Annotated in this window: 61 protein-coding genes, 1 tRNA gene and 1 pseudogene (2 of these 63 only partly in view); 32 read left to right on the plus strand and 31 right to left on the minus strand. The window is 61.4% G+C overall.

Going from position 1 to position 55767, the window contains the following annotated elements:
• From JJT62_RS14250 to lipB, 4 genes are all read left to right on the plus strand, one after another.
• Positions 1–872: the 3' portion of a glutathionylspermidine synthase family protein gene (locus tag JJT62_RS14250; protein WP_202073438.1), read on the plus strand. Its footprint begins 286 nt before the window's first position; 872 of the gene's 1158 nt are visible here — the last part of the coding sequence; its start codon lies beyond the left edge, outside the window; the stop codon is at positions 870–872.
• A 65-nt stretch (positions 873–937) separates the two neighbouring features.
• A complete protein-coding gene (locus JJT62_RS14255; RefSeq protein ID WP_202073439.1) occupies positions 938–1396 on the plus strand; it encodes a YbhB/YbcL family Raf kinase inhibitor-like protein in 459 nt (152 codons plus the stop codon).
• Positions 1397–1667: 271 nt separating this feature from the next.
• A complete protein-coding gene (locus JJT62_RS14260; RefSeq protein WP_202073440.1) occupies positions 1668–2015 on the plus strand; it encodes a hypothetical protein in 348 nt (115 codons plus the stop codon).
• The gene (gene lipB / locus JJT62_RS14265) at positions 2012–2731 is read left to right on the plus strand and encodes a lipoyl(octanoyl) transferase LipB (protein WP_202073441.1); all 720 of its coding nucleotides are present in this window, start codon (positions 2012–2014) and stop codon (positions 2729–2731) included. Before JJT62_RS14260 ends, lipB begins: the two co-directional genes overlap by 4 nt.
• Positions 2732–2885: 154 nt before the next feature.
• On the opposite strand, the gene JJT62_RS14270 is transcribed toward lipB, so the two are convergent.
• Both JJT62_RS14270 and panC read right to left on the minus strand, forming a co-directional pair.
• On the minus strand, positions 2886–3176 hold the full coding sequence (locus tag JJT62_RS14270) for an acylphosphatase (RefSeq protein ID WP_202073442.1): 291 nt from the start codon (positions 3174–3176) through the stop codon (positions 2886–2888).
• The gene (panC, locus tag JJT62_RS14275) at positions 3173–4033 is read right to left on the minus strand and encodes a pantoate--beta-alanine ligase (protein WP_202073443.1); all 861 of its coding nucleotides are present in this window, start codon (positions 4031–4033) and stop codon (positions 3173–3175) included. Before panC ends, JJT62_RS14270 begins: the two co-directional genes overlap by 4 nt.
• Before the next feature lie 468 nt (positions 4034–4501).
• Here panC and JJT62_RS14280 point away from each other — a divergent pair, with 468 nt between their 5' ends.
• The 4 genes from JJT62_RS14280 (at position 4502) to JJT62_RS14295 (ending at position 6284) form a co-directional block, all read left to right on the plus strand.
• Positions 4502–4780: a hypothetical protein gene (locus JJT62_RS14280; protein ID WP_202073444.1), complete on the plus strand. Its 279-nt coding sequence runs from the start codon at positions 4502–4504 to the stop codon at positions 4778–4780.
• A gap of 227 nt (positions 4781–5007) precedes the next feature.
• Positions 5008–5217 (plus strand): cold-shock protein, encoded by a 210-nt coding sequence (locus JJT62_RS14285; RefSeq protein WP_202073445.1) that lies wholly within the window; start codon positions 5008–5010, stop codon positions 5215–5217.
• Between the two features lie 210 nt (positions 5218–5427).
• Complete coding sequence (locus JJT62_RS14290; protein WP_202073446.1) at positions 5428–5823, plus strand: hypothetical protein; 396 nt, start codon at positions 5428–5430, stop codon at positions 5821–5823.
• A 176-nt stretch (positions 5824–5999) separates the two neighbouring features.
• Positions 6000–6284 (plus strand): hypothetical protein, encoded by a 285-nt coding sequence (locus tag JJT62_RS14295; protein WP_202073447.1) that lies wholly within the window; start codon positions 6000–6002, stop codon positions 6282–6284.
• A gap of 15 nt (positions 6285–6299) precedes the next feature.
• Here the strand turns inward: JJT62_RS14295 and JJT62_RS14300 are convergent, their stop codons facing one another.
• The gene (locus tag JJT62_RS14300) at positions 6300–6752 is read right to left on the minus strand and encodes a gamma-glutamylcyclotransferase family protein (protein ID WP_202073448.1); all 453 of its coding nucleotides are present in this window, start codon (positions 6750–6752) and stop codon (positions 6300–6302) included.
• A gap of 60 nt (positions 6753–6812) precedes the next feature.
• Here JJT62_RS14300 and JJT62_RS14305 point away from each other — a divergent pair.
• The 13 genes and pseudogenes from JJT62_RS14305 (at position 6813) to JJT62_RS14360 (ending at position 18648) form a co-directional block, all read left to right on the plus strand.
• A tRNA-Ser gene (locus tag JJT62_RS14305) sits at positions 6813–6902 on the plus strand.
• 173 nt (positions 6903–7075) lie between these two features.
• Positions 7076–8332, plus strand: coding sequence for a site-specific integrase (locus JJT62_RS14310; protein ID WP_202073449.1), 1257 nt, complete (start codon positions 7076–7078; stop codon positions 8330–8332).
• Between the two features lie 66 nt (positions 8333–8398).
• Positions 8399–8923, plus strand: a complete 525-nt coding sequence (locus JJT62_RS14315; RefSeq protein WP_202073450.1) for a hypothetical protein — start codon at positions 8399–8401, stop codon at positions 8921–8923.
• 52 nt (positions 8924–8975) lie between these two features.
• The gene (locus JJT62_RS14320) at positions 8976–9245 is read left to right on the plus strand and encodes a helix-turn-helix domain-containing protein (RefSeq protein ID WP_202073451.1); all 270 of its coding nucleotides are present in this window, start codon (positions 8976–8978) and stop codon (positions 9243–9245) included.
• A 2-nt stretch (positions 9246–9247) separates the two neighbouring features.
• Positions 9248–9550, plus strand: a complete 303-nt coding sequence (locus JJT62_RS19615) for a hypothetical protein (RefSeq protein ID WP_202073452.1) — start codon at positions 9248–9250, stop codon at positions 9548–9550.
• A pseudogene (locus JJT62_RS19620) lies at positions 9543–10004 on the plus strand (DNA-primase RepB domain-containing protein); the annotation flags it as partial. The gene JJT62_RS19615 and the pseudogene JJT62_RS19620, both read left to right, overlap by 8 nt.
• Positions 10005–10100: 96 nt before the next feature.
• Positions 10101–10643, plus strand: coding sequence for a hypothetical protein (locus JJT62_RS19240; RefSeq protein ID WP_246744910.1), 543 nt, complete (start codon positions 10101–10103; stop codon positions 10641–10643).
• Entirely contained in the window at positions 10643–12583 is a 1941-nt protein-coding gene (locus tag JJT62_RS14335; RefSeq protein WP_202073454.1) for a DUF927 domain-containing protein, read from the plus strand. The genes JJT62_RS19240 and JJT62_RS14335 overlap by 1 nt, the downstream gene beginning before the upstream one ends.
• Positions 12584–12747: 164 nt before the next feature.
• Positions 12748–13449, plus strand: a complete 702-nt coding sequence (locus JJT62_RS14340; RefSeq protein WP_202073455.1) for a hypothetical protein — start codon at positions 12748–12750, stop codon at positions 13447–13449.
• Between the two features lie 274 nt (positions 13450–13723).
• Positions 13724–14761: a DNA cytosine methyltransferase gene (locus JJT62_RS14345; protein WP_202073456.1), complete on the plus strand. Its 1038-nt coding sequence runs from the start codon at positions 13724–13726 to the stop codon at positions 14759–14761.
• Between the two features lie 8 nt (positions 14762–14769).
• Positions 14770–15786, plus strand: a complete 1017-nt coding sequence (locus tag JJT62_RS14350; RefSeq protein WP_202073457.1) for a hypothetical protein — start codon at positions 14770–14772, stop codon at positions 15784–15786.
• Entirely contained in the window at positions 15783–17633 is a 1851-nt protein-coding gene (locus JJT62_RS14355) for a hypothetical protein (RefSeq protein ID WP_202073458.1), read from the plus strand. The genes JJT62_RS14350 and JJT62_RS14355 overlap by 4 nt, the downstream gene beginning before the upstream one ends.
• A complete protein-coding gene (locus JJT62_RS14360; RefSeq protein WP_202073459.1) occupies positions 17626–18648 on the plus strand; it encodes a hypothetical protein in 1023 nt (340 codons plus the stop codon). Before JJT62_RS14355 ends, JJT62_RS14360 begins: the two co-directional genes overlap by 8 nt.
• Before the next feature lie 205 nt (positions 18649–18853).
• Here JJT62_RS14360 and JJT62_RS19625 read toward each other — a convergent pair whose 3' ends face one another.
• The 3 genes from JJT62_RS19625 to JJT62_RS19630 form a co-directional block, all read right to left on the minus strand.
• Entirely contained in the window at positions 18854–19210 is a 357-nt protein-coding gene (locus tag JJT62_RS19625) for a DUF1643 domain-containing protein (protein ID WP_202073460.1), read from the minus strand.
• 654 nt (positions 19211–19864) lie between these two features.
• Positions 19865–21061, minus strand: a complete 1197-nt coding sequence (locus JJT62_RS14370; RefSeq protein WP_202073461.1) for a diguanylate cyclase — start codon at positions 21059–21061, stop codon at positions 19865–19867.
• A gap of 389 nt (positions 21062–21450) precedes the next feature.
• Entirely contained in the window at positions 21451–22146 is a 696-nt protein-coding gene (locus JJT62_RS19630) for a LysM peptidoglycan-binding domain-containing protein (protein WP_370568562.1), read from the minus strand.
• Between the two features lie 133 nt (positions 22147–22279).
• Here JJT62_RS19630 and JJT62_RS14380 point away from each other — a divergent pair, with 133 nt between their 5' ends.
• Complete coding sequence (locus tag JJT62_RS14380; RefSeq protein WP_202073463.1) at positions 22280–23491, plus strand: NADH-quinone oxidoreductase subunit D; 1212 nt, start codon at positions 22280–22282, stop codon at positions 23489–23491.
• A gap of 144 nt (positions 23492–23635) precedes the next feature.
• On the opposite strand, the gene JJT62_RS14385 is transcribed toward JJT62_RS14380, so the two are convergent.
• From JJT62_RS14385 to JJT62_RS14465, 17 genes are all read right to left on the minus strand, one after another.
• Positions 23636–24169, minus strand: coding sequence for a hypothetical protein (locus tag JJT62_RS14385; protein WP_202073464.1), 534 nt, complete (start codon positions 24167–24169; stop codon positions 23636–23638).
• Between the two features lie 544 nt (positions 24170–24713).
• Positions 24714–26909, minus strand: a complete 2196-nt coding sequence (locus tag JJT62_RS14390) for a CDC48 family AAA ATPase (RefSeq protein WP_202073465.1) — start codon at positions 26907–26909, stop codon at positions 24714–24716.
• A 12-nt stretch (positions 26910–26921) separates the two neighbouring features.
• The gene (locus tag JJT62_RS14395; protein ID WP_202073466.1) at positions 26922–27506 is read right to left on the minus strand and encodes a hypothetical protein; all 585 of its coding nucleotides are present in this window, start codon (positions 27504–27506) and stop codon (positions 26922–26924) included.
• A gap of 31 nt (positions 27507–27537) precedes the next feature.
• Positions 27538–28056, minus strand: coding sequence for an Hsp20/alpha crystallin family protein (locus JJT62_RS14400; RefSeq protein WP_202073467.1), 519 nt, complete (start codon positions 28054–28056; stop codon positions 27538–27540).
• Positions 28053–28391, minus strand: a complete 339-nt coding sequence (locus tag JJT62_RS14405) for a gas vesicle protein (RefSeq protein ID WP_202073468.1) — start codon at positions 28389–28391, stop codon at positions 28053–28055. Before JJT62_RS14405 ends, JJT62_RS14400 begins: the two co-directional genes overlap by 4 nt.
• 11 nt (positions 28392–28402) lie before the next feature.
• Complete coding sequence (gene gvpJ, locus JJT62_RS14410) at positions 28403–28990, minus strand: gas vesicle protein GvpJ (RefSeq protein ID WP_202073469.1); 588 nt, start codon at positions 28988–28990, stop codon at positions 28403–28405.
• Positions 28991–28997: 7 nt separating this feature from the next.
• Positions 28998–29246: a gas vesicle protein GvpG gene (locus JJT62_RS14415; RefSeq protein ID WP_202073470.1), complete on the minus strand. Its 249-nt coding sequence runs from the start codon at positions 29244–29246 to the stop codon at positions 28998–29000.
• A 152-nt stretch (positions 29247–29398) separates the two neighbouring features.
• Positions 29399–30133 (minus strand): GvpL/GvpF family gas vesicle protein, encoded by a 735-nt coding sequence (locus tag JJT62_RS14420; protein ID WP_202073471.1) that lies wholly within the window; start codon positions 30131–30133, stop codon positions 29399–29401.
• Between the two features lie 57 nt (positions 30134–30190).
• Positions 30191–30595, minus strand: coding sequence for a hypothetical protein (locus JJT62_RS14425; RefSeq protein WP_202073472.1), 405 nt, complete (start codon positions 30593–30595; stop codon positions 30191–30193).
• 39 nt (positions 30596–30634) lie between these two features.
• Complete coding sequence (locus tag JJT62_RS14430; RefSeq protein ID WP_202073473.1) at positions 30635–30958, minus strand: hypothetical protein; 324 nt, start codon at positions 30956–30958, stop codon at positions 30635–30637.
• A 16-nt stretch (positions 30959–30974) separates the two neighbouring features.
• Positions 30975–31991 carry a gas vesicle protein GvpN gene (gene gvpN / locus JJT62_RS14435; RefSeq protein ID WP_202073474.1) on the minus strand — a complete coding sequence of 339 codons (1017 nt, stop codon included), beginning with the start codon at positions 31989–31991 and terminating at the stop codon, positions 30975–30977.
• A 123-nt stretch (positions 31992–32114) separates the two neighbouring features.
• Positions 32115–32567, minus strand: a complete 453-nt coding sequence (locus tag JJT62_RS14440) for a hypothetical protein (protein ID WP_202073475.1) — start codon at positions 32565–32567, stop codon at positions 32115–32117.
• Positions 32568–32649: 82 nt separating this feature from the next.
• Positions 32650–32868: a gas vesicle structural protein GvpA gene (gene gvpA, locus JJT62_RS14445; RefSeq protein WP_165053833.1), complete on the minus strand. Its 219-nt coding sequence runs from the start codon at positions 32866–32868 to the stop codon at positions 32650–32652.
• Positions 32869–33095: 227 nt separating this feature from the next.
• The gene (locus tag JJT62_RS14450; protein WP_210340678.1) at positions 33096–33491 is read right to left on the minus strand and encodes a response regulator; all 396 of its coding nucleotides are present in this window, start codon (positions 33489–33491) and stop codon (positions 33096–33098) included.
• Positions 33492–33521: 30 nt separating this feature from the next.
• Positions 33522–34985 (minus strand): ATP-binding protein, encoded by a 1464-nt coding sequence (locus JJT62_RS14455; RefSeq protein ID WP_202073477.1) that lies wholly within the window; start codon positions 34983–34985, stop codon positions 33522–33524.
• A gap of 96 nt (positions 34986–35081) precedes the next feature.
• Positions 35082–35915 (minus strand): GvpL/GvpF family gas vesicle protein, encoded by an 834-nt coding sequence (locus JJT62_RS14460; RefSeq protein WP_202073478.1) that lies wholly within the window; start codon positions 35913–35915, stop codon positions 35082–35084.
• The gene (locus tag JJT62_RS14465; protein WP_202073479.1) at positions 35912–37303 is read right to left on the minus strand and encodes a sigma-54 dependent transcriptional regulator; all 1392 of its coding nucleotides are present in this window, start codon (positions 37301–37303) and stop codon (positions 35912–35914) included. The genes JJT62_RS14460 and JJT62_RS14465 overlap by 4 nt, the downstream gene beginning before the upstream one ends.
• 399 nt (positions 37304–37702) lie before the next feature.
• On the opposite strand from JJT62_RS14465, the gene JJT62_RS14470 reads away from it, so the two are divergent.
• The 5 genes from JJT62_RS14470 to JJT62_RS14490 all read left to right on the plus strand — a co-directional run bounded on the left by JJT62_RS14470 (position 37703) and on the right by JJT62_RS14490 (position 41019).
• The gene (locus tag JJT62_RS14470) at positions 37703–37894 is read left to right on the plus strand and encodes a hypothetical protein (protein ID WP_165053818.1); all 192 of its coding nucleotides are present in this window, start codon (positions 37703–37705) and stop codon (positions 37892–37894) included.
• A 223-nt stretch (positions 37895–38117) separates the two neighbouring features.
• The gene (locus tag JJT62_RS14475; RefSeq protein WP_202073480.1) at positions 38118–38843 is read left to right on the plus strand and encodes a DUF1614 domain-containing protein; all 726 of its coding nucleotides are present in this window, start codon (positions 38118–38120) and stop codon (positions 38841–38843) included.
• Positions 38844–38868: 25 nt separating this feature from the next.
• Entirely contained in the window at positions 38869–39660 is a 792-nt protein-coding gene (locus JJT62_RS14480) for a class III extradiol ring-cleavage dioxygenase (protein WP_202073481.1), read from the plus strand.
• A gap of 44 nt (positions 39661–39704) precedes the next feature.
• Entirely contained in the window at positions 39705–39947 is a 243-nt protein-coding gene (locus JJT62_RS14485) for a hypothetical protein (protein WP_202073482.1), read from the plus strand.
• Positions 39948–39969: 22 nt separating this feature from the next.
• Positions 39970–41019, plus strand: a complete 1050-nt coding sequence (locus JJT62_RS14490) for an SGNH/GDSL hydrolase family protein (protein WP_202073483.1) — start codon at positions 39970–39972, stop codon at positions 41017–41019.
• 281 nt (positions 41020–41300) lie between these two features.
• On the opposite strand, the gene JJT62_RS14495 is transcribed toward JJT62_RS14490, so the two are convergent.
• The gene (locus tag JJT62_RS14495) at positions 41301–42119 is read right to left on the minus strand and encodes a cell envelope integrity EipB family protein (RefSeq protein ID WP_202073484.1); all 819 of its coding nucleotides are present in this window, start codon (positions 42117–42119) and stop codon (positions 41301–41303) included.
• Positions 42120–42232: 113 nt separating this feature from the next.
• Between JJT62_RS14495 and JJT62_RS14500 the strand changes: the two genes are divergently transcribed.
• Positions 42233–42715, plus strand: coding sequence for a RidA family protein (locus tag JJT62_RS14500; protein WP_202073485.1), 483 nt, complete (start codon positions 42233–42235; stop codon positions 42713–42715).
• Complete coding sequence (locus JJT62_RS14505; protein WP_202073486.1) at positions 42712–43479, plus strand: glycerophosphodiester phosphodiesterase family protein; 768 nt, start codon at positions 42712–42714, stop codon at positions 43477–43479. The genes JJT62_RS14500 and JJT62_RS14505 overlap by 4 nt, the downstream gene beginning before the upstream one ends.
• A 395-nt stretch (positions 43480–43874) precedes the next feature.
• Here JJT62_RS14505 and JJT62_RS14510 read toward each other — a convergent pair whose 3' ends face one another.
• The 3 genes from JJT62_RS14510 to JJT62_RS14520 all read right to left on the minus strand — a co-directional run bounded on the left by JJT62_RS14510 (position 43875) and on the right by JJT62_RS14520 (position 47998).
• Positions 43875–45440 carry a SulP family inorganic anion transporter gene (locus JJT62_RS14510; RefSeq protein ID WP_202073487.1) on the minus strand — a complete coding sequence of 522 codons (1566 nt, stop codon included), beginning with the start codon at positions 45438–45440 and terminating at the stop codon, positions 43875–43877.
• Between the two features lie 208 nt (positions 45441–45648).
• Positions 45649–46296, minus strand: coding sequence for a carbonate dehydratase (can, locus tag JJT62_RS14515; protein WP_246744911.1), 648 nt, complete (start codon positions 46294–46296; stop codon positions 45649–45651).
• A gap of 163 nt (positions 46297–46459) precedes the next feature.
• Positions 46460–47998 (minus strand): NAD(P)H-hydrate dehydratase, encoded by a 1539-nt coding sequence (locus JJT62_RS14520; protein ID WP_202073488.1) that lies wholly within the window; start codon positions 47996–47998, stop codon positions 46460–46462.
• A 122-nt stretch (positions 47999–48120) separates the two neighbouring features.
• Between JJT62_RS14520 and JJT62_RS14525 the strand changes: the two genes are divergently transcribed.
• Entirely contained in the window at positions 48121–48636 is a 516-nt protein-coding gene (locus JJT62_RS14525) for a transposase (protein ID WP_202073489.1), read from the plus strand.
• On the opposite strand, the gene JJT62_RS14530 is transcribed toward JJT62_RS14525, so the two are convergent.
• From JJT62_RS14530 to JJT62_RS14540, 3 genes are all read right to left on the minus strand, one after another.
• The gene (locus JJT62_RS14530) at positions 48637–49533 is read right to left on the minus strand and encodes a neutral zinc metallopeptidase (protein ID WP_202073490.1); all 897 of its coding nucleotides are present in this window, start codon (positions 49531–49533) and stop codon (positions 48637–48639) included.
• Positions 49534–49680: 147 nt separating this feature from the next.
• Positions 49681–51885: a TonB-dependent receptor gene (locus tag JJT62_RS14535; protein ID WP_202073491.1), complete on the minus strand. Its 2205-nt coding sequence runs from the start codon at positions 51883–51885 to the stop codon at positions 49681–49683.
• A 321-nt stretch (positions 51886–52206) separates the two neighbouring features.
• Entirely contained in the window at positions 52207–53031 is an 825-nt protein-coding gene (locus tag JJT62_RS14540) for a TIGR00282 family metallophosphoesterase (protein ID WP_202073558.1), read from the minus strand.
• Between the two features lie 321 nt (positions 53032–53352).
• On the opposite strand from JJT62_RS14540, the gene JJT62_RS14545 reads away from it, so the two are divergent.
• Positions 53353–54540: an aminodeoxychorismate synthase component I gene (locus JJT62_RS14545; protein ID WP_202073492.1), complete on the plus strand. Its 1188-nt coding sequence runs from the start codon at positions 53353–53355 to the stop codon at positions 54538–54540.
• Between the two features lie 481 nt (positions 54541–55021).
• Positions 55022–55501 (plus strand): aminotransferase class IV, encoded by a 480-nt coding sequence (locus tag JJT62_RS19635; RefSeq protein ID WP_370568564.1) that lies wholly within the window; start codon positions 55022–55024, stop codon positions 55499–55501.
• A 244-nt stretch (positions 55502–55745) separates the two neighbouring features.
• Here the strand turns inward: JJT62_RS19635 and JJT62_RS14555 are convergent, their stop codons facing one another.
• A protein-coding gene (locus JJT62_RS14555; RefSeq protein WP_202073494.1) for a cell wall hydrolase crosses the window boundary here: on the minus strand, positions 55746–55767 show its end. The gene runs 1274 nt beyond the window's last position; only the last 22 of its 1296 coding nucleotides appear in the window; the start codon falls outside the window, past its right edge; it ends in the stop codon at positions 55746–55748.

Consider the following 55767-nt stretch of genomic DNA (forward strand, 5'->3'; position numbering starts at 1 on the left):
CTTCGCTTTATGGCCGCTTCGACCTTGCTTACGACAGCAAGGGCCCGGCAAAGCTCCTCGAATATAACGCCGACACCCCGACGAGCCTGTTCGAAACCGGCGTCGTGCAATGGCATTGGCTGGAGCAGCTCACAGCGAGCGGCGAGCTGCCGCAGCACGCCGATCAGTTCAACTCGCTGCACGACAGGCTGATCGCGCGCTGGGCAGAGATCGCGCCCGAGCGTCTCGTGCATTTCGGCGCGATGAGCGACAGCGTCGAGGATTTCGGCACCGCGGCCTATCTCGCAGATTGTGCGGTGCAAGCGGGATGCGGCGCCGCGCTGCTCGACATGCACGACGTCGGCCTCGACGGCGCGCATTTCTGCGACCGCGACGGGCGCAAGATCGAGACGCTGTTCAAGCTCTATCCTTGGGAGTGGATGTTCGCGGACACGTTTTCCCATGCGCCGGCCATGCGCGTCACGCGCTTCGTCGAGCCGCCATGGAAGGCGCTGCTCTCCAACAAGGGCATGTTGGCGCTGTTGTGGGAGATGGCGCCGGGGCATCCAAATTTGCTCGAATGCTATTTCGCCAGCAATCCCCGCGCGGCGGCGCTCGGCCAGAGCTACGCCAAAAAGCCGATCTACTCGCGCGAAGGCGCCAATGTGCTGCTCATGAAGGACGGCGCCGCCATCGCCAGCACGCCCGGCGACTACGGCGCCGAGGGCCATGTGCGGCAGGCGTTACATATGCTGCCCTGTTTCGATGGGCGCTATCCGGTTGTCGGCTCCTGGGTGGTGGGCGGCGAACCGGCGGGCATGGGGCTGCGCGAGGACGCGACGCCTCTTACATCGAACCACTCGCGCTTCGTCCCGCACGCGATCGTCGGTTAGGCGCGGGACCGCCGCCGCCCGGCCGCTAAATAAATCCCTAGCCGGACCAACAGACGGAGGCGATCATGCGGCTGACCTCGACGGCGTTACAGGACGGCGGCAATATTCCGCGCGCGTTCACCTGCGACGGGGACGATCGTTCGCCGTCGCTCGCTTGGGCGGAGGCCCCCGACGAGACGCAAAGCTTCGCTCTGATTGTCGACGATCTCGATGCGCCGAGCGGCGTGTTCGCGCATTGGGCCTGCTACGACATTCCCAAGGATTACACTGCTCTCGAGGAAGACTCCGGGCGGCCGGCGACCTCGGATATTCTTCGCCACGGCCAGAATGATTTTCGGGAACTCGGCTATAACGGCCCCTGCCCGCCGCATGGCCACGGGCTGCATCGCTACCGTTTCCGGCTGTTTGCGCTGGACTGCCCCGAGCTGCCGCTCGGCCCGCGCCCGAGCTGTAAGCAGGTCGAGGAGGCGACGCATGGGCGCGTTCTCGCGGAAGCGCGGCTGATGGGGCGTTACGGGCGCTGAGACGAGATTCAAGTTCGTTGTCATTCCCACGCTCGCGAGCGAGTGATCGGGAATCCAGAGCAAACCTGCGCCGTCATTGCGAGCGAAGCGAAGCAATCCAGAGCCCCGCCTCGGCCCTGGATTGCTTCGTCGCTTCGCTCCTCGCAATGACGGTGGGGGCCGGATTTCTGATCGGGCCTTCGGCCGGCCGGGAATCCCCGTGCTTGCGCGCATAATCCGGATTCAAAAATGCTGTAAAAGAGAGTCATTGCTTTTAGTATCGGAGGTTGTCATGGCGGTTTTCAAGCTTCCCCTCTCGGGCGACGTGCCTGTCAACGTCGCGCCCTTTTTGAATCCCTTCGGGATTGTCGGCAGCAATTTTTCCTTCATGAATATTGATCTTGGCCAATCCAGCGCGCCGCAGGTCGAGCAACAGGTGCTCAAAGACGTAGGCAGCTACGGCAAGCAACTCGGGCGCGTCGGCGACGCCCTGCGCGTGCTCGTCGAACAGCTCGACGAGAGGGAGTTGTCGAAGAAGGATAAGAAGGCCATCCGCGCCTTTCTCGCTATGCTCGATGAAATCGACGACATCAAGCGCGCGCAAGGCCGCGCGCCGGCGCCGAATGGCGAGGCGCCATGACCGCTCCCTCCTGCCCTCCTCGCGATATGATCACGCCCGCGCTCTCGCCCCGCGCCGGCGCGCCGCCGGTCGAGTGGCGCATAAGCGACGGCCTCGTCGGCTATGAAGAGGCCCTCGCCTTCATGGAGGACCGCGTAGCCGCGATCGCGCGCGGCGCGGCGCCCGAATGCGTCTGGCTGCTCGAGCATCCGCCGATCTACACGGCCGGAACCTCGGCCAAGGACAGCGACCTTCTCGACGCGCGCTTCCCCGTCCACCGCACGGGCCGCGGCGGGCAATTCACCTATCACGGCCCCGGTCAGCGGATCGCCTATGTGATGCTCGACCTCACGCAAAGGCGCCGTGACATCCGCGCCTTTGTCTGTGCGCTCGAATCCTGGCTCATCGCCACGCTCGCGGATTTCGGCGTCGCCGGCGAACGCCGCGAGGCGCGCGTCGGCGTCTGGGTGAAGCGGCCCGACAAAGCGCCCGGACCGAATGGCGAAATGGCCGAAGACAAAATCGCCGCCATCGGCGTGCGCCTGCGCCAATGGGTGAGCTTTCACGGCATTGCGCTCAATGTCGCGCCCGACCTCTCGCACTTCTCCGGCATTGCGCCTTGCGGGGTGCGGGAACGCCATCTGGCCGTCACGAGCCTGAAAGACTTGGGCGCGCCCGCCACTATCGCCGACGTCGACGCGGCGCTGCGGCGCCATTTCGAGGCGATCTTCGGCTGACCTGCTCTTATACGAAATCTGCTTGACTGGTTCGGTGTCATTCCCGACGCTCGCAAAGCGAGCGATCGGGAATCCAGAGCAAAACCGGCGCTTTTTGGCTCTGGATTCCCGGTCGGGCTTTCAGCCCGCCGGGAATGACACGTCCCCCAATTGTCTAAACGGTCTCGCCCACTGTGAAGCCCGTGCCGTCGCCAAGCTCTGCGAAGTCCGCCTCCGCCTCGCGCAAGCTCTCGACCCGCGCGAGAAGGGGTCCGCGCCGCGCCGCTGTGATCAAGGCCGCGACTTTCTCCTCCGGGCCGGCGGCGAGAGCCTCCACTGAACCATCCCGGCAATTGCGCGCCCAGCCAACCAGCCCAAGCGCATTGGCCTGCCGAATGAGAAAGGCGCGGAAGCCGACGCCCTGCACGCGGCCGGTCACGAAGAAACGGACGACGCGGCGGCTCATGTGTTCGGAACCGCGACATTGTCGATGAGCCGGGTGGCGCCGAGCCGCGCGGCGGCGAGGATGCGCATCGGCCCGTCGAGGCGGCGCGCAACGCGCGCAAGCGTATCGGCGTGGCGCGCCTCGACATAGTCGATATCGAAGCCCGCGCCCACGATCGCCTCGTGGGCCTCGCCCATCACATGCCCGACGACCTCGCCCTCTCCAATGCGGCGCGCCGCCTCGGAGAGGGCGCGATAGAGCCGCGGCGCGCGGGCGCGATCCTCCGCCGAGAGATAGATGTTGCGCGACGACATCGCGAGCCCGTCGGGATCGCGCAGCGTCGGCCCCGCCAGGATGCGGGTCGCAATGTCGAGATCGCGCGCCAAATGGCGAATGACGAGAAGCTGCTGATAATCCTTCTCGCCGAAAACCGCGACATCCGCCTGCGCCTGATTGAGCAGCTTGGCGACGACCGTGGCCACGCCCGCAAAATGGGTGGGGCGGAAGCGGTCCTCGAGGTCGGCCTTGGCCGGGCCTTCGAGCGTCACCGTCGTGCAAAAGCCTTCCGGATACATCTCCTCGACCGCCGGCGCGAAGACGAGATCGGCGGAGACGCTTGCGAGCTTCTCGCAATCGGCCGCCAGCGTGCGCGGGTAGCGCGAGAAATCCTCAGTGGGTCCGAACTGCGTGGGATTGACGAAGATTGTCGTGATGACGCGATCCGCGTGGCGGCGCGCCTCCTCGACGAGCGAGAGGTGACCGGCGTGCAGCGCGCCCATGGTCGGCACAAGGCCAATGCGCTCGCCCGCCGCACGGCGCGCGCGCACGAAGGCGCGCATGTCCTCGACAGTATGGACGACAGGAACCTCATAGCTCATCCGCGCAGGCCTTTCGTTTGTTCCGCCGGCATAAGATGGAGCTTGCCAGAGCATGTCAATACACGCCAAAGCGCGTGCGCACGCTCCTGTAATTCTTGGTTTTCAGACGACTTGACGCAAAATCGCGCGCCCCTTGGCGACACTTCCGGGCCGCCCCTTTTAGCGAGCGCTAAACAACTCGGGACAAAGAGAGCGCTGGAGGGTATTCGCAGGTGCACAGCGCCCTATATGGCGGGAATGCCCAAGCGACCATACGAAGATGAGGCCACGCGTCTTGCGAAAGCCAGACGCCAGTTGAGAGCCAAAATGGTTCAGTCTGGCATGCTGCCAGGCCTCTTCGTGAAAGGGACCAAGACGCTGCGTCCCGAGATCAAGGCGCTCATAGACAAGGCAGTCGCGGAAAAAGCCCGCGAAAAGTGAACGTGACCGCCAAAGACCGACCCGCTCTGCTCAGACTGGAGGGCCGAGATGTCCCTCGAACGGCTCGACACGGAAACCTTGCGCGAGGCGCAGGGGTTTTCGTTCTCCATGCGCATCACCGGAACACATGAGAATGTGCGGGTGTTCGTCGCCGACGACGCGCTCGATGACGGCATGGCGCGCGGCATTGCCGAGCTGCGCTCGCAGTTCGATAAAGACAAGCAAGGGTTCGAAGATATTGCCAGCGCCCGACATTCGCACGGGAGAGTGGCGGCGAATGGCACCGTCACGATTACGGCGGCCGACCTTTTCGGGATCATCGACTAGACTTTTAGGCCTCGCCCGAGGAGCGGGATCGAAAACCCATCTGTCCGCGCAGGCGGCGGATCGGCTACGATTGTTTATTCGTTCGCGAGACGTTATCATCCACCCATCGATAACGAACGGCCTGACGACTCGGCCCTGTTCCTCCGGGAACTGCTGATGATCACCCTCCAGACATCGATCGACCCGGCCCCGCGCATGCGGGCCTTTCTCCGTGCTTGGAGAGAAGAATGGCAACTGGAACCGTAAAGTGGTTTAACGCCCAAAAGGGCTTTGGCTTTATTCAGCCTGACGAGGGCGGGCCGGACGTTTTCGTCCACATCAGCGCCGTCGAACGCGCGGGCATGAACGACCTCCGCGAAGGCCAGAAGATCAGCTATGAGATCGTGGCGGACCGCCGCTCGGGCAAGTCGTCCGCCGATCAGCTCAAGCCGGCCTGACGGGCGCTGACCCCGAACAAGATCGAGGGCCGCCGTCGCAACGGCGGCTCTTTTTGTTTTTGCTGGACGCAAAAAAGCAGGGTGCGACTGGGCGTTCGAGCCGCCTGCAGCAAGCGCGGCGGGCGCGCGGGCGCTTTCTACGTAGTTTCCCTAATTGAGCGTCACCATGAGCGGCGCCAGCATCTGGCGGTAGCGGCGATAAGCCGCAATTTGACCCGCGTGACCGCGATGCGTCTTGTTCTCGTCGAGTGGGCCTCCGACAGAGTCCTTGGAGACACGGCGGATTTTGCCAAAGATTCGGCCGAATGGGCCGATTGCGCTTTTCGTGAAATTGCCCTCGAGCAACTCGCCGTCGTCGCCGCACGGCTCTTCGACGAGAGTCGGGGACGGCGAGGGTGGCGCTACCAGTTCGCCTGTTTCGGTCGGAAAGAAAACACGACATACGAGATTTTCACGGTGAACGAAGAAGAGGAGGAGGCGATCTTCCGTCCTGACGCCTCTTCGATCATGCAAGCCGTCATCACCCGCTGCGCCTATGCCGGCTTTGTCCGCCGAAAGCCGCCAGAGCCGCGAATAGCCACCTTGCCGAATACGAAAGCAGCATAGCGCGGGCCCCGCCCCCGATATAACGGTTTGACGCGCAGCGCGCTGCGAGATGATTTGCCCTCGCGGAGTCAACAGGCTCGGAGGAGTTATCCAAAGAATAAGTAAATTTACGCAATTGAAAGCCGGCGCCAAAGTGCGGCAATCTGCCGCAGAGCTGGTTGGGCAAGGATTGCAAGATGCTGAATGTTCAAAAGATTACGCTCGCGACACGCCCGCACGCCGGCGAGACGATCCTTGCGGCCGCGCCATCCGCCAGGAGCCGCGTGCTGCTCTCGTCTTATCTGCTCAACCTCTGGCGTGGGCCCGACGCCGTGCGCGACATGATCGTCGCCGATTTCTGCGCGGCGACCGATTTGGGGGCGTCGGCGCAGGCGGCCGACCTCTTGCTGGTTCTGCGCCAGTTTCTCGAAGACTGGCCCGAGGCCGGCCTTGTTCCATGCGCCTGCCTGCGCCAGTGGTGAAAGCGCGGCGGCGTTTCAGCGGCCTTTCTTCTGCTCCGCGGCGAGATAAGTCAGATAAGCGATATGCGCGGCGGGCAGCTCCAGCGCCTGCGCCGCCGCGATAATGTCGGCAAGATAGCCCGGCCAGGCCGACGCGCCGGCCGCGCCCGGCGGCGGGGCGGCGCCGATATAGACGAGCGCCGGGGACGCGCCGAAGGGCTCGCGCAGAACCGGGATGATTTTCTTGGCGTAGAGCCCCTGCCCCACCTGCTCGTAGCGGTCGAGCGCCGCGACGTCCGAGGGCGGTACGTCCCACAGCGCGCCATGGACGGCGGCGCGCGCATCGGGAACGACGCTGGCGAAGCCCGAGGGCAGAATCACGAAACGCCAGCGCGCGAGCCGCGCCCGCCCCAGAAGCCGCGAACGGGGGCAGCGCCGCGCCATAGCGGCGGCGTCCATATTGGAGCCATAGGCAAAATGCAGCGGCACAGTCGATCTCTTCCTTTGCCCTCTCGCGCAACGGCGCCGCCGTGCTATATCACGCGCCGGGGAAGGGTGGCCGAGTGGTTTAAGGCAGCGGTCTTGAAAACCGCCGTGGGGGCAACTCCACCGTGGGTTCGAATCCCACCTCTTCCGCCAAAAGCGCTTTCGCAGTCCTTCGCCATCCCCCGCCAACATGCTGCTAAACCAAGATTATAGTCGTTCCCCTTGATCGCCGCCATTCGCCTTCCTACGTCATAAACCGCGTCCCGAAACGTGGGTAGATGCGTGGGTAGCCCAAGGCCAAGCTCTCGGCTGTGAGGGTGGGGGATATGGCGAAGCGTGGAATAAACCGGCTGACGGCGCGCACCGTTGCGACGGCGGGCGTCGGCTATCACTGCGACGGCGACAGCCTCTACCTGCAGGTGACGCAAGGGGGCGACGGCAGCCTGAACCGCTCGTGGCTCGTCCGCTACGCCACGGGCGAGATTAAAATGAGCGCCTCCGGCAAGTCACGCCGGGCGGAGCGGCAAATGGGCCTCGGTCCCTACCCACGTGTCTCCCTAAAGGAAGCCCGAGAGAAGGCCCAGGAGGCGCTGAGGCTGACTGCTTCGGGGCAGGACCCAGTTGAGGCCAAGCGCGCGTCCAAGTCCTCTGCGGCCCTCGCTAACGCCAAGGCCATGTCCTTCGCAGAATGCGCCGAGGCCTACATCCGCTCGCACGAGCACGGCTGGCGCAATGATAAGCACAGGGCGCAGTCGCGCAACACGCTTGCAACCTACGCCCATCCTGCCATCGGTCCCCTGCCCGTCGCGGGCATAGATGTAGGGCTCGTCCTCAAAGTCCTGGAGCCAATTTGGGTGAGTAAGCCTGAGACGGCGAGCCGCCTGCGGGGGCGTATTGAGGCCATCCTCGACTGGGCGAGGGCGAGAGGTTTTCGAGAGGGCGAGAACCCCGCGCGATGGCGTGGCCACTTAGACAAGCTGCTGCCCGCTCGCTCGAAGATCAGACGCGTAGAGCACCATGCGGCGCTGCCCTACTCCGCAATTCCATCGTTCATGGGGGAGTTGCACGAGCGAGACGCAACGGCGGCTCGGGCCTTGGAGTTCACGATCCTAACGGCGGCGCGGACCGGAGAGGTCATCGGCGTGACTTGGGATGAAATCGACCTTCGGGAAAGGGTCTGGACTATACCCGCCTCGCGGATGAAGGGCGGGCGCCAGCATCGCGTCCCTTTATCGGACGCGGCAATCACCATTCTTGAGACGCAGGCGCAGCGGCGGGAGGGCAAGTTCGTATTCTCGGGCGGCAATGGGCGAGCGCTGAGCAATATGGCGCTCTTAATGTTGCTTCGGCGGATGGGCCTCGACGTTACTGCGCACGGCTTTAGGTCCAGCTTCCGAGACTGGGCGGGCGATTGCACGCATTTTCCACGGGAGGTCATAGAAGCGGCGCTGGCGCATGTGGTCGAGAGCAAGGTCGAGGCGGCCTACAGACGCAGCGACGCTATAGAGAAAAGGCGGAAATTGATGGACGCCTGGGCTCGTTTCTGTGTGGAGGAAACGCAGACCGGTGAGCAGTCTCTGTGAAAACGACGGACCCTCAGGCAAAGCAAACGGTGGGCGCATCATTCCACAAGGACGAGCGGTGACGGAATGGGTAAGTCGTTTAATCGCCCCCGGGCCAAGACGCCTGATAACACTCAACTTGCGAAAGCGCTTCGCTTACTGGAGTTGCCCACCCCAGTTGTGCCGCTCGATGCTGCTAGACCAAACGAACCACTGCCTCGGTTGGAAGATGACCCTTGCGCATATGCGAGGCTCTCCGCTGAGTACGACGAGCTAAAAGCGTTCGTTAAACGACGACTTGCCGCCATCGCCGACGGGAGGGCGCGGCTTCGCGCCAGACCGAGCGATTGCGGCTCGCTCTGCCTACCCTTTTTCGAGCCGTTCTTCAAAGCGCGCCAGAAGAAACAAAATTTTGTCGCAACCGGGCCCGCAAAGCGCAAACAAGCCGGCAACGTGACGCGCCGCCGCATCATCGAGGAGTGGGAAAAGGCTTCGGGCAGACCCTCGCGTGACCGCGCAAGCCTCGTCGCCAAAAGGCTCGAAGTATCGCCACGTCATGTCCGGCGCGTCATTCGCGAAGAAATAGAAAAACGGACCAACTCGCTCGAATAGGTCCCTTTCACCGCTGATCTCCCTGTCATCCACCAAACGAAGGACAGGGAGAATGAACAACCCGAAATTAAGAAACGCCTCCCCCCTTGTCGTTAGCCCGCGCGACGCATGCGTCATGCTCGACATCGGCCCCACCAAGCTGTGGGCGCTCATCAACTCGGGTGAGGTCGAGAGCTACCTGGACGGCTCGCGCCGCAAAATCATCGTCGCGTCGATCCAGCGTTACGTTGAGCGCCTTCGCGCTCAGGTGGCTGCTGTTGACGCTCTTCCCAAGAAGACGGTGGGGTCGCTTCGGTTCAACCGCAAACTTGGGGGCAATTAACTGTGAGCCTCCGAGTTTTGCCTGCTTTGGATTTGCAGGTCTCAAACTTCAAATGTCGCCCGAGAGGCACGGCGGTTTGCGATTTTGACCTGCACATCGGCGCTATCGGCCTGGTTACCCGTGGCTGCGTGTTGCATTTCCAGAGCCATTATTGGGTCCAGCTGCCCGCCGCGGAATACATCGACGGTGCGGGAAACCGGCAATTCCGCCACGTCCTCACCTTCGAAGACGAAAGCGCAAAACGCCGGTTTAAGGAGGAGGCGACAAGGGCGGCGCTTCGCGCGATGGAGGCTGCGCATGAATAGCGCCGCCCTTCGCTTCTTGTCTGAGCTGGACCCACCCGCCAGCGCTTTCACTTTCCAGACCTTCGATGACAAGAAGCGGAAGGTGGAGGTCGTTGACCGCGACGGAAAGAAACGGCAAATCAAACGTCTGGCGCGGGTCATCAGCGGCCCACTCACCGACGCGCTTTCCGACCTCGATGACCTCGCGCGAGAAGGTGCGGGCGTCTATGTCTGCGTTAATGAAACCGACCTGCAGGGTCGCAAAAACGAGAACATTCTCCGCGTCAGGGCGCTCTTCGTCGATCTTGACCACGCGCCCTTGGGGAATTTGGCGAGGCTGCCGCTGCAGCCCTCTTGCATCCTCAACTCGAGCCCTGGTCGCTGGCAGGCGTTCTGGTGGGTCGAGGGCGTGCCGCTCGACAAATTCACCAACTTGCAGCTTCGCCTCGCGCGGCTTTTTGACGGCGATAAGGCTGTCGCCGACCTGCCGCACGTCATGCGCGTGCCCGGCTTCGCGCATCAAAAGCGCGAGCCTTTCACGGTCACTGCGCGCTATCCGTCGCGGCGAGTAATGAGGAGCTGCGATGAGTTTGTTTCGGCGCTTGCGAGCGCCGAGCGGCGCATGAACCTGTCGCCTTTTCTCCACGGGCCGGGCGGCGGCAAGACGAAAAAGAACGGTTGCGGCATCTCGGCGCGCGCGTTGGCGAGCGCCTATGAGCCCACTTATGGCGCGCGCATCGCGGATCGCTGCCCCCAAGTGCGCGCTTTTCGTGAGAGCCGCGGCGATGTTGACGAGCCCATATGGAGCGCCTGCATCTGGCTACTGAAGCATTGCGAAGACGGGGAAAAACTCTCGCATGTGTGGAGCGCGGGCCACCGCTATGACGAGGCGGGGGTCGATGATCGTCTCGAACGCGCGGTAGGGCCGACAACGTGTGCGCATTTCGGGCGCGTCAACCCCAAGCTTTGCAGAGGGTGCTCCTATCAGGGGCAGATCAAAAGCCCGATCAGTCTCGGGCGTCTGTCGCGCGCGCCCAGGGGCGCTTACCCGCAGGCGATCGTGGCGCAACGGCTTTCCAAAATAGCTCGGCTTTCGGCGATTGTGAGGCGGTAATGCTGGATGAGAAGGGCTTTGCTGATCTTGCCGACGAGCGCCACGCTGACAATGATGGCGGCGCGCCCGAGGAAGAGCGCCGCTTCATCTCCCAATATCCGTACAGTATGGGCAGTGACGGGCTCTATGTCGAGGTGATTGCCGGCCCGGCGGGAAAAAAGCAACCGAAGGAGCTATTCGTCAGCGCGCCGTTCGAAATTCTCGGGCGTTGCCGTGATCCGCACGGCGACAACTGGGGCGCTCTCATCCGTTGGTATGACGACGACGGCAAAGCGCACACTCGCCATGTCGCCGACGAAGCAATCCATCGCGACAGAAACGCGCTCTGCGCTGAATTGGCCCGCGAAGGCTTGCGCATCCATATCGACCAGCACGCCGCCTTCGTCGGCTACCTGAACGCAATCCGCGTCAAGAAGCGGATTACCATCGTGCGCCGGACCGGCTGGCATGAGATTGCGGGGCGCCATGTCTTCGTCCTGCCCGACGAGACAATCGGGAACACCGACGAGGACCTGTTCCCCGGAACATGTGCGGGAACATCTCAAAGCCCCGGAGGAACAGCGGAACAGGTGGAACAGGTCGAAACTGCGGAGGTCGGCGACAAGAAGAGTTTCGAGCGCATCGTCCTCGACGGGCCGGCGATCGGCCCATACGAGGCGCGCGGCACGTTGGAGGAATGGAAGGCCGGCGTCGGCAAGTTGATGCAAGGACACGCGCTCGCGGTGTTCGCTACGAGCGCCGCATTCGCGGGTCCGCTGCTTCACCTGGTCGGTGAGGGGGACGGCGGCATCCATCTGCTTGGGCCTTCTTCCATCGGCAAAAGCGCGATCGAGAACGGCCTGGCCTCCGTGTGGGGCAAGGGGGATACGCGGGGCGGCTTTGTGCGGACATGGCGCGCAACCCCGAATGGCCTTGAGGGCGTCGCTGAGGCGGCGACAGACACTTGCCTTGTCCTTGACGAGCTTGGGGTCGGCGACCCGCGCGAGGTGGGGCAGATTGTCTACCAAATCTCGAATGGCCAGGGGAAAGCTCGGGCGTCCCGTGACGGCTCGGCCCGGAAGACGAAAGATTGGAGGGTTTTCGTCATCTCTTCCGGCGAAATTTCGATCGAAGAAAAAATCAAGGAAGACCGGACCCGTAAGCCGCGCGCTGGGCAACTGGTGCGTTTTCTGGATATTCCCGCGGATCAAGGAAAAGGCTTTGGCGTCTTCGACCATGGGGGCGCTGACGACAACGCCGCGCAGATCGCCGACGCGCTGAAGCGCGCCGCAGTGATGCATTACGGCACCGCCGGTCCAGAGTTCGTCCGGCAGATCATTCGCCGAGGGGTCGAGACCGTCGCAGCCACGGCGCGACGCTTTCTCGATGATTTCTGTCGTCGGCAGACCCCCAAGGGGGCGGATGGGCAGGTGGGGCGCGCCGTCAAAATCTTCGGACTGGCCGCCGCTGCGGGAGAGCTCGCCACTGACTTTCAGGTGACGCCCTGGAGGAGAGGCGAGGCCACGAAGGCCGCGGAGCGCGCGTTAGGAAAGTGGCTGGAGCGGCGGGGTGGATCCTCCTCCTATGAGGAGCGCCAATACATTGAGACGCTCCGACGCTTCTTGGAGGCTCATGGGGCGAGCAAATTCGAGCGGCACCCTAAGCAGGACCATTACACTGCTGTCGATTGCTTTGGGTGGGTGGAGAGCAAGGGGGAAGTGGACGACAAAGGCCAGTTTAGGAAGGATCAGGACGGGAACGAAATCAAGCAGACAACATGGTTCATTCCCTCCGAGAGCTGGAAGCGCATCTTCGAAGGCCTTGATACTTCCGAAGCGGCGAAGTCCCTGGCCAGGATGGGGGTTGTCAAGCGCGGCAGCGACGCCATCCAGGTGTCGAAGAGCTTGGGGGGCAAAAAGAGGCGGGTATACGAGGTGAGCGACAAGATCTTCGACGATTAGTCGGGAGCTAGAAAATATGGCCTGTTCCACCTGTTCCGTTGTTCTTCCGGGCGTTTCGCCTGTTCCGGACCCTGTTCCCAGAACAGGGGGCCTTGGCCCCGCGCGCGACTGTCCTGCGATTTTCCTGTGCGCCCCTCTCAGAGCCTGAAGTTGGATTGCGAGCGATGATCAAGTCTCACCGCGATGAGTTGATAGTCGCGCTGCTCCGCGCGGGCGTGCGCCTCAACGCGCGCTTCGGCGACCCACGGCGCTCCCCCAACGCCGAGCAGGACCTTCCCGGCTGGCGTCGGGACAAGGGCGACGGCGAGTTTGAATGGTGGATCTTGCCGTCGCACTGGCGCGTGATTTTTGAGCCCGACGTTGACGCGATCGACGCCGCCCAAACTATCGAGGCCCTTGGCCTCCTGCGGCGGCAGGACGACGGCAATCTCCAGGCCGTAGTCAAGGTCAACGGGAAAACAACGCGCGTTTACGCGATCAAGGGCAAGGCGTTGGCTGAATGGCGGCCTACCCCCCAGAGTTACGGCGGTTACGGCATAGCTGCAGCGCAACCATTGGGAGCACTAGTGGGAAGTTCCACTACGCCAGCTGATCCTGCCCACCCCGCAAACCTCTCCGCCCTGCTTGAGCACGGCGTCGCTCTCGCCCTTCAAAAAGGCATGGAGGTCTTGGGCATGTCGCTCGCCCCTGCCGACCGCCAGTTCGCCGCTTTGCTGCGCTCCCAAACGGCGTTCGCAGGCCATCTGATCAACGCCCAGGTTAGGGTAGACGAGACGCGGATGCGGCAGAAGAAAGCCGATAACATCGAGCGCCTGATCAGCCTGCTGGAGGAGGAGCGGCAGAGACAGCGGGAACTTGGCTATTAGCCCATCAGCTTCAGTGCTGGAGGAGCCCGCTTGGTGTCCGAAAATCAAAACCGGGGTGCACTCCATACGGGTTGCCCTTCCGTGCCTTGACAATGCAAACTTGCTGAATGCTCGTTCCTCTGGGCGCTCTAATAAGAGCCGGCGCCCTAGCTCGCGTTCCCCCTCCTTTTTTATAAGGGCTCTTTTCGCCGACCGCTAAGATTGGTAACTGCGGGAGCAAATGTCGGGAAACCGTCTCCAAAGTTGTAGGAATTCTACCGGTCTGGTTCGAAACATGAATGGCATTGACTTATTTGCGGGCGCTGGCGGGCTATCTGCCGGTGCCCGACTTGCAGGACTTGACGTCGTGCACGCTGTCGAAAAGGATCCCGACGCAGCTGCCGCGTACAAGTTAAATTTCCCCGAGGCAACAGTTCACAGAGTCGACATTCGTAGTCTTACGGACGAAGATATATCTAGCATGAAGTGCGATGTCATATTGGCTGGCCCACCCTGCCAATCATTTTCGACATCAAATCAGAGGACGAGGCATGATAGCAATCCTCTGAACGATTTTATTTTCGAACCCGTTAGGTTTGTTCAATTATTAAACCCGGAGTTCGTTGTCATTGAAAACGTGCATGGCTTATCCATAGGAACCAGAAGGCGCTACTTAAATTTATTGCTAGAAAAGTTAAAACAGTGCAGCTACAATACGCAGGTATGCATTATATCTGGCGCAGATGTTGGCCTGCCACAAAACAGAAATAGAGTATTTATTATTGGGTCAAAGAAATATCTGCCAAATATAAACATCGGCTTCCGCGATGGTCAGCCGACTGTTTATGATGCAATTCACGATCTGCCGATACTACATAATGGCGCATCCGTAGATGTACTTCCATACACGATGCCGCCGAAGACTAAGTATGCAGAAACACTTAGGGATAGACTCAGTTGTTGCACTGGTCATCTCGTATCTGCAAACGCAAGCCACATAATTGCGCGCTACGCCTATATCCCCCAAGGGGGGAACTGGAGAGACATCCCGGCGAGCATGATGGGGACCTACAAGGATAGGCAGCGATGCCATACCGGGATCTACCATCGCCTTCGCTTCGACGAGCCAGCCAAAGTTATAGGTAATTTCCGCAAAAACATGCTAGTCCATCCAACCCAATCACGGGGGCTTTCCATCAGAGAGGCCGCGAGGCTTCAGTCTTTCGATGACCGGCATCAATTTGCCGGGTCAATTGGAAAGCGACAGCAGCAGGTTGGAAACGCTGTGCCGCCGATAATGGCGGCCGCGCTCCTGAGTCAAATATTAGGTTGAGGCTAGAAATGACCGCCGGGAACAATTACCTTCTTACGTTAATAGAGGGCACGGAATACGAAGCTCCTTACAACGAGCTGAGTGCTAAGTTTTCTTCGAAGATACATCCGAACGTCGTCGAATTGGGGAATGGTTTAGATCGCATTTTTCTAACTGACCACGGTCCAGAGCACATAAAGTGGGTGATTAAGCAGGCCGCAGAGCTCTGTTCACAGGGAAAAATTACTATGTCGGCATACGAGGCCTACATAGTGCTGATCGCCGCCCATCTCCACGATGTAGGCAATGCCCTCGGACGTCGAGGGCACACCACGAGAATAGATGAGATTTTCCAGCTAATTTATGGGCCGCTAGGATTTAACAAGTTCGATGCAAACTTCGCTGAAGAAATAGCATCCACCCACGGCGGAAATATCAAAGGCTCAAAGGATACGCTATCAACATTAGATGCCGATAGTACGTTTTTTGGGAAACCAGTGAAACCGCAATTGTTAGCCGCAATAATCAGGCTTGGAGATGAGCTCTCCGAAGCGCCATATAGGGCAAACCACCTTGCCATAGAAGCAGGAAAGCTTCCGACGGGTTCTGAGGCTTACCACATTTACGCCTATGGGCTTCATACAACGCAAATAGAAGCAGAGACAAGATCTATAAGGTTAGCGTTTTGGCTTAATGAAAAGTACTTTATGGGACCGCTAGAAAAAGATGAAGGAAGTGTATATTTGCTGGATTATATCTTCGATAGAACCGTGAAGACCTTTGATGAAGCTGTGTATTGCACAAAATACATGAGAGGCGCACTTTTTTTCGATAAGGTGCATGTTGAGGTAGCGGCTTATGACGATCGCACAAAACGCCGCATCAAAAAGGTTGCCTATACGTTGCGGCAACACGGTTTCCCGTCGCGCTCGCAGGGGCACGCAGATATCTACGAACTGGCCCCAGAGCTGAAAAATTATGAGGGACATGGTAAGCTGACAGGAGAAACGCTTGCAAAGGGGCTGAGCGAAGAGGCGGCTCGATGATCCGAAAGAGCGAACTTGAGGCCGTCCGAGGCAATCCGTTTACGGTCCTTTCCCCCGAAGGTCTGGTGGCAGAAGACGTTATTGAATTGTTTGTAAAGGAAGTGCCCGGCGTCGATGCGATCCAAGGGCACGGCCATACAATCCTTGTGGGCTCCCGAGGATCGGGAAAGACAATGATCCTTCGATACCTTGAGCCTGATTGTCAACGGCTATGGAACACACAAGAAGGTAAGCCGCGTGGATTGTCGGAGATTCCATTCTATGCCGCTTATCTTACTATAAAGCACACAGATCTGAACTATCCCCAGCTTGAGGTTTCTGAAGGCTCCCACGAACATCTCGTAGTGAATGAACACTTTCTTGCTCTGTCCATAATACTAAAGGTTATTTCTAGAGCATTACGCAATAAGATTTTTGACGACATAGAGCTCGGCATAGGAGAAAGTAGAGCCGCGACACTGAGGCGAATTATTTCTCGAGTTTCAACATCAGAACCAGATTTTTCTAAGATTGAAAGCAGGATGACGCCGAAGGAAGCATTTAATGCTCTAAGCAACGTTTTTGAAGAGGTTTTTGATGCTTCTGCAGACTACCTTTTTTCCGTCGGTCAAAGCAAAGATCTCACGAGCTATAAGGGGGCTATCCTTCGTTTCTCAAATTCGCTGTATCCTTTGATTGAGTGGTGGAGGGATCTACCAGGGATGCCGTCGTCAGGTAAGTTTTTTTTGCTTGTTGACGATGCTGATCGGCTTACAAATGTTCAAACACAGATACTTAACTCCTGGATATCTCGGCGTGTCCCGGATGTCAGCTTAAAGGTCGCCTCTGAGATTTATGAGTACAAGACATTTTCCACAATTGGGAGCGGGCGCATCGAGTCTCCGCATGATTATTCGGAAATAAATCTAACAGATGTGTATGCCTTTAGTAGAACGGAATTTTATCGGAACAGGCTAAAAAATATGGTCGAGCGCAGGTTAAATTCCAAAGCAGACGGTAAAAAAAAGATAAGCGCCTTGGATTTTTTTCCTGAAGACCTCAAGCAGGAGGTGGAAATCAGGAAAATTGCTTCGCAATATAAGCAAAGGAGTAATGTGGGCGGTACTGCACGTCCTAGGGATGATGCCTATCGATATTCACGTCCGGACTACATGACGAGCCTCGGCGGAGCGCGAAAGCAGCGAAGCACCTATAGCTACAGTGGCTTTAATCAATTGGTAAATATCTCTTCCGGGGTACCAAGGCATTTTTTAGAGTGCGCGTATAAAATGTATGATCGGCAAAGCGGTAACAACGGCCTTGACAAGGCTGTTGAGAGCATATCCCCAACGGTTCAGGATGCGGTTGTTCGCGAGGCGGCTGAGTCGATTTTCCTTAAGGAAGTAGACTCTCTAAAATATGAGAAAATCTCACCAACGTCGAGTCCGCGCCACGCTCTCTATCTTCACAATTTGTTAAAATGCCTCGGGGCGTTATTCGAATCCATCCTGATGGATAAGCGGCTTAAAGAAAGGAGAGTTTTCTCGATTGCGCTTTCTGACGAGTTGGATAAGGACACGTCGGCCGTTTTTCGGATGGGCGTAAAAAGCGGTTATTTTATTAGGTCGACGATTGGGCGTAAGGAAGGAGTTGGCCGGACAGAGTTATACGTACTGACTCGACGGTTAGCGCCCTACTTTAATTTAGATCCGAATGGTTTTTCTGCTTACAAATTCATCCAGAACCAGCAGATAAGGTCTATGATGCTGCTGCCCGACGCGTATCTCAAAGATCTTCGGATCAAAGCCCGTATTGGGCAAACTCAGCAGGCAGATCTGTTTCTTTTCAAGGACGAAGACGATGAGTAAAGCGAGCGTCTTTAAAATTGGCAAGGAAGCGCTTATTGAACAGCTTGGCCACGATCCCGCTGTTTTTGTGGGTTGGTCGGGGTTTGAAGAGAGATCTGTAACTTCCTTGCGTGCACTGGCCTCTATGGAAACGATAGAGGTCATCCAATTGTATAGCGAGCCTTTCGATTACGAGGCCGTCGGCTTCCAAACGGAATATGAAAAGCTTGCGGGACACCGACTTAGCTCATCGATTGGAATCAGCCGTCAAGATCAATATCAGATCCAGTCGGCCTTTAGGGATGCCTACAGAATCGCTCTAAAGAATCAGAGGGGTTTAATTGTAGATATTAGTGCGATGCCTAGGGATGTAGTTATTATTGGTGTTGATACCATTATCGAAGAGTGGTTGTCTTGTAAAATAAAAGTGAAGATCGTGTATAATTTCGCAATTGACTACGACTGTAGGCAAAAAGACGTAAGCAAGAAATGGTTAAGTAAAGGAATAACTAGGATCGTGCCTGTCCTGGGATTTAGCGGAAAGTTGTATCCGGGCAGAGATACTACGCTGCTTGCTTTGATTGGCTTTGATCCAGATCGTTTAATGCGGATCGTGGAGAAAGCAGGGGTTCAAAGCATCGTCCTTGGGCTTGGCACCACATCTATGGCCGAACGGAAATGGCTCGAAAATGAAAGCAAGCGATTAGCCAGCGAGCTTTCGTCGAGCGTTATTGTTAACAACAGTTTCGAGTTTAACTGCGAGGACGCCGAAGGAACGGCCCGTATGATTGTTGGTGCAATCGACAACATGTCGGGGACAAACATTATTTTAGCGCCGCTAAATAATAAGATATCCACGATTGCTGCTGCGCTTGCCTGCAAGATCCGACCTGGTGTGCAAATTTGTTATGCTCCCGCGTTAATATACAATGTTGAAGGCCACTCAAAACCAAGTGATGAGTTCTGGATCGTAGATGATTTTGGAGATTTTTTTTCTAAGCTCATAAATAGTATCGATCAGGACGGCGGCAATTGATCTGTTATTTTTCAACGCTTGCACGAGACGGTCACGCGGAGCAGCTTCATTCGGCGGGTTTGTTACGACGTGTCGAAGCCCTACACATGCTCATCAATTCGAGCGGCGTCCGGTGAGACGGCTTCAAGAAACGCGTTGGTATGGACGCAAAGCCTCGCCGCTCCGAACATCAAGCGGGTGTCGAGGCTCACTGCGCCGCGTGGTGCTAGGGCAAACCATTGCGTAATTCTCGAACGGGCGACAGCCTCGTGATCGCCGCGTCGTTCTCTTTGCCCACAACATCTCGATACTCAGCGGCCGCAATTAGTTCACGTGGGTCGATCGAGCGGTAGGCGAACAGATTGACCACAATCAAACCGCCCATGCCTAAGCTCTCGGCTAGCTCCATTACCTGCTTAGGGTCGGCCAAGGCCGATGCGTCGTATCGCTCTTGCTTGGGTTTAGGTCGATCCAGCAAAGCAGCGGGCCCCTCCTCCCAGCGACGCTCGAAGCACCACCGATATTCGGGTTGCGAGTAGTGATAGGTTTCGGTCCCCCGCTCGCCCGCGACGATACACTTCACATGCGCTCCTATGTGCTCAAAAAGAGCGGCTAAAACGGAGGCTTGGGCAGGACTTAGAAAACTCTTCGGGCCGCGTGGGTGTTGGTTGCTGCTCGACGCGGCTCTCAAGAATTCGTGATGACGACCTCGGTTTACCAGAACGCTCATCGGTGCCGAATGCTGCCGCGGGGGTGTGTTTCATTACGGTTTTTAAAACCGCCGCAGTTTTCGCGTGGGCCGAGAAGATTTCCAGCAAAGTGCCCCGCGGCCCAATTATCCTGAGTTGCAGTCTGTGCGGCGCGGCCCCTCAGCGCCAGCCATGCCCATAGTAGTGATCATGCGAATATCGTTTCGCCGTTTGCTGGTTTTTATGCGCAAGATGACGACCATAGAGGCAGCCACCAATAGCGGAACGAGCCCCGCTTGCCACCCATGGCCCCCCGGCCGGGCCTACGCACCCCTCAACAGCGAGTTGTTAGACCCGTGGATGCACCGCAGGCCGACAAAAGCTAAGCCTGTCTGGCCATCCCAGCCCTCGTTCAGAACGTAGGTAGAGACGTGGGTAGACAGCAGGTATCGGGGGAAATTCCTGGTTTTATTGATGACAAGGAGGACACCTCTTCCGCCAACCTCCAATTCCGCCTTTCACAGGCGAGGCGCCGGGCGTCCGCCCGCTCAGGCCGCCGTCAACGGCGGTAAGAAGTCGTCGAACCGGTTTCTTGTCGCTCGCGACGCGACGCGGGCGGCGTCGGGAGACAGAAAAACCCGGTTCCTGCCTGCGGCCTTCGCCATGTAAAGCGCTTCATCCGCCGCGCGCATCAACGCCGCCAAACCGGCGGTCCGATCCTGCATCGCCGCAACTCCCGCGCTGACTGTCGCCAATCCATCCGCAAGGGTGGCCGCTTCCTCGGCGAAATCGCACCGAATCCGTTCTGCGGTCGATAAGCCTGTCGATGGTTCGCAGATCAGCAAGGCGGCGAATTCTTCTCCGCCGACCCGAGCCAGCACGCCGCCCGCCGCTTTTGTGTTACGCGCGGCAACATCGGCGAAGCGCCTCAGCACCCGATCGCCCTCGGCGTGTCCGAAACGGTCGTTGATCATCTTGAAGCGGTCGAGATCGAAGACGAGCAGAACCAGAGTCTCAGCTCCACGCGATTTCTCGATGGCGCGTTCCGCAGCAAGATCGAAGGCGCGCCGATTCCCCAAGCCCGTCAGCGGATCGGTCAGCGCCGCAATCTTCTGCCGCGCCGTGGCCCGCACCTTCGAAAGCGCGAGCAGCATGAAACCAAGCACGATCCCGTGGCTCATGCCTTCGGCGGCCATGAATTTCGCGATTGGCGAGTCGTAAACCGACTTCATTGGCGTATCGACGGTCACGAACTGGGCGTAGATCCCCATGAGCGCCATGAAGCAGCCATGGAACGTCGAAAGCGCCGCCGTCGCGCGCGCGATGGTCAGACGCTCCTTGTTGTAAGAGTAGAGCTCATAGGCGATCGAAAATGCATAGGCCGCGGCGATCGTCACGCGCCCATCGATGCGAATGAGAAGCGAGACGTCGGAAAAAGCCAGGATCCAGATGGCGCCGCCGGCTATCGCCGCGACTCTGCTGATCGGTTTTTCGACAAAAACCCGGATCCCCGCCCAAAGCGCGCCCACCCCCCAGAGATTGAGGGCGCCCGCGAGGACGGGAGGGATCGCGGCGAGATCGCTCGCCGCATACACCAGCAACGCGCCGCTGTTGAGGAAAAACGCCAGGGACCAGAAGCGGAACTCTCCCGCTCTGTCCTCGCGCCAGATGAAATACATGAACGCGCCCAGGAGCGCATAGATGAAGGTGTTGAAGGCAAAAAGCGTCGGTAGCAGAATGCTCATCAGACTCTCGCCAACCTTGCCGATGCACGCGCCTGCAGCCGCCGGCCACGCGAGCGCCTCCATCGCTGTTCTTCCTGGATTCGCGTTACATCACGCGACGTTTCCGCCTCGTCTGCATGACAAGGTTTGGCCGAACCTTAGCCCGCTCTCCGCTCGCAGGAATCGTGCCCGCGATGAGGAAAGCGCGCAGATTCAAAAAGCTGGAGCGCACTCATATCGCAAAAGTCCATCGACTTTTGCGCAATGCGTTCGAGCGGCCCGCGCCACTGCTCCAATTGAGAAGCTTTATACTGCAACATGTTAGCGCGCGCATATTTAATTGTTAATTTAAAGCGTCATTCGTGGTTAGTCGTTCGCAAACAAATCAGAATACGCCGGCCGCTCTCGGATTATTTGTGTCCCGCCAGCCTGGGCGCCTTTGGCAGCGCGATGACCTGCCCGGGGCGTAACCGATTGGGATCGATGTCTGGATTTGCCTGCGCAATGTCCCGCCAGCGCCCGGCGTCATGGAAGAGCTTCTTCGCGACCCCGCGCAAAGTGTCGTTGGCGACGACAGTATAGCTGCTCGGCGCGGCTTCGCCCGAGCCCATCGGCTCCCCGGCGTGGGAGCCAGCCGGTTGTTCCTTCGCGGCCTGTGCGGCCGAGGGCCCGCCGCCTGTTTCGGGCTCTGGCTTTGGGGCCTCCACGGGGCCCGTCACGGCGCCTTGCGACGCTTCCCCTCCCGCTGTTTCGATCCCGCTCTCGCCGGGCGCCCAATTATGGCTCGCTGTCACAGCGATGACAGCGACCATGGCGCTCGCCATCAGCAAGCCGGCCGCAAGCCGCCCCTTGTTCTCGCCCAGAGACTGTCTCGCTCCTTCGCGCGTCTCCGCGGCCGGCGCGCGGCGAATGAGAGGGCCGTTCTCCACTTCCGTTTTGTGAAGCGCTTCCAAATCGCGAAGCCCCAGCGGGGCGCCACGATCGTCCGTGATCTCGATCGGCGCTTCGGCGCGCGCCTGGAGGGTCTTGACCAGCTCGAGGCATTCGCTGGCGCTTGCGGGTAGATCGCGAGCTCGGTCGGCTCCATGGACAACGACATAGGCCACGACGACCCTCATGGATTTTGGCGGCAACAGTGACCTAGAAGACGGAAGCCAACGAACAAGCGCGATGAAGCCTATCAACTTTTGCGGAATGCGCGCTATCTCGCAGCCGAGCGAGTTCAATCCGGCGAGACCCATGCCGCTACAACCCTCTCCCGCAAACGCCGAGCCGCTGAGAAGCTTCATGCTCAACTTCGGGCCGGTGCATCCGGCCGCGCATGGCGTGCTTCGGCTGATCCTGGAGCTCGACGGGGAGGTCGTTCTACGGGCGGATCCCCATATCGGCTTTTTGCATCGCGGCACCGAAAAACTGATGGAGAGCCGGCCCTATTTGCAATCCATTCCCTATTTCGACCGATTGGATTACGTCGCGCCGATGAACCAGGAGCACGCATTTTGTTTGGCGGTCGAAAAGCTATTGGAGATAACGCCGCCCAAACGCGCGCAGCTCATTCGCGTTCTGTACTGCGAGATCGGCAGGCTGCTGTCGCATCTCCTGAACATCACCACGCAAGCCTCGGATGTCGGCGCACTGACGCCCAATCTCTGGGGCTTCGAGGAACGCGAGAAGCTCATGGTTTTCTATGAGCGGGCCTCCGGCGCGCGGATGCATGCGAATTATTTCCGCTTCGGCGGCGTTCACGAGGATTTGCCCGAAAAGCTTTTGGACGACATCTATGCTTTCTGCCCGCCGTTCCTGCAGGTTTGCGACGACCTCGATGAAATTCTGGGTGAGAACCGGGTTTTCAAAGAACGTAATGTCGGCATTGGCGCGATCACGCTCGACGAAGCCTGGGCGTGCGGCTTCTCCGGCGTGATGGTCCGCGCATGCGGCGCGCCCTGGGATCTTCGCAAGGCTCAGCCCTATGAATGCTACGAGGAGCTCGAATTCGACATCCCCGTCGGAGCTAACGGCGATTGCTATGATCGCTACGGCGTGCGGATGGAAGAGATGCGCCAGTCCGTGCGCATCATGACGCAATGTATCGAGAGATTGCAATCGCCGGAGGGCTATGGCCCCATCATCGTACAGGACGGCAAGATCGCGCCGCCCAGGCGCAACGCCATGAAACGATCCATGGAAGCGACGATCGAGCAATTCAAGCTCTATTCGGAAGGCGTCCACGTTCCAGCCGGCGAGGTTTACGCCGCCGTCGAAGCGCCCAAAGGCGAATTCGGCGTCTATCTTGTTTCGGAAGGCGGCAACCAGCCCTACAGATGTAAGATACGAGCCCCTTCTTTCGCCAACCTCGAAGCCATGGACCGCCTTGCCACCGGCCATATGCTGGCCGATGTCTCGGCTATCGTCGGTTCGCTCGATATCGTGTTCGGCGAGATCGATCGTTAGGCATTCTATAGACGAGGCTCTGCGACTGTGAAGCTGATATGCGAGCGCCGTCATTGCGAGGAGCGAAGCGACGAAGCAATCCAGGGCCGCAATGGCGCTCTGGTTTGCTTCGTTCCGCTCGCGATGACGGACGCCAACCGCAAGCTAACGCTTGCTCATTCGCCGCACAGCTTCCCTTTTTAGCCAATCCCATGAAGCGACGGCGTGGGGTTGCGCCCATCTTAAAAATGTAACAGCGCTTTTCAGCCCCAAGCGTCCAGCGGTTCTCGCCAGCGCGACCGCTTTGTCGAACCAGGGCAGAAGAGCGCTCTCCCGCGGAATTTTCGCTCTCATCCAGGCGATCGCATCTTCGATGATCTGCACTAGGGCAAGCGACGCCACGCGCCAGGGCCGCTCGTACGGCCCATGCTCGATCGTATGGCGCAGACGCGCGATTTCCTCGGCGCGCGCCGCGCTCTTGCGGCGCTCCTCGTCGAGTTCGCGCAAAAGTTCGTTGGCGCGCGCCGCTTCACACTCGGCGCGTTCGTCAGTCTCCTTCGCCATTTTGGCGTTGTGGTGGGATTCGACCAGCGCCTCGTCAACCTCCCGCACCGCTTCATCGACCTGCAGCGCCATGGCCTCATATTGCGAAAGCACCGTGTCGCGCTGCTCCATTACGTCGCGCAGAAGCGCTAGCAATTCCTCGCGCCCGAGCTTCTCATGTTCACGCTCGAAGCTACCTTTGGGAGTAGGCTGATCCGACAGCGTCGCCTCCGCGTGGTTTCCGCGGGCGTCGCGAGAGCGGCGCCGACCGAAGCAGTTCCTTATCTAATTCAGGCCAATTCGGCTTCCAGGCAGCCCGCGAAGAAGCGAAGCGACGCTTGGTTCTTTCCGGCCTCTCGAGCTTGAACTAGGATGGCGCAAAGTGTGATCCGACGAGCCGACAAAGGGAGCCGTGAGATGACAAGCTGGGCCAAGATCCTGATGGCAAGCACATGTGTGGGCCTCGCAACGCCATGCGTCGCTCAGGAATCGCCCAAGCAAGTCCTCGCGGCGCATTTGCGCACGCAGGGCTATAAATGCGATGCGCCCAAAAGCGCGACCCGCGACGCCGCCGCATCCCGGCCAGACGAGGCGGTGTGGATCATAAGGTGCGAAAACGCGCGTTACCGGGTTCGTCTGGTCCCGGATATGGCTGCGAGCGTCGAATCTTTTTAGGCGCGGCCGTGGGCTTTATTTCGTATCAGGAATAGGCGGCGCCGGACAGCGCCGCTTGTTTCGAGGCCGCGATTTGCGTCGTGAGCGCATCGTCGAAATCGCGCTGCTCGATACGCAGCGCGCCGACATCGACGGCTTGCGTTCCGCCGGTCGGGTAAATGCGACGGATGGCGCTCATTGCGGCGCGATCACATAAAAAGCGCACTTCGGCGGCCGACATGCCTTCGGCCGCTTGGGCGAGCGCGTCGAGATCGACGCGCGCGTCGACCGGCTTTTTGCGCAAATGCACAGCAAGGATGGCGGCGCGCGCCGAGAGATCGGGCCGCGTCACCTCCAAGTGGAAATCGAGCCTGCCCGGCCGGAGCAATGCGTCGTCGATAATATCTAGACGGTTCGTCGCGCCGATCACCCAAACCTGCTTCAACGTCTCGACACCATCGAGCTCGGTGAGCAACTGGCTCACGACGCGGTCCGTTACCGGCGACCGGCCGTCCAGGCCGCGTTTGGGCGCCAGGGAGTCGATTTCATCCAGAAACACCACGCAAGGCGCCGCATGACGCGCGCGCGCAAAAAGCTCGCGGACGGCCAATTCGGACTCGCCGATATATTTCGACAAGAGTTCGGGCCCCTTCACGGAAATGAAGTTCAAATTGCTCTGAGAGGCGAGCGCTTTCGCAATCAGCGTCTTTCCGTTTCCGGGCGGGCCATAGAGCAATATCCCGCGCGGCGGCTGCAAGCCGATCGCCTCGAAGAGCTGCGGCTGGCTCACCGGCCAGGCGATCGCCTCCTTCAACGCTTCCTTGATCGCATCGAGTCCGCCGACATCCTGCCATTCGACATTGGGCGTCTCCACCGCCACTTCGCGCAAGCCGGAGGGCGACACCTCGCTCATCGCTTCGGCGAAATCCGCCATAATGACCTCCAGCGTCATCAGCGCGTCATAGGCCATAGGGCTGTCCCCCAGCGTCAATGCGGGAAGCTGGCGACGCAGCGCCGCCATGGCCGCCTCCCGGCAAAGCGCATTCAAATCGGCGCCGGTGAATCCATGCGTCGTCGCTGCGAGATCGGCAAGATCGATGTCGATCCCAAGCGGCATGCCCCGCGCGTAAATCTCGAGGATTTCGCGCCGCGCCTGCTCATTGGGAATCCCGATGGCGATCTCCCTGTCGAATCTTCCGGGCCGCCGCAATGCGGGATCGAGGCTGTTGGGACGGTTCGTCGCCGCCATGACGATAACGTCGCCGCGGCTCTTCAACCCGTCCATGAGCGCGAGCAATTGGGCGACGACGCGCTTTTCCACTTCGCCTTCCACCCGCTCGCGCTTAGGAGCGAGGGAATCGATTTCATCGAAGAAAATGATGCAGGGCGCGCGCTTCTGCGCATCCTCGAAAATCTTGCGCAGTCGCGCCTCGCTCTCCCCGTAGAACTTTTGAATGATCTCGGGGCCGCTGACGTAAATGAAATCCGCATCCGACTCGTTTGCGACCGCGCGCCCCAGAAGCGTCTTGCCGCAACCGGGAAGGCCGTGCAGCAAAACGCCTTTCGGCGGCGTTATGCCGAGCCGTTCGAAGAGTTCTGGATGAAGCAGCGGCAGCTCCACCATCTCGCGGATCTTAGCGACCTCGCGCTCCATGCCGCCCAAATCGTCGTAAGTGATGATGTCATCGGACTCCGAGGGCGCGGCGGAAGAAGAGGACGTCGACCGCGGGCGCTCCAGCGACAGCAACGTATCCGGGTGAACGATGACGGGCCCATCCGGCTCCGTTCGGCCGACGAGGAAATCACGATGCGTTCCGCCGAAAAGCGCGATCCGCACACGGTCGCCGGTGCGGATGGCGAGACCATCCAGCCGGCGCGCGGTATGTTCGATTTCGTCTTCGTGCAAAGCCCCGGCGCCGAGCGGAGTCACCACGAGCTTTTGCGCGATCGCGTGAGCAACTTTCCGGATCGTGACCATTTGGCCCAGCGCCACGCCGGCGTTGGTGCGGCACACGCCGTCGAGCTGAATAAGATGCTGCCCTCTCTGTTCCTTGAAGGTCGGCATCGCCTTGGCGACGGTCTTCCCCCGGCCCGCAATTTCGAGAACTTCTCCGGGAGCGGCGCCAATCTGGCGCAATGTCTCCGGATCGAGCCGCGCCACGCCGCGTCCAACATCTTCACGCCGCGCCTCGACCACGGTGAGACGCAGGATTCCGTCGCCTTGCTTGGCTTTCTCGATCATGGGACGCTCGCCTCACATTCCGGGTTGTTCCTGGCCGTGCGGCAAATCGCTTCGGATCGCCACATAGTCGACTTTGATGCGCGCTGGCAGAAATCGGGCGACCCGATGCAGCGCGCCGATGAAAAGGACTCCGACCTCCGCCTCGCCGAGCGTCTGATCGATGCGTTCGGCGATAAAGCGGTCGCGGGCGTCGAGAAGCGCCGAAGCCTTTGCGTCCGTCCGATCCGGCGATTGCATCAGCTTATATTCATCGACCAGCAGCGCCGGCGATTCCGTGCCCATGAGAGTCGCGCCGCCCCGCATGAGGCTTTCGAGAAGTTGATGGTTGGGACTTCCCTGCGCCGCAAGGTCCGTCACCAATTCACGCTCTTTATCGCAGACCGGCAGGCTGTCCTGGTAGAGCTTGACGCGCGGGAGATCGAGGCGCAACGCCTTGATCGCCTCTGCGATGGAGCGCCAAATCGCATCGAAGGCCGCACAGCGCTCCGCCCATTTGGCGGCGCCATGGCGGGCGATGAATGCGGCCTTATATGCGGGCGCGGCGGCGCCCATCTCAGCCATGCTGTGAAGGACAGGCACGTAGATCAATCGCGCCATGACACAACGCGCTCCCCTGACGCACGCAACGCTAGGATTGCTTGGCGAGCCGCACTTCGAGAACGCCATTCCGCAGATTGAGTTGCGGAGCGTTCCCCGCAAGCTTTTCCTCGATGAAGGTTTCCTTGCGATAGAGCCGCACGCCCGATTTCGCTTCGAGAAGCAGAATGTCGCCGTCGAGAATGCAGCGAATATCCTTGCGCTCGACGCCGGGAAGCTCGAAAAGGAACACCAGCTCGTTTCCTTCGTCGAACATATCCGTCACCGGTTCGAGCATCTCGACAGTCGTTCGTTTCGCCGCGCGGCGCCGCGGTTGTTCCGGCGCCGGCGCCTCTTCCTCCGCCGCCACGCGCCCTTCGGCCGCCTCGCGAAGCGTGCGCGCGCCGAAGGAATATTCCATCACGCGGCCATCCTTTTCATGGCGTCCCCGTCGCGGAAGATTGTCGAAGTCAGCCAGCACATTGAACAGGTTCGACAGGCCCCGCGCGATCTTCTCGAGCCCGGCGACGCCAGTGACGTCCTCGTTGTCGTTTCGGTCTTTCCGCGTCATGGATGCGCCTCCCCTGCTTTGCTTGGCGCCGCGACAAGGGCGCACAGCGCCTCCTCCAGCCTTTCCATTCGCTGCTCGATCGCGCCGAGCTTGGCCTCGCCGTCCGACGCGCCGAGGCGGGCGCCATTGTGGTTCCACCAATCGAGCCCGAGTTCGCGCGCCTTGTCGACCGAGCAGACCACGAGCCTCAACTGAATAGTGAGGAGCTCGACCTCGACCAGCTTAATGGAAATATCGCCGGCGACCACGACGCCTTTGTCGAGAATGCGCTCCAACAAATCCGCGAGATTGGTGCTATCGACCGAATGCGTGATGGGTTGATGCATCGTTGACATGAACGGTCCTTTCACGGCGCGCTGTCGGAGACGCCAAACTGCAGCGAAAGCTCTCTCTCCGAGAAGCCGAATTGCCGTTGCAGACGCGTGATTTCCTGCGCCTGCGCGAAAAGCGCGGCGCCCAGTCGCTCGATCTGCGCATCCGACAGGCGTCCCCCTTCCATCCGCCGCACCGCCTGGCGCTCGAGGACATCATGAAGAACTCGCACGAGCGTGAGCACGAGCCGCAGAAGACCATCGGCGGTCGAGCGGCCTGAGCCCTCCGGCTTTCGCTCGATTGCGCTCGCGATGCGATCCTCTTGCGGCAACTGAATTGGATCGGCGGGAGATACGCTCCGCGGCGCGTGAGGTTCCGTGAGTGCGCCGGACGGCGTCACGGACCCGGGAGGCAATTTTGGTTCGATGATCGATTGCGCCGGAGCGCCGTCCGGCCAAATCGTGTCGACGGCCCCGAGCAAGAGTCTCACGTCGAGAAAGATGAGGTCCACATCGGCAAGACCAATGGTCAGATTGCCTTGCGCCGAGACGCCGCGATGCAGCAGGCGATCGAGCGCTTCCGAGAGCGAGAGATCGCGCTGCGGCGCACTCAAATTAGCCATGCCGCGATCAGGAATTGACATCGGCGGCGCCCTTCCCATGCAGGCTATCAAGGCGCGTCAGCAATTTTCCCTCGCGCGCGTCGAACTCCGCTTCGGTCAGCGCGCCAGTTTCGAGCGCACGGTAAAGTTCCGATAGCTCCGCCATGATGGCGCGCTCCTCCGCCTCCCGCTCCTGTCGAGCGGCTTCGTCGATCTTTTCCAAAACGAACAGCAGCCCACGCATCGGAGCGGCCAGCAAATCATCGATCAGCAGCATGGCGCCGCCCCTTTCGATCTGAATCCGGTGCGTTTGGCCCAAAGTTCGCCCTGCGCGTCGCGTTTCCGGATCTGACCTTGAAAATCTTGCTCAGAACGAAGCCGACGCTTTTCGTCACGATCTTCACGGCGTCATCGAGGATGAACATCGCCCTAACTCTCGCGCGGCGCGAATTGCACGAAATTATGCGGCGGCCATGGGCCGGCGATGTTGAACGCAATATCTTCCTCGATCTCCGCCGCCGAGGCCTGCACAGCCCGCTCGAAATCCTCTAACCCTGCCCTGGGAACGAGCGCGGCCAAATTCGCAATCTCTCTATCGTTGCGAACCGGCAAAGAGACGACTTCGAGGCATGCGTCGCCCAAGACCGAGATCACCTGAGCCGATTGTGCTTCCCGATAGCGCCGAAACGCCTCGTCCACCATTTGACCCAGACGCACTCTGGCCTCATGCGACGGCGGGCGGCTGCCGACATAGGTTCGGTCACGAGCGGCCTGCAACGCCGGGTGGCGCGCAACCAGATAAGCGACGGGATCGGCGGCTTCAATATTCAGCCGCACGCCCATTTCCACAGCGCCGGAAACTCTTTCCAACTGGCTGACGAGCCGGTCGCGTTGCCCGTCGAGAAACCGCCTCAGATCGTTTTCCGATTTCGCGATTGTGCCGAAGGCCATCGGCAGCAGATCGAATTTCGCGTTGAGCGCGGTGAGCACGCGCTGCGCTGCGGCGAGATTGCGCCTTTCGGCCCGCAGAGCGCCCACGGGACAATCGCTAACGATCGCGTTCAAGGGGCCCGAGCCCACAAGAAAGGTCGTACGATCGAGAACGCCCTGCAGGGGCGGCGGATCGTTGTCGTTGCTCGTCACCGCATAGACATAGAGGCCCATCGATCTTCCTCCCCCGCCAACGACCCGAAGTCACGAACCAACGAAATAAGAAAGGATTCAAATCTCTTCTTCTTCGATATGACCATAGGCCCGGACCGTTAAATCCTCGTCGAGCTCGACGGAGTAAGTTTCTCTTTCGAGCACTTCTTGCGTCAGCGGCAAGCCGAGCATCTTCACTTCAAGGTTCGGCACGAGAATTTCGGCTTCGGCGCTCCAACCGCCGTCGCCGTGCCGGATCGGCGCGATCTTGGTGATGCGCAGTTCCTTTGCGCCGAGTTCGGTCGTGAGAAACTGTTGAACAGCCGCACGGGCGCCCGACAATTTACCGCCGAGAGGCGCCGCGGGCGCTGCAGGCGCCGGTTTCGTTTTGGGCGCCGACGACGCGGGAGGCGGCGGCGCTGGAGGCGGCGGCGCGGCGTTGGAGGAACTCTGTTCGGAGCCGATGTGAGTCTTAGGCGGCATTGGATCATTCTCCGTGAACTGGCGTTGAACCTGCGCCACTCAATAAGTGAAGGAAAAGCGCTTCGACGCCTGCCGCATGCCGATCGGCGACTTGCGAACCGCTGCGACGGGATGGGCCGGCGGCGCCGTTCCATTCATCTTTGCCGTAATTTCCCCGATTTCCTTGTCGATTTCGCGAAATCTCGCCTGTATGGCGTCGGAACGGTCGGTCGCCGCTCTCAGCTCCATCGAGCGCCGCGCGCGTTCGAGTTCGAGGAAGCTCATCCGCAGATAGGCCTTGTGCGCGGGGACGCTTTTGTCATTGCGCCCGGTCAAGGTTCGCAGATCGTTCAGGCCGCGGGATGGCTGTCGATGCATCGCCATGTCGCCTTCTCCCAGCTCAAAAATGCACAGAGTGATTGGCCGGGCCTTGCGCATGCATGCGCTGCGCGCGTTCGAGCGCTTCCAGCTCGAATTGCAGCAACAGCTCGTCGACGACGTCGGCGGTAAATTCTGCGGGCTTGGCGGAATTTTGAGACCCGCGACCAAGGATATCCCGGCACGCCCAGCGGAAGACCGGATTGGAGACGCTGGCCTCGCCGCCGCGCGCCGCCAGCACGCGGGCGATGGCGATCGATGCGCGCAAGGTCGGATAATGCGGGTCCGATCCCTGACGGCGGCACAAGCGAACGAAGTCGACCACCTTTTCCGCGCGTGCCTGATCGACTCCGCCTTTTTTCGCAGCAATCGCAACCTCGGTATCGCGGTCATAGTGATCGAAATAAAGTGTGATCATGCGATCGAGCAAAGCGTCCTGCGCGCGATAGACGCCCGCATATTCAACCGGATTCGACGTGAAGATGGCGCGAAAATGTGGATGCACCTTGATGTATCCCTCGCCGCGCCCATGCAGACCCGGAACATTGAGGACGCCTTCCGACAATATGCTCAGGAAGGGGTTGTTCGCCTCCGGCTTGCTACGGTTGAACTCGTCATAAATGATCGTATGACCGAGACGGCAGGCGGTGGTGATGCGATTGTCGGTCCACAGCGCGCGTCCCTCTTCCTGCAGCTTCACGACGGAAGAAATATAATTATCGACCACGCGCGATCTGCGATATCCACTCTCGCGTCCGATCAGATCGGAGCTGCCGAACTCGTGATCGCCATGGAGCAAAATGCTCGGACGGCCGAGCTGCGCAGCGACATGAAACGCCAGCGTGGTTTTGCCGCTGCCCGCCGGCCCCGAAAAATGCACGGCATATCCGGCGTCGAGATAGGCGAGCGCACGATCCGCAATCTCCTGAACCGCCGGCGAGCTGACGAAAGCGTCGCTCGGTCCGAGCGCGATGGAGCCGTCGTCGTCGGAGAAATCCTCGGCGTCCTGACCTAGGCTGGCGAGTGCTATCGCGCTCATGACGTGACCTTTCCCAAAATGCGCTGAACTGCCGTGCGCGTTCGCGTGGCGGAGATGAGAAGAGGAAGCCAGATGGCTATTGGCGCCGTGGCTTCCGAATTCGGTTGGAGGGCCCGCACTCCCTTAATGGTGAGCGGACGCTTTTCCGTGCCAGATCGCAGCGGCGTGCTTGCGGTCGCGCGCATATTCCAAGAAAGAGCGGTGCAAGGACGACGCTCGATCGTGATTGGCCTTCGCGAAGGATGCGAGAAGGGCGGCGACGCCGTTCGTCAGATCGCGCATGAACGCATCGGCCTTTTCGTGATAGGCCTTGCTTTCGCGTGCGCGGTTCGACTTCAGACCATTCAGAGTCGCGCGGACTTCATTGCTGCGCGCCACGGTCGCTCTTCGGAGCTGCGCCGCCTGGTCGCGACCCGATCTGATCCTCGCGGCCTTCAGATTATCCAGAAGCGCCTCGATGTCCTTGTGGCGATTTATTGCGGCGTCCTTGATCCGTTCGGCAAGCTCTTCCCGTGAGTGCCGGCCCGAGTCGATGCCGCTTTTGACGCGCGAATATCCTTCCGACAACTTCGCCATGATCCAATCCTCCATCAGAAGTTTCCAAACTGCCGGAAGGGCGGGTTTATAAAACACGCCCTTCCAGCGATGGCGGATAGACTTAGGCGGGGGCCGCCGCGGAAGCGGTCAGGCCGACAGCTTCGGCGTATTTCAGGTAGGTCTCGACCGAGGCCACCACAACGCGCGCTTCGATAGTGATCAGCTCGATGCCGACGAGCGAGACCTTGACCCAGGCGTCGATCACGATGCCCTTGTCGAGGATGCGGTCGACAACTTCGCCGAGGCTTGACGAGTCCACAGATTTTTGAACGCGTGCCATGAAGCTTCTCCATTCTTAAAAGCGCTTTGAGCACTTTGCGAACACACCGAAGAGAACTCATCATTCCCCCGGCCGAGTTGAATAGAGCAACCGCGGCGCCAGAGGGGCCGGTAAGCTGACAAATCGATTTCAGGCTTATATTTCATTGCTTTTCAATTTTGCGCGTTCGCATGGTTTCGAGTATCGCATTGGCAGGTCGGGCGTCGGCGCCCGGGTCCAGGGCGGCGTTACCCTTTGGCGCCCTTGCTCACAGCCGCCGCGATTGCGTCGATTTGAAAAGGTTTCGCGAGGAAACCGTCGATCGTCGACGCCCGCATCGCATCGAGGATGCCGGCGTCGTCCGCGAGGAAATATCCCGAGATCAGGATGACGCTCATGGCGGGGCGTATGATGCGGAAGCGCGCGCTCAGACGGAACCCGTCCATATCGGGCAAACGCGCGTCCACGAAAGCGATCGGGAAGGTTTGCTGACTGATCAAGCCGAGCGCTTCCTGCGCGCTATTGGCGGTAACCGCCATCCAATCGATCCGGCTCAAAGCGGCTTCGAGCACCCAGCACATGTCTTGATCGTCGTCCACGACGAGCGCTGTTTTCGGCGCGAGGCAAGCGGGGAAAGGAGTCAATGCGTCGAACCCTCCAGAGAGCCATTCCGCTCAAGACGCCTCGCGCGCTGCAGGGATGCGAACGGCGAATGTCGTCCCCATGCCCAAGGCCGTCCGCACGCTCACGTCGCCGCCATGCTGGCGAACGATGGAATGCGACACCGACAGACCGAGGCCTGAACGTCTGCTATCCGAGCGAGTCGTAAAAAACGGATCAAAAATCTTCCTCAAATGCGCCTCGGGAATACCGGGGCCGCTATCGCCGATCTCGACGATCACTTCTTTGCCGTCGCGGCGCACGTCGATTGTCAACACGCCGCCATTCGGCATCGCCTGGAATGCGTTGAGCATAAGATTGATGAAAACGAGCTCCAAAAGGTTTTGCACGCCTTCGGCGCAAATATCAGCGGTCTCCGCTGGCGGGTTCCACTCATATCGCGTGCCGACCGCCGCTTCGCCGGCAGCGAACATCAGGGCGTTCTTCAGCATATTCACGACGTTGACCTGCGTCGTTTCGGTGATCGGCTGCGGCCGGGCGAAACGAAGCAGACTTTCGACCACGAGCGATGCGCGATCGATGCCGCCGATCACCTTGTCGATACATTCGCCGAGCAGAATGGGCGAGCCCATTCTATTTCTCATGAGCTGCGCCGCGGCGGAGCTGACCCCGAGGGGATTGCGAATCTCATGCGCGATTCCGCCGATGACAATGCCCAACGCCGCAAGCTTCTCGCCCTGATGGATTTGAGCTTCCATCGCGCGCTGCTCCACGAGGCTGCGGCCAACCACGACGACGCCCGTCACGTCGCCGGTATGGCTGGTCATCCGCGATAAGCGCCAGGAGACTGGTATCGTCTCGCCGCTCTTGCAGCGCATCGGCCACTCGATCGAGTGGCAGTCGTCGATTTCGCTGATGCCCCGGAAGCAGGATTCGACTTCCTGTTGATGCGGTTCCTCGAAATGACCGGACAATTCGGAGCCGCGAACTTCGCCCTCCGCATAGCCGGTCGATTTTTCCGCGGCTGTATTCCAGGTCATGATGGCGCCGTGCGAGTCCGTCGAGATGATCAGATCGCCGGCGCTCTCGACGACGCTCGCAAGATGCAACTGCATACGCCGCACCTCCTCCCCGAGCTGCAAGAGATCCGTCACATCGTCCATGACGAGGATGACGCCGCGCGAGCCGCCCTGGAGCTGCAAGGGACAAATGCTGTAGGAATAAGTTCGCAGAGCGACGCCGGGCGCACGATAGGTCATCCGGCGGCGTCTAAGCGTTTTTCCCGACCCGATGACTTCGCGTATCTGCTGATCCAGGGGCGTATCCTGGAACGCCGCCGGGAAAATTTCCTGCAGGCGTTTTCCAAGTGTCGTATGCAAGCTTCCATGCGACTTTTCGAGAAAGTTGCTGTTCACCGTTCTGACGATGAGGCTTTCGTCGAGAATGAGAATCGAGGAAGGGATCGTATCCATCACTGCATGGAAAAAGCTTTCGTGATCGAGCGTGTCTAGAAACATCGGCTTCTCGAAAGGTTTGTGTGGCCGAAGATCTGCAAGAAGAGATTGTTTCTTTGCGCCAGCGACGTTTTTGCGCGTCCCCGAACGGCCGCGATCTCAATTCGCGGAATGAAGCGGCGGACGGTCCAGCGGCGGCCGAAAACTGAAAGGCGGCCAAGGCCCCGAGAGAGTCAGTTCGACGCTCTCGGCCCCAAGCCGGTTGTTGAGTTCCGCAACGCGCCGGCTCAAAGCGGCGGCGTTTTCCTTGGGGACGAGAAACGCATGGCGCGCGACCAGATCGGTCCCATCGAGATTGCGGTTGCGTCGCCCCGCCGTCAGCGGCTCGAGCTCCTGCACCAGCCGATCGGCGACGGCCGCCGCTTCCGCGCGGCCGAAGTCGCGCAGCGATTCTTTATCTCGGCACAGGCGCATGTAGCGGATGCCGCTCGTCAGCGACGCCCACTCCGGCCACGCCTTGCGCGCGAGTTGATCCAGAATTGCCGGATCATCGAGACGCGCCGCCGCGCGAAGCTCCCACTCCTCTTTATCGGACGCATCGAGAAGGAAACGCGCGATCGTCGCCTCATGCGCGGCCATGAAGGCGCCCAGACTCTCGATGCTCGTGTAAAGCGTTCCAAAAGGGACGGGAAATACTGGCGAGAATTGCATCGCCCACGCCAGAATTTCCGCGTGGCGGCGAACGCGCGGCGCCAGCCACGAAACGTCGGTCAAATGACGCTCCGCATCGACGCCGCAGAAGTCCGCGATCGGGACAAGGTCGACGATCGCAGCGACGGCGCCGGCGCGATGCAGCCGCAAGGCGCGCCCCTCCGGCGCAGGCAATCGCTCGGCAGAGATGCGATCGGGGTCGACGAAGGCAATGAGAGAGATCGCCGGCTCGATCGACCCTGAAATGCCGCCGTCCGTTTCGGGTTGATCCGGCGTCCTCATTGCCGGAGGTCTCCGCCCTCTCCTTCCAGTTTTTTCAGCTTCAAGCGGTATGTCTTGTAATCGACGCCGAGCAGCCGCGCGGCTTCCGCCTTATTGCCCTTTGCGCGATTGAGCGCGTCGAGCACGGCGTCGCGTTCGACCGCCCGCACCTGGTAGCGCATCTGATCGCGCAAAGGCGCGGCGGCGGCCATTTGCGTTTGCGAGGGGGGCAGCGGCGCGCGATTGAGGCGATCGGCGATATGCGCGGCGGAGACGGCGTCCGCCGACGTCAGCGCCGCGCGCCGCATCACATTGCGCAATTCTCTCACATTGCCGGGCCAATGATGCGCCTGCAACAGCTCGAGCGCCTTCGCGTCGATGTCGATCGGCGCCTGTCCCAGACAGTCACGCGCCTGCACCAGAAAGCGCTCCGCGAGAAAAGGCACGTCCTCCGGGCGCGCGCGCAAGGGCGGCACCGAGATCACATATTCGGCGAGACGATAGTAGAGGTCTTCGCGAAAGTCTCCCGCCTCGGCGCGCTCTTTGAGGGCGTCATTCGTGGCGGCAATGACGCGAACGTCGAGGCTGATTTGTTCGCTGCCGCCCACGCGATGGATCGTGCGCGCTTCGAGCGCGCGCAGAAGCGCCTTTTGTCCGGCGATCGAGAGATTGCCGATCTCGTCGAGGAAGATCGTCCCCCCCTTGGCCGCGGCCTCGAAGCACCCACAATGGCGTGCGGCTGCGCCCGTGAACGCCCCCTTCTCATGACCGAAAAATTCGCTGTTGATGAGGGATTCGGCGATCGCGCCGCAGTCGACGACAATGAACGGCTTGGCGACGCGGCCGCTGTGCCGATGCAGGCTTTGCGCGACGATCTCCTTGCCGCTTCCGGTCTCGCCCTGAACGACGACCGAGTAGTCGGAGCGGGCGACCGCTTCAATCTCATCGGCGAGCTTTTGGATGGCGGCGCTTTTCCCCATGAGGCCGAATATGTCAGCGCGCACATTTTCGGCGCTCTGCTTGTGAAGCGCCGCTCGCCGGGCGACAGCCCGCTTCACGACATCGACGAACTGATCGTTGCGAAACGGCTTGGTGAGATATTCGAACGCGCCTTCTTTGATGGCGTTGATCGCGCCGGTGATCGTGCCGTAAGCCGTGGCGATGACGATGGGGAGGCGCCGGTCGCGTTGCAATAATCGGCGCAAAACCTCCTCGCCGCCAATACCGGACATGCGCATATCGAGAACAACCGCGTCTGGCGGATGGCGCGACGCCAATTCGAGACCTGGCTCGCCGGCTTGCGCTTCCATCACGTCAAATCCGGCGTCCACCAATATGCTGCGCATTGCCCAGCGCATATCGTGATCGTCGTCGATCAGCAGGACCGAGCTTCGATTGCGCGTCAACATGATAGAGCCAATCATTTTTGAGGCTGGCGGGCCAAAGCGCCCGCCAGCACGTGCAATCTCAGAGCTGAAGCGAGCTTAGTCTACCAACGCGTCCAACTTCATTGATTACTGTCAAGTTCGCTACTTATTCCTCCTGGAGCCCCAATAAAAGTAAATACGGCGTTAGCATTTCGAGCAAATTGTAGCGATTACGCTTGATGTTTACATTCACACATATCTTTCTTTGCTGAAATGACAGTCGCCCGCGCGAGAATATGACTGTTCAATGACGCTGTGCGCGGCGCCGCGAGCCCTTGAAGGCGAACATCAATTTGCTGGCAAGATTGTTGCGTGCGCGCGATTGCGCAGCCGCGTCGCGCGCAACTTGTTACAAAAACGCCAAATGCAAGGGGAGGATACATGGCGGACGAGAAGGTCACGGTGGAGCAACTGCCAAATGGCAAATGGGCCTGTTTTCTCCATCTGGCGGGCCATGACGAGCCCATCAATCTGGGCCGGGAATTCAAGAACGACGAACAGGCCGAAAACTGGCTGAATGTTTCGGAGTCCGTCACCGCCATCGAGATGATGGTGCGGAAACACAAGAAATAGCCACTCGAACGCCCCGTGCTCGCATTCGGCCCGGGGCGTCTCTCACTCGTGTTGCGCTCGCGGGGCTCCCTGCCCGCCGATAATATTTGCGCGGATCGCCAGCCGTAAGCTCGTCCCGGCGTCGTTCAGTCCTCGGCGGAGCCTTCCTTTGATGCCCCCCTTCGTTATGGAAGAACAGGCGCGGCCGCCCCATCTTCCTCGGCAGAAGCCGGGAGGCGCCCCCATGCATTTCAGCGATGCGCAATATCTGCCTATAGCGGCGCCGGCCTTCGCCCTGCTGGCGGGCGTCGTCGTCGTGCTCGTCATTCTCGTCGAGCTGCGCATTCTCAAATACGCCTATATGCAATTGGGCGTCAGCTCCGGAACCGCCGTCTTCCTGCTCCTGGCCTCGCTGCTCGGCAGCTATATCAATATTCCGGTGGCGACGCTCGGGAGCGAGCCGATCATCGATGCGCGCGAGGTCGTCTACTACGGCGTTCCCTATGTCGTGCCGAGATTTGTCGAGGAGCCGCAAGTCATTCTTGCGGTGAATGTCGGCGGCGCCGTCATCCCGACCGTGCTGTCGATCTTCCTGCTGTCGCGAAACGCCATCTGGATCAGGGGCGCCCTTGCGGTCGCCTGCGTCGCTGCGATCAGCTATGCTTTAGCAGAGCCGGTGCGCGGCGTCGGCATCGCGCTGCCAATCTTCGTCGCCCCGCTGGCGGCGACGATCATTGCAGCGATCATCTCCTGGCGCCATCTTGCGCCGCTCGCCTATGCAAGCGGGAGCCTCGGCGTTCTGGTCGGCGCGGATCTATTGAATTTTGACAAGCTCGCAGGCCTCGGCACGCCCGTGCTGTCGATCGGCGGGGCCGGCACATTCGATGGAATTTTCCTGACCGGCGTGCTCTCGGTTCTGCTCGCGAGCCTGATCGGGGGCCGCACGCAAAGCGCCGTACAGGCTTCCTGAAGGCGAAAGTGAAAGTGACGACGTCTTGAGACTGCCGACTTATTTCGTCTCCCATGGCGGCGGCCCCTGGCCGTGGGTTCCCGAATGGCGCCGCCGCTTCGTCAATCTCGAAGCCGCTTTCGCCCGCATGCCCTCCGAAATCGGCGAGCGCCCGAAGGCGATCATCGTCGTCTCGGGCCATTGGGAAAGTCCGGAATTCGCAGTGATGTCGACGCCCCAGCCGCCGATGGTCTATGATTATTCCGGCTTTCCTCCCGAGACCTATGACATCGTCTATCCCGCGCCCGGCGCGCCGGCGTTGGCCGCGCGCGCCGCAAACCTCATCCGCGCCGCAGGCCTGCCCGCGCGGCTCGACGAAGCGCGCGGCTTCGATCACGGCGCCTTCGTGCCGCTCTATGCAATGTATCCGGCGGCGGACGTCCCGGCGATCCAGGTGTCGCTCAAGACGGGCTACGATCCCGCCGAGCATCTTGCGCTCGGCCGCGCTTTGGCGCCGCTGCGCGAGGACGGTGTCCTCATCATCGGCTCGGGCCTCAGCTACCACAATCTGCGCCTCTTTGGCCCGCAGGCGCGGGAGCCGTCAGAGGCTTTCGATCAATGGCTCGCCGAGGCGCTCGCGGCGGCGCCCGATGTGCGCAGACAAGCCATCATAGACTGGGCCAAGGCCCCTTACGCCCGCATCTGCCATCCGCGCGAGGACCATCTCGCGCCGCTTTTCGTCGCGCTCGGCGCGGCCGAGGCCGAGCCGGCTGTCCGCGTCTATCACGACGTGGGGTTGTTCGGCGGCGTTACGGCGTCGAGCTACCGCTTCGGTTGAGCGCTCAGCTTGCGCCATCCCGCCTTTGATGGCAGGAAGCCGCCATGACGCGCTTTTTCGCGATCCTCCTGAGCGCAGACATAGCGGCCGCCGCCCCTGCCCTCGCCACGGACGCCCTCGGACGGGCTCCCGCCATGCGCGGCCCCAAGGCCGAGAGCGGCCGGAAGGCGAATATTCCGCTCCACGGCCGGCCGATCGAACCCATGACGAAGAAAGAGGAAAAGCCCCACGCAGGCTGGAGCGGCTTCTACGGCGGCCTGAACGCCGGCGCCGCGAGAGATCCTTGATCGAGCGCGCGAGGGCTGCAGTGTGAAAATCCTCCTGCTCGGCGGCTCCAATGCGGGCATCAAGGATGGCTGGGCCGTCCAATTCGCCGAGCGCGCCCACGATCACGAGGTCGAGAACCGCTTTCTCGGCGCGGTCGGCTCGCTCTATGGCTTGATGGCGTTGCTCAAGCGCGCGCGCGACGGCGCCGAACCGCCCGACCTCATCGTCTTCGAATATTGCCTCAACGACATTCTTCTTCTCGACGCCGACGTCCTCGAGCCCGCGTTGATCGAGGACGCGCTCGAGGCCGTCATGGACTTCTGCGCCGACGCGGGGATCGGCTTGTTCCTTTTGTGCCTGGAGCCGCGCCCTGCCGACCGCCAGCGTCGCGCGAAGACGCGCGTGCAAAAGATTTATCGCAAGGCGGCGCAGCGAAGGTCCGTCGCCGCGCTATGGCTGTCCCAGGTCTTCGAGCGGCGCCTGGGGCCGGCGCAATTCCAGGACGAAAACCATCTGACGACTGGCGCCGCAAAACGCATCGCGGATGCGTTGCTCGCTGCGCTACGCTTAGGCGTCCCGGCGCCATCGCACCGACATTCCGCGCCGGCGCGCTTTTCCTATGTCGATGCGGCTGAAGCGCGTTTCGAAGGGCCCTGCGGCCTGCGGGCGCTGTCGTCGCGCGTTTTCGACGGCGATTTCCTGGAAATTTCGCGCGGCGGCGCCAGCGTCTGGCCCGGCGAGGGACGCCTTGCCGGGCTGATGCTGCGCTCGAGCGACGACAGCGGCGTTTTCAAAATCCAAGGAACGAACGCCGCCTTCCGCAAAAGCCCGCGCTCGCAGATGCAGGAACTCGTGCGTCATCTGATGCTGCTGCATTATCCGACCCGGCGCATCCTCTCGCGCGGCGAAATCGAGATCGCCATGCCGGAAGACGAGCGCGATCTCATGCGCCTGCCCGAAGACCGCGGGCTCCTCATCGCGCCATCCATCGCGCCTTTTGAAAGGCAGACGCTCGATATTCACGGCGTCATCTTCTGGCGAAAGCGGACGTTCGTCGAACGCCTGCAGGATTTCTTTCGCAGCGTCGGGTAACCAGACAACACGCGAGGCCGAGCCTGTCATTCCCGACGGGCCGAAGGCCCGATCGGGAATCCAGAGCAACCATAGCGCACGTTTGCTCTGGATTCCCTCGCTCATACGAGAGCGTCGTGAATGACCCTATTTCTGCTTGAACGGCTCGCATGGGGGAGCCGTCATTGCGAGCGAAGCGAAGCAATCCAGGACCATCGCGTGGCTCTGGATTGCTTCGTCGCTTTGCTCCTCGCAATGACGGCGAGGCGGCCCCGACGCCATCTGTTCAAACGGAAATGGCGTTACTTCTTGCAGACAGCCGTCGGCTGGAGAGTCAATTCCGTCATCTCTCCCTTGAGAACGAAATCGCCGTAATCGAGCGTCAGCGCGCGCGAGACGCCATTCTCGTAGAGATCGAAAGACAGAACATAGATCGGCTGGCCGTCGCGCTTGCCCGGCTCGAAATAAGAAACCGAAACGCGCCAGCGCGGCATGCCCTTGAGCGCGTTTGCCTGCACGGCCTTCTCGGCCGCCGGCGTCTCCAAGCGCTTGCCGATCACCGTGAGCGTGTCGAAAGCCTTGTCGCCTTCGCCTGTCCCATCATAAACGCGCGCTTCGAGGAGCTGCTCTCCTTTGCGCGCGGCGTCGACGATGCGGCGAAGATGCTCGCTCGGGAATAAGGCGGGTCCGGCGATGTCGAGCTGCGCGCGCTTGGGGCGTGAGAGATCGACCGCGACGCGCGGGCCCTTTTCCTTACGCGCCTTGCCGTCGACCTGCTCGGCCGAGGTGCTGTCGACCTTGGTCTCTATCTTAAAGCGATATTCATTCGAATCGAGCGACTCGAACGTCGCCGAGCGCATGTCCGATAGCTTTGTGGCGCCCTCCTCGGGCACAAGCTCGGTGATCTGGCGAAAATTCTGCACATAGCCGTCGCAGGAGGCGGCAAAGTCGAAAACGATGCGCCCGCGCGCCTGCGACGGCGCCTTCGAGCCTGTCGCCTTTCCCAGGGTCAGCTCATAGACCGCGCGGTGGCTCGCGAGCGGCGGCGCCTCTTCGGCCAGAGCCGCCGGCAGATTCGATGCAAGTGAGACGACGATGAAGAGCGCGCGCTTGGAAATCATGAGAGGATGTCACCCGGCAAATCATGCGCCGCCGTTGCGTCGCGGGAGGGCTGAAATTAGGGTCAGCCAGACGCCGGAGCAAATGTTTTCTGGACAGAGAAGGAAACCCGACCATGTCGAATTCGGCCAGCGATACGCCCGCCGCGCGCCTTGCCGCGCTCGGGCTCGTTCTGCCCGCCGCGGCCGCGCCCGTGGCGAATTACGTTCCTTTTATGCGAACGGGCAATCTCCTTTTCGTCTCCGGCCAATTGCCCATGGGCGCCGGCGGAATCGATCCCGCCCATAAGGGCAAGCTCGGCGTGAGCGTGTCGCTCGAAGACGGACAAGCGGCGGCGCGGCAGGCGGCGTTGAATGTTCTGGCGCAAGCCAACGCCGCCGTCGGCGATCTTGCTCGGCTCAAGGCCGTCCGCATCGGCGGCTATGTCAATTGCGCGCCCGATTTCGGGCCCGTGCCGCAAGTCGTCAACGGCGCCTCCGATCTCTTCGCCGCCGTTTTGGGCGAGAATGGCAAGCATGCGCGCTTCGCCGTGGGCGTCGCGCAACTGCCGCTCGACGCCGCCGTCGAGGTCGAGGGCATTTTCGAGATTCTCGGGTGACGGGAAAAGACCTTAGCTGGCTTATCGCCACGCCGATCGCGCATCGCGGCCTGCATGGCGGCGGGCTTGTCGAGAATTCAATCGGCGCGGCGCGCGCGGCGATCGCCGCGGGCTGCGCCATCGAATGCGACGTGCAGGCGACGATGGACGGTCTCGTCGTCTTCCACGACGAGACGCTGGAGCGTCTCACGGCGCATGCCGGCAGGGTCGCTGATTACGATACGCGAAGCCTCGAAGCGATGGCGCTGCGCGGCGCTTCGGAAACCATACCGTCTTTCGACGCCTTTCTCACGGCGATCGGCGGCCGCGCGCCGCTCGTTGTGGAATTGAAGAGTGACTTCGACGGCGATCTGACTGTCGCAAAGCGCGTCGCCGAAAGGCTGGCGCATTACGATGGGCCTGTTGTTGTCGAAAGCTTCGATCCGGAGCTGATCGCATTCTTGCGCGCGCAGGGAGAAGCGCTCGGCGTCGCCCATATTTCTCTCGGCGTCGTTGGCGAAGCCGGCTACGCCGAAGCCGACTGGCCGATGTTGACGCCCCAACGGCGCGCGGAAATGACTCATTTTTTGCACTATCCGCGCACGCGGCCGGATTTTCTTTCCTGGAACGCCGCCGATCTTCCGCACGCCATTCCCTTCCTCGCACGCGAAGCGCTCGGCATTCCCGTCACGGTGTGGACGATCCGTTCGGCCGCGCAAGCCACTGTCGCGCGGCAATGGGCGGACCAAATCGTCTTCGAGAATTTCAGGCCGGATGAAGGCTGATACCATCTCCGTTTGACAGCTCGCATTGGGACTTGTCATTCCCGGCGGGCTGAAAGCCCGACCGGGAATCCAGAGCCACAAAAGCGCTGGTTCAGCTCTGGATTCCCGATCGCTCGCTTCGCGAGCGTCGGGAATGACACCGCACCAATCAAGCAGATCTCGTATGAGACATAGGCGCGCGCTTCAGACTGCTGATAAAGCGTCGTCTAACGCCCCTCGTGCTTCGAGACGCCTGCTGCGCAGGCTCCTCAGCATGAAGGGCTTCTGCAAAATACGCCATACCCGCTAGGCCTCATCCTGAGGAGCGAGCGAAGCTCGCGTCTCGAAGGACGAGGTCGCCTCGGGGTTTATCAACCAGGGCGGCGGCAAGAATCTGGCTTGCCGCCGCAGTTTCGTCAGGCCGCCGCCACGAGGCCGTTCACAGGCGCCAGCCCGCGCATATTCTTCAGCTCGACGCGAATATTGTCGTCGCCCGCCGCTTTGAAGAAATCGTCGAGCGTCTCCATAATGTCGTGGTCGATGAAGGTCGCGCGCGTGCCGTCGATCACGACGTAGCTGTCCGGCTCAATGCTGTCGAGAATGTCGCGCAACGGCGCCTTGTTGAGGAAGGACACGTCCTTCTGCAAGCGCAGCAGATAATTGCTTCCGTCGCGGGTGAGCGCGAAGGCGGAATGGTAATTGCCCCGCAGCACGAAGAAGATGCCGACCGCCATGCCGATCGCCATGCCTTCCAGCAGATCGGTCAGGAGGATCGCCGCGATCGTGATGGCGAAGGGCGCGAATTGGTCGAACCCCTTCTCATATTGCTCGATCGTCAACTTCGGCTTGGCGAGCTTGTAGCCGGTGAGCAGCAGCACCGCAGCGAGACAAGCGAGCGGGATCATGTTGAGAATCGAGGAAAGAAACATCACGGCCAGCAGCAGCAACAGTCCGTGCACGACGGCCGAGACCTTGGTATGGGCGCCGGCGTTGATATTCGCGGAGCTGCGGACGATCACCGCCGTGATCGGCAGGCCGCCGACCATTCCGGATATGAAATTGCCGAGGCCCTGCGCCTTCAACTCCTGGTCCGGCGGCGCCGTACGCTTCAAAGGATCGAGCTTATCGGCCGCCTCCAGGCTCAGCAACGTCTCCAGGCTGCCGACGAGCGCGATCGTCGCGGCCGTGACATAGACTTGCGCGTTGGCGAGCAGATGGAGATCGGGGAAGTGAAACTCGCGAAAGAACTCCAAAGGACCGGAGATCGCGGGCAGCCCGACCAGATGTTGCGGCGCAATCGCCAACGAAGGAAGCGCCGACCGCGCGACAAGGTTGAAGAACACGCCGAAAATGACGGCGACCAGCGGGCCGGGCACAAGCGAGAGGATTTTGCGCTCCTTGATCGTCGGCGTCTCCCAAAGGATGAGAATGCCAAGCGAAACGCAGGCGACGAGGGTCGCGCCCGGCGAGATCGACTGCAAGGCCGACGTCAGGAACGAGAAGCTTGTATGGCTGTCCCCCTCGAGGAAGGACAGATCGCTCTCGGCGTCCGCATCGTAACCGACGGCATGCGGCAATTGCTTCATAATCAAAATGACGCCGATTGCGGCGAGCATGCCCTTGATCACCGACGACGGGAAATAGGCGCCGATCACGCCGGCGCGCACATAGCCCATGGCGACCTGGGTGAGGCCGGAAAGCGCGACAGCGAGCAACATGCCGTCGAAACCGAGCTTCTCGACCGCCGCCGCGACGATGACCGCAAGGCCGGCCGCCGGCCCCGAGACGCTGAGCTGTGATCCGCTGGCGATCGAGACGACGAGCCCGCCGACGATGCCGGCGATGACCCCCGAAAACGGCGGCGCCCCGGAAGCGACGGCAATGCCGAGACAAAGCGGCAACGCCACGAGAAAGACGACAAGCCCCGCCGGAATGTCGTGGTCGAGATAACGTAGGTAGTAGTCCAGATGTTTGCGAAGCACGGCTGAAGTCTCCTGTTCAGTCGCTTGGGTTCAATAGCAGGGCGAATCGCGCAAGAAACTCCCTCATTTTGAAGAGCCGTCACAGACGACGTCTTCATGACGAGAAAGCCGATCGCGCTATTTTCCCCTTCCCTCGTCCTCGAGGGCCTCTTCGAAGCCGCCTCGGGAGGAAGGAGAGGAAACGCCAAATCGCTGGAAAAACTGGGAATTAGTGCGGTGCGTCCTCCCATCTGTAGAGTGGGTCGATCTCGCTCTCCGGCCCCAAGGTAATGAGCTGATTCAACAGCCCGTCCTCGACGCCGAAGACCCAGCCATGCACCATCGGGCGCCGCTCCGCCTTCCAGGCTTTCTGCAAAATCGACGTATGGGAGAGATTATTGACCTGCTCGATCACATTGAGCTCGACGAGGCGGTCCGCCTTATCGTCCAAAGAGTTCAGAGCATCGAGCTCTTCTCTGTGAAGGCGATAGACGTCCCTGATGTGCAGCAGCCATTTATGCACGAGCATCAACTCGGGCGTCTGATGTGAAAGCGCCGCTTTCACGCCGCCGCAGTTATAATGCCCGCAGACGATGATATGCTTGACCTTCAAAACCTCGACCGCATATTGCACCACGCCGAGGCAGTTGAAGTCGGTCACGATCACCTGATTGGCGATATTGCGATGCGCGAAGATGCGCCCCGGCTCGGCGTTGACGATGATATCGGCGGGCACACGGCTGTCGGCGCAGCCGATCCAAAGGAATTCGGGGTCTTGGCCACGCGCGAGGCGCTCGAAATAGTCGGGCTCCCGACGACGAACTTCCTGCGCCCAAGCCTTGTTTTCCAGAAGGAGCTTATCGTGTGCTTTCATCATCCGCCCGTCGTTGATTATTGTGACTCTTATAGACCGCCAGCGCACGCAGTTGGACGCAACCTAGCCCTAGAAGAGACACGCGCAAGCGCCAGGGGGCGAAAGGTCATGGTTCCACTACTCTTCTTTTACCGCGCCAGACTTATTTTATCAGATTAAAACTTATTCATTTGACGGGGCCATAAAGCTCCCGCCAAACCTGCGGCAGCGACGAGGTTATGTCGTCCGCGATCAGCCCCGGCCCGAAGATCTCGGCGGCGCGCGCATGCATCCAGGCGGCGGCGGAGGCGGCGAAAAACCCGTCCATCCGCTGGGCGAGGAGGCCGGCGACGATTCCCGTCAGCACATCGCCCGAGCCGGCGGTGGCGAGCCAGGGGCTCGCATAGGGCAGAATGGAAACGCGGCCGTCAGGCGCGGCGACCACCGTGTCAGGTCCCTTGAACAGCACGACCGCCCCGCTCACCCGCGCGGCGTCGCGCGCCCTGTCGAGCTTCGAGCGCAGCGCGCAATCTGCGTTGCACTCCGCGAAAAGTCGCGCGAATTCGCCCGCGTGCGGCGTCATCACCACCGGGCCCGGCGCGGCGCGCGTCGCGCGCCACAGGCGGAAGGGGTCGCTCTCGAAGCTCGTCAGCGCATCGGCGTCCAGCACGGCGGCGCGGCGATAGGCCTGCGGCGTCAACGCGACCTCCACCTGCCGGCAGCTTTCTTCGCTGACGCCGAGGCCGGGACCAATCGCGACGGCGTTCTTGCGCTCGTCGGCTAGCACCGTGGCGAGGCCGTCAGCGCCGTCGGACGGCCGCACCATGACGGAGGTGAGCGCGCTGGCGTTGACCGGCAAAGCGTCGCTCGGACTCGCCAGCGTGACCAGCCCCGCCCCCGCGCGAAGAGCGGCCGCAGCGGAAAGCCGCGCGGCGCCTGTGAAGGAGGCGCCGCCCGATACGACCAGCGCATGGCCGCGCGTATATTTATGTCCGTCCACCTTCGGCCGCGGCAGCGCCGACTGCCACAGATCCGAGGCGTTGACGAAGGTCCGCACCGCCATCGATTCGAGGGTCGAGGCGCGGATGCCGATATGGGCGCAGGTGAGCTTGCCGCAACGCAGCCGGCCCGGCAGCAGCAGATGCCCGGTCTTCACGCGAAAGAAAGTGATCGTCTCGTCCGCCTCGACCGCCGCGCCGCGGATCGCTCCGGTGGTGCCGTCGACGCCGCTCGGAATATCGACGGCCACAACATTCTGCTTGGTTTCGCGGCGCCATTGGTTGAGGCGGTTCACCAGCGCCTGGGCGTCGGGATCGAGATCGCGCGCGAGGCCCGTGCCGAAGAGCGCGTCGATAACGAGATCGACCCCGTGGAAGTCGCATTCTTCCGCCGGCAAAAGCGTGCCGGTCCAGCCGGCCGCCGCACGCGCCGCGTCGCCGCGTAGCTGATCGGGCGGCACGAGCGAAGCGACGCGCACCTTGTAGCGCTGCGCCTTCAGGAGCCGCGCCGCCACATAGCCGTCGCCGCCATTATTGCCGGGACCGCAGAGCACGAGCACCCGGCGCCCGCTGGTGCGCTGGAGAATGCGGCTCGTCACCCGCGCGATCGCCACTGCGGCGCTCTCCATAAGCTCCATGCTCGGCACGCCGCTCTCGATCGTCATCCGATCGGCGCGGGCCATTTGTTCGGTCGTGAGGAGCTCGAGCGGAAAGGGACTCGTCGGCATGGGCGGGATGGTGGCCGATGGCGGCGGCGGGCGCAATGGCCGGCGCCAGGCAAATGAGGCGAAAGCCTCTTTATTTGGCGCCACATTCCGTCGCGCAGCGGTTTAGGCTATGCATTGTCGCGATGTTGACAGCCATTCTCCTCGCCTATGACGCACACGCCCAACCGCTGCGCCGGGACGCCGTCACGCGCAGCCTCGCCTCGCTGGTCGAGGCCTGCGTCGAGGGGCTCGTCGCCGACGCGGTTCTCGCCGGCGCGCCCGGCCGCGGGCTCGATAAGGTGGCCGATGAAGCGGGCTGCGAGCTGGTCGAGGCCGAGCAAATGTCGGAAGGGCTCGCGCAGGCGCTCGCCGCCGCGCGCCGGGAAAAAATTTTGCTACTGAATGCGGGCTATGCCGTCGAGCGTGGCTTCGTCGACGAGGTGAACGACGCCTTCGCCTATGGCGGCGGCGATCGCTGCTATGTGCTGCGGGCCGCGCCTGCGTCGCTCGTCACAAGGCTTGTCCCGAGGCTCGCCGCGCCGGCCGGAATCATCGCGCGCAAAAGCGCCCTGCGGGCGCAGGCGAGCGCCGATCTTTCGCGCCTCGCCAGGCGGCTGCGCTGCTCGGAGCTGTCGAGCAGCGCGCGCCGCACCTTCTGATCACCGACCGAAGGTGTCGCAGGCGTCGATCCTGCCGCTTTTCAGGCCCCGCTGCAGCCACTCGGTGCGCTGGGCAGAGGAGCCATGCGTGAAGCTGTCGGGCACGACATAGCCGCGCGAGGCCTTCTGCAGGCGGTCGTCGCCGATCGCCTGGGCCGAAGCCACGGCTTTCTGGATGTCACCCTCCTCCAGAAAATGGCTGCGCGCGTCGCCGTTCTTCGCCCAGACCCCCGCGAGGCAATCCGCCATCAGCTCGACGCGGACGGAGAGCGCATTGGCCTCGGCGCGGCTGCCGGCGCGGGCCTGGGCGCGCTGCACCTTGGGCAGAATGCCGAGGAGGTTCTCGATGTGATGCCCCATCTCGTGCGAGATGACATAGGCGTAAGCGAAATCCCCGCCGCCGCCGTAGCGCTGCTTCATGTCGCGGAAGAACGAGGTGTCGAGATAGATGCGCTGGTCGAGCGGACAGTAGAACGGCCCCATCGCCGATTGCGCCTGCCCGCAGCGCGAGGTCGTCTCGCCGTCGAAGAGCACGAGGCGCGGCGCCTTGAACGAGATGCCCTTCTGCTCGGGGAGCACCGCCGCCCACACATCTTCGTTCGAGCCGAGAATTTTGGAGACGAAAAGCCCCATCTGATCCGTCGGCTTCGACGTCTGATGCGGGCGCTCCTCCTGCTGCGCGATCTGGCCGCGCTCGCCATGCATCTTGCTGAGCATCTCCGCGCCGCCGATGAGCACCGCCGGATTGATGCCGAGCGCCCAGCCGATGAGGCCGAGAACAACCATCGTGCCGAGCCCAATGCCGCCGCCGCCGACGCTCGGGCCCCCGCCGTAGCCGCCCTCTTCGCCGCGGCGGTCCTCGATGTTCTCAGACGTCTGTAAATCTTCCCACTTCATAGGCTGGCTCCGCTCCCGCCGCAGCTTGCGGTCTCGGGGCTATTTAATGGACCTTCGCGGCTATGGGTAGCGTCTGTATTCGCGCGGCGTGGGTGGCTGGGACAAGCCCGGCCATGACGTGTGCCGCAGCTTGTGTCGATCCACCCCTCAAAACGCCTGTTTCAGCCCGACGAAAAAGCCCCGGCGCGGCCCGTATTGCGGCGCAAAGACGCCGATCCCGGAGCCGTCGCGCAATTGATAGGCGTGGTCGAGAAGATTGACGATGTCGAAGCGCAAGGTCAGGGGCCGGTCGAAAACCGTTCCGATCTCGCGCGCGAGACCGAGATTAACTTGCGTATAGGGCGAGGCGTGCGTGGTGTTGGCGAAGCCGCTGCGCAGGCCGCTGCCGTAAATCATGCTCACGGACCCGCGCGTCCCCCAGAAAACGTAGGAAGCGCCAGCGGAGCCGCTCAGCGTCTGCGCATGATCCGTGTAGATGTAGTGGCCCGAGATGTAGTCGATCTCGTCCGAACCAAACAGGAACTGGTTCGACGTTACCTGAGTTGCGCGCTGGCGCGCCCAGGCGAGATTGGCGTAGGCGCGAAAATCGCCGTCGTGGAAAAGCGCCTTGAACTCGACGCCCGTATTATAGGCGCGGGCGTAATTGAAAGCCGTCTGGACATAGGCTTGTCCGAACTGGCCGTCATCCAAAAGGTTTCGCGCCCGCTTGTAATAGAAGTCGACGCCCGCTTCGAGCTGCGGCGTCAGCCTTTGCGTCACGCCGACGTCGATATAATGCGCTCGCTCGGGCCGCACGGGACTCGAGAGCGGAATCTCCGCCTGCTGGGTCGTATTGGCGTAGACCGCGAGATTGGTCGGCGCCGCGAGAGCCTGCGCGGGCGGCGTGAAATAGCGCGCATAGCCAACATGGAATTCTGTGCCTTCGACCGGCTTGAAGACGAGCGACGCGCGCGGGCTCAACTGATTGGCGGTCACGAACTGCCACATCTGGTCGAAACGCAGACCTGCGTTCAGCGTGAGATTATCGGTGAGCTTCCACTCGTCCTGCGCATAGACGCCCGCGAGCCACCCAAGTTTGATGTTAGGGTCATAGGCGCCGATCGGCGTGTTGCCCGGGTTGCCGTCGGCGTCGAGCGGGAAGACGAGCGAGGCGTTGATCACCTTGGTTTGCTCGCCGCTGACGGTAAAACCGCCGCGCAGCGTATGGTCGCCCAAGCGGTAGGCGGCGTCGCCCTGCAGGCCATTGACGACGCCTGCGCGATAGACATCGGACGCGACGCCGTTGAAAATAAGATCGCCGATCGCGTCCGGCACGTAATGGACAGTCGAGTAACGCGAGAAATAGGAGATCTGAGCGTCCAGCTCGGCTGTGGATTTCGACAACGCCAGCACGTTGTAGAATGTGCGTTCGAGCTGATTTTCGTTGAGTTTGCCCGAGTCGAACCAGCTGACGCCATAGGGCGCGAACTGCGGCTGTTGGCCGGGATTGTTGGGGATTTGATAGCCGACGACGGATGTTCCGGTGATGAAGCTCAGCTTGGTCGAATCGTCGATCGCATAGGAGGCGAAGCCGAAAAACCGTCCCTGTCGCGTCCGATCATGCAGCGCCTCATGGCCGGGCGTTGTATTTTGGAGGCCGAGATTGTTCATGGTCAGGCGGCCGGAAGCGAAGGCTTCCCAACGGCCGCGCTGGGCGCCGTAATCAAAAGCGCTCTGTCCGGTGGCGTGGCTGCCGCCATAGATGCTGACGTTGCCGCCGGGCGTCAGTGGGGGCGGACGCGACACGATGTCGACGACGCCGGCCGTGCGCAGCCCATATTGCGCCGGAAGCGCGCCGGTGATGAGCGAGACGGAGCCGATGAAGCCCGTGTCCATCACTTGCGAGAAGCCGCCGGACACGCCGTCGGGCAAGAGAATGCCGTTGACGCGATACTGAACGTTCCCGTGCTCATTGCGCACGTGGAAACTGCCGCCCGCCGCGGAATCCTGCGTCACGCCCGGGTTTTGCAGAAGGATTTGATCAAGCGTCGCCTGATTGCCCTGCGGCAGCGCCTCGATCGCGCTGCGGTCGAGCCTGTAAACATTGGCGCCGGTTTTTGGCAGCAGCCGATCGAGCCGCGCCGTCTGTTTGTCAGTGGTTGATTGGGACGGCGCAGGCGCGCCCAGCGGTGAAACCGGCGCCGAACGAGGCGTCGCGGTGGCGGCGCGCCTGGGAGCCGCCGTCCGCTGGCGATGCGCCGCGCCTACCTCGATCGTCGGCAGCGCCCGCTGCGCAAAGGCGGGCCCGTTCGGATCCGCGACACCGACGATGGCGGCGAGGGCAAGCAAACGCCGAAGGCGAAAAGGCGACATGGGAGGATTGTCCGGTAATTAAGAGCAGCGCGACTCATGTAACAATATAACATTACGCTTTGGGGCGCTACTCGGAAGTAGCGCGCCTGCGCTTTGTCGATGTACATATAATCTATCGGATGTCTATACTATATGGAGGCGCGGGCCCGGCAAAGGTAGTCGTATGCGCGCATCTTCATGTCGCTTACCGCTTCATGGCCCCGCTTGTCCGAGGAAAAGCCCGGACATGATTGCCCCGGAATTGGGGGGGCGAACTCAAGCGCGCAGCCAGATCGCAATTACCCTATCGCCCGGCCTCTCGCTCGCCCTCGGCGCCCGCCCTTACGGCGCGCCCCACTCCTGCGGCCATTCGCGCTTCAGCCGGCCGCCGAGCCGCACAGGCGTTATCATTGTTGCGAGACCGTCGGGGCCGATCTCCGCCGCCACGCCGCAGAAGGTCGCCTCCCCGCTCGCCGGTTCGTAGCGCGCGCCCGGCGTCTTGCGGATGAAGCGGCGCATCGGCTCTTCCTTGTCCATGCCGATCACCGAGTCGTAGTCGCCGGTCATGCCGGCGTCGGTGAGATAGGCCGTGCCGCCCGGCAGGATTTGCGCGTCGGCGGTCGGCACATGGGTATGCGTGCCCACCACCAGAGAGGCGCGGCCGTCGACGAAATGGCCGAGCGCCATCTTCTCGCTCGAGGTCTCCGCGTGCATGTCCACGATAATGGCGTCGCAGGCGACGCCCAAGGGGCAGGCCCCGAGCTCGCGCTCCATGGCCGCGAAGGGGTCGTCGATGGCGTCCATGAAGACGCGGCCCATGGGATTGATCACCAGCACCTGCTGGCCGCGCGCCGCGGTGAAGAGATTGGAGCCCCGCCCCGGCGTGCCCGGCGGATAGTTGATCGGCCGTAGCAGGCGCGGCTGGCGCTCGATGAAGACGAGCGTCTCGCGCTGGTCGAAGGCGTGATTGCCGAGCGTCACGCAATCGACGCCCGCCATCAGCATCTCCTCGCAGATCGACTCGGTGATGCCGAAGCCCCCGGCGGCGTTCTCGCCGTTGCAGACCACGAAATCGAGCGCCCATTTTTCGCGCAGCCGCGGGACATAGCGGACCACCGCGGCGCGGCCGGCGCGGCCGAGCACGTCGCCGACGAAGAGGATGCGCATGGGTTGCGCGTTTTTGGGGCCAGTGGACATGATCCTCAATAGCCCGCAAAGGGCCACAGAGCAAAACTTGTTCTAAGCCGCTGGGAAGATTTCCCGATTGCGAAAACGCCCGCCCTTTCATAGGTGAGGACGTCTGATGTGCCGGGGCGATCCAGGCTGTCAGGGAAAACTCAGCCCCGTCATTGGAGGAGCGTAGCGACGAAGCAATCCAGCGCCCACCTCCCCGCAGAGGGCAGATCGAGGCGCCGAAACTGCAAGATTGCTCTTCGCCCAATCGCCCTGTTGTGTTGTAACATAATCGTGAAACGAGCCCCGCCCAAAATGCCCGACGTCGCCGCCAGCCCAATTTCTCCGACGCTCACCGACGCGCCGGCGCGGCCCTATGTCGTCTTCGAGGACGGGCGCGACGGCCGCACCCTGCTCTTCAGCGAGCCGGAGGAAATCATCGTCGCCCGCGAGCCGCGCGAGGCAAAGGACGCCTTCGCCCGCATGGAGGCGGCGACGAAGCGCGGGCTCTATCTCGCCGGCTACGCCAGCTATGAGCTGGGCTATGCGCTGGAGCCCAAATTCTGGACGCAGACGACGCCGCGCTCGCGCACGCCGCTGCTGCTCTTTGGCGCCTTCCGCGCGCCGCAGCCCTGGACCCTGCCGCCGGCCGACGCCCCGGCGCCCTACATCCCGCTGACGCCCGCCTGGACGGAAAGCGAATACGCCGCGCGTTTCCAGGCCTGCCGCGACTATATTTTCGCGGGCGACGTCTATCAGATCAATCTCACCTTCCCGCTCTACGGCCGCTACGAGGGCGACCCGCTGGCGCTCTATCGCGGGCTGCGCAAGCGCCAGCCCGTCGCCTATGGCGGCGTCGTGGCGCTGGGCGAGGAGACGGTCGTCTCTCTCTCGCCCGAAGTCTTCTTCGAGGCGCAGGGGCGCGCCATTCGCGCCCGTCCGATGAAGGGCACGGCGCAGCGCGGCGTGATGCCGACCGAGGACATGGCGCGCGCGCAATATCTGGTCGAGGACGAGAAGTCCCGCGCCGAAAACCTCATGATCGTCGACCTTCTGCGCAATGATCTCTCGCGTCTTGCGGAGGTCGGCTCGGTGAAGGTCACGGACCTCTTCACCGTGCAAACCTATCCGACCCTGCATCAGATGACCTCGGGCATAGAGGCGCGGCTGCGGGACGACGTGACGCTGGCCGATCTCTTCACGGGGCTTTTCCCCTGCGGCTCGGTGACGGGCGCGCCGAAGATCCGCGCGATGGAGATCATCCGCGATCTCGAATGCGCGCCACGCGGCGTTTATTGCGGCTCGCTCGGCCTCATCGCGCCCGATGGCGACATCCGCTTCAATGTCGCGATCCGCACGCTGACGATCTTTCCCGACCACGAACTGGTCTGCAATGTCGGCTCGGCGGTCGTCGCCGATTCCCGCGCCCGCGAAGAGTATGAGGAATGTCTGATCAAGGCCCGATTCCTGACCGGGACGCAGTCGAGCGAACGCGGGGCGTGAGCCGATCCCTCCCCTTTACGGGGAGGGTGGCCCCGCGAAGCGGGGTCGGGTGGGGCCCAGGCCCCCATTACCGCCGTTGCTGCGAGAACCCCACCCGGCGGCCTTCGGCCGCCGACCTCCCCGTAAAGGGGAGGTATTTGGGCTCATGACGCCAGACCGCCATTCGCCCGATTCAGACCAGGACTCCGACTTCGGCCTGATCGAAACGCTGCTGTGGACGCCGGAAAACGGATTCGCGCTGCTGCCGGAGCATCTGGCGCGGCTTGCGGCGTCGAGCGCGGCGCTGGGGTTTCGGCATGATCGGGAGAAGGTTCTGGCGGCGCTTAACAAAGCTGTCTCGACATTTATCCCCAACGATGCAACCGCGTCCCCTCTCCCGCAAAGCGGGGGAGGGACAGGGAGGGGGCCTTTCAATACTGAGATAGTCGGAGCTGATATTCCCCCTCCCCAACCCTCCCCCGCTTTGCGGGAGAGGGAGCAGATGGTCGCTCTCCCCCAGAGATTGCGGGTGCGTCTCGTTCTATCGCGCGACGGCTCGATCGAGACCTCCGCCACGCCCATCGATCCCATCCCGCCCGAAACCATCTGGCGCGTCGCTCTCGCCGAGCGTCGTTTCTCCTCCGCCGACCCCCTGCTGCGCCACAAGACGACGCGCCGCGCCCTCTATGAGGAGGCGCTCGCCGAGGCCGTGAAGCGCCACGGCGCGGACGAGGTTCTCTTCCTCAATGAGCGCGACGAGCTGTGCGAGAGCGCGCGCTGCAGCCTCTTCGTGCCATCTGGAGACATCCTGCTCACGCCGCCGCTTTCGAGCGGATTGCTGGCGGGGACGCTGCGCGCGAGCCTCATCGCTGAGGGCCGCGCCCGCGAAGCGGTTTTGCGGCTCGATGATCTGGGGCGTGAGTTCTACCTCGGAAACTCCGTGCGCGGCCTCGTGCGCGCCAATCGATTAGCTTTTCCTTAACCACGCGCCGACGAGGCCTTCGCAAGCGTAGCGTTTCCCTGACCGTATCGCCGAAAAATTAACCGCGACGCGCCGAAGCTCGCGACATTATTTGAGTGTGAGGCTTTCGACATGGACGCTTTGAGACAACTGATCCTCGCGCATCCCTTCGCCTGCGCAAGCGTCGCGTCGGCTTTTGTGATTTGGTTTGCGATCTATGCGCGCACCGGCGGCTTCCGGCGACGCAAAGCCTCTGCCGCTGCAATCACGTCTGACCCGGCTTGAGC

Origin of the sequence: Methylocystis sp. Sn-Cys (assembly GCF_016745395.1) — a bacterium.
Classification (GTDB): Bacteria; Pseudomonadota; Alphaproteobacteria; order Rhizobiales; family Beijerinckiaceae; genus Methylocystis; species Methylocystis iwaonis.

Coding starts and splice junctions, on each gene's coding strand:
- JJT62_RS14255 (WP_202073439.1), top strand. CDS start 938: ATGCGGCTGACCTCGACGGCGTTACAGGACGGCGGCAATATTCCGCGC.
- JJT62_RS14260 (WP_202073440.1), top strand. CDS start 1,668: ATGGCGGTTTTCAAGCTTCCCCTCTCGGGCGACGTGCCTGTCAACGTC.
- lipB (WP_202073441.1), top strand. CDS start 2,012: ATGACCGCTCCCTCCTGCCCTCCTCGCGATATGATCACGCCCGCGCTC.
- JJT62_RS14270 (WP_202073442.1), bottom strand. CDS start 3,176: ATGAGCCGCCGCGTCGTCCGTTTCTTCGTGACCGGCCGCGTGCAGGGC.
- panC (WP_202073443.1), bottom strand. CDS start 4,033: ATGAGCTATGAGGTTCCTGTCGTCCATACTGTCGAGGACATGCGCGCC.
- JJT62_RS14280 (WP_202073444.1), top strand. CDS start 4,502: ATGTCCCTCGAACGGCTCGACACGGAAACCTTGCGCGAGGCGCAGGGG.
- JJT62_RS14285 (WP_202073445.1), top strand. CDS start 5,008: ATGGCAACTGGAACCGTAAAGTGGTTTAACGCCCAAAAGGGCTTTGGC.
- JJT62_RS14295 (WP_202073447.1), top strand. CDS start 6,000: ATGCTGAATGTTCAAAAGATTACGCTCGCGACACGCCCGCACGCCGGC.
- JJT62_RS14310 (WP_202073449.1), top strand. CDS start 7,076: ATGGCGAAGCGTGGAATAAACCGGCTGACGGCGCGCACCGTTGCGACG.
- JJT62_RS14315 (WP_202073450.1), top strand. CDS start 8,399: ATGGGTAAGTCGTTTAATCGCCCCCGGGCCAAGACGCCTGATAACACT.
- JJT62_RS14320 (WP_202073451.1), top strand. CDS start 8,976: ATGAACAACCCGAAATTAAGAAACGCCTCCCCCCTTGTCGTTAGCCCG.
- JJT62_RS19240 (WP_246744910.1), top strand. CDS start 10,101: ATGAGGAGCTGCGATGAGTTTGTTTCGGCGCTTGCGAGCGCCGAGCGG.
- JJT62_RS14335 (WP_202073454.1), top strand. CDS start 10,643: ATGCTGGATGAGAAGGGCTTTGCTGATCTTGCCGACGAGCGCCACGCT.
- JJT62_RS14340 (WP_202073455.1), top strand. CDS start 12,748: ATGATCAAGTCTCACCGCGATGAGTTGATAGTCGCGCTGCTCCGCGCG.
- JJT62_RS14345 (WP_202073456.1), top strand. CDS start 13,724: ATGAATGGCATTGACTTATTTGCGGGCGCTGGCGGGCTATCTGCCGGT.
- JJT62_RS14350 (WP_202073457.1), top strand. CDS start 14,770: ATGACCGCCGGGAACAATTACCTTCTTACGTTAATAGAGGGCACGGAA.
- JJT62_RS14355 (WP_202073458.1), top strand. CDS start 15,783: ATGATCCGAAAGAGCGAACTTGAGGCCGTCCGAGGCAATCCGTTTACG.
- JJT62_RS14360 (WP_202073459.1), top strand. CDS start 17,626: ATGAGTAAAGCGAGCGTCTTTAAAATTGGCAAGGAAGCGCTTATTGAA.
- JJT62_RS14370 (WP_202073461.1), bottom strand. CDS start 21,061: ATGAGCATTCTGCTACCGACGCTTTTTGCCTTCAACACCTTCATCTAT.
- JJT62_RS14380 (WP_202073463.1), top strand. CDS start 22,280: ATGCCGCTACAACCCTCTCCCGCAAACGCCGAGCCGCTGAGAAGCTTC.
- JJT62_RS14390 (WP_202073465.1), bottom strand. CDS start 26,909: ATGATCGAGAAAGCCAAGCAAGGCGACGGAATCCTGCGTCTCACCGTG.
- JJT62_RS14395 (WP_202073466.1), bottom strand. CDS start 27,506: ATGGCGCGATTGATCTACGTGCCTGTCCTTCACAGCATGGCTGAGATG.
- JJT62_RS14400 (WP_202073467.1), bottom strand. CDS start 28,056: ATGACGCGGAAAGACCGAAACGACAACGAGGACGTCACTGGCGTCGCC.
- JJT62_RS14405 (WP_202073468.1), bottom strand. CDS start 28,391: ATGTCAACGATGCATCAACCCATCACGCATTCGGTCGATAGCACCAAT.
- gvpJ (WP_202073469.1), bottom strand. CDS start 28,990: ATGGCTAATTTGAGTGCGCCGCAGCGCGATCTCTCGCTCTCGGAAGCG.
- JJT62_RS14415 (WP_202073470.1), bottom strand. CDS start 29,246: ATGCTGCTGATCGATGATTTGCTGGCCGCTCCGATGCGTGGGCTGCTG.
- JJT62_RS14420 (WP_202073471.1), bottom strand. CDS start 30,133: ATGGGCCTCTATGTCTATGCGGTGACGAGCAACGACAACGATCCGCCG.
- JJT62_RS14425 (WP_202073472.1), bottom strand. CDS start 30,595: ATGCCGCCTAAGACTCACATCGGCTCCGAACAGAGTTCCTCCAACGCC.
- JJT62_RS14430 (WP_202073473.1), bottom strand. CDS start 30,958: ATGGCGATGCATCGACAGCCATCCCGCGGCCTGAACGATCTGCGAACC.
- gvpN (WP_202073474.1), bottom strand. CDS start 31,991: ATGAGCGCGATAGCACTCGCCAGCCTAGGTCAGGACGCCGAGGATTTC.
- JJT62_RS14440 (WP_202073475.1), bottom strand. CDS start 32,567: ATGGCGAAGTTGTCGGAAGGATATTCGCGCGTCAAAAGCGGCATCGAC.
- gvpA (WP_165053833.1), bottom strand. CDS start 32,868: ATGGCACGCGTTCAAAAATCTGTGGACTCGTCAAGCCTCGGCGAAGTT.
- JJT62_RS14455 (WP_202073477.1), bottom strand. CDS start 34,985: ATGTTTCTAGACACGCTCGATCACGAAAGCTTTTTCCATGCAGTGATG.
- JJT62_RS14460 (WP_202073478.1), bottom strand. CDS start 35,915: ATGAGGACGCCGGATCAACCCGAAACGGACGGCGGCATTTCAGGGTCG.
- JJT62_RS14465 (WP_202073479.1), bottom strand. CDS start 37,303: ATGTTGACGCGCAATCGAAGCTCGGTCCTGCTGATCGACGACGATCAC.
- JJT62_RS14470 (WP_165053818.1), top strand. CDS start 37,703: ATGGCGGACGAGAAGGTCACGGTGGAGCAACTGCCAAATGGCAAATGG.
- JJT62_RS14475 (WP_202073480.1), top strand. CDS start 38,118: ATGCATTTCAGCGATGCGCAATATCTGCCTATAGCGGCGCCGGCCTTC.
- JJT62_RS14485 (WP_202073482.1), top strand. CDS start 39,705: ATGACGCGCTTTTTCGCGATCCTCCTGAGCGCAGACATAGCGGCCGCC.
- JJT62_RS14495 (WP_202073484.1), bottom strand. CDS start 42,119: ATGATTTCCAAGCGCGCGCTCTTCATCGTCGTCTCACTTGCATCGAAT.
- JJT62_RS14500 (WP_202073485.1), top strand. CDS start 42,233: ATGTCGAATTCGGCCAGCGATACGCCCGCCGCGCGCCTTGCCGCGCTC.
- can (WP_246744911.1), bottom strand. CDS start 46,296: ATGATGAAAGCACACGATAAGCTCCTTCTGGAAAACAAGGCTTGGGCG.
- JJT62_RS14520 (WP_202073488.1), bottom strand. CDS start 47,998: ATGCCGACGAGTCCCTTTCCGCTCGAGCTCCTCACGACCGAACAAATG.
- JJT62_RS14525 (WP_202073489.1), top strand. CDS start 48,121: ATGTTGACAGCCATTCTCCTCGCCTATGACGCACACGCCCAACCGCTG.
- JJT62_RS14530 (WP_202073490.1), bottom strand. CDS start 49,533: ATGAAGTGGGAAGATTTACAGACGTCTGAGAACATCGAGGACCGCCGC.
- JJT62_RS14535 (WP_202073491.1), bottom strand. CDS start 51,885: ATGTCGCCTTTTCGCCTTCGGCGTTTGCTTGCCCTCGCCGCCATCGTC.
- JJT62_RS14540 (WP_202073558.1), bottom strand. CDS start 53,031: ATGCGCATCCTCTTCGTCGGCGACGTGCTCGGCCGCGCCGGCCGCGCC.
- JJT62_RS14545 (WP_202073492.1), top strand. CDS start 53,353: ATGCCCGACGTCGCCGCCAGCCCAATTTCTCCGACGCTCACCGACGCG.
- JJT62_RS19635 (WP_370568564.1), top strand. CDS start 55,022: ATGGTCGCTCTCCCCCAGAGATTGCGGGTGCGTCTCGTTCTATCGCGC.